The sequence below is a fragment of the Nocardia brasiliensis IFM 10847 genome (genome assembly GCF_000710915.1).
Lineage (GTDB): Bacteria > Actinomycetota > Actinomycetes > Mycobacteriales > Mycobacteriaceae > Nocardia > Nocardia brasiliensis_A.
The window spans coordinates 1-57671 of the sequence record NZ_BAUA01000063.1; the positions used below are offsets into that span (position 1 = coordinate 1).

Annotated in this window: 50 protein-coding genes and 1 pseudogene (1 of these 51 running past the window's edge); 26 read left to right on the forward strand and 25 right to left on the reverse strand. The window is 69.3% G+C overall.

Annotation, left to right across the window (positions count from 1 at the left end):
* The 12 genes and pseudogenes from NBRGI_RS13355 to NBRGI_RS13410 all read left to right on the forward strand — a co-directional run.
* Positions 1-376, forward strand: a 376-nt coding sequence (locus NBRGI_RS13355; RefSeq protein ID WP_029896044.1) for a thiamine pyrophosphate-dependent enzyme, incomplete at its 5' end; no start/stop codon positions are given.
* Positions 377-413: 37 nt separating this feature from the next.
* Positions 414-1676 carry a 5-aminolevulinate synthase gene (gene hemA / locus NBRGI_RS13360; protein WP_029896045.1) on the forward strand — a complete coding sequence of 421 codons (1263 nt, stop codon included), beginning with the start codon at positions 414-416 and terminating at the stop codon, positions 1674-1676.
* Positions 1673-2908 (forward strand): MFS transporter, encoded by a 1236-nt coding sequence (locus NBRGI_RS13365; protein ID WP_029896048.1) that lies wholly within the window; start codon positions 1673-1675, stop codon positions 2906-2908. Before hemA ends, NBRGI_RS13365 begins: the two co-directional genes overlap by 4 nt.
* Positions 2905-4194: an aminotransferase family protein gene (locus NBRGI_RS13370; protein WP_051727717.1), complete on the forward strand. Its 1290-nt coding sequence runs from the start codon at positions 2905-2907 to the stop codon at positions 4192-4194. The genes NBRGI_RS13365 and NBRGI_RS13370 overlap by 4 nt, the downstream gene beginning before the upstream one ends.
* A 569-nt stretch (positions 4195-4763) precedes the next feature.
* On the forward strand, positions 4764-6170 hold the full coding sequence (locus NBRGI_RS13375) for a family 2B encapsulin nanocompartment shell protein (protein WP_029896052.1): 1407 nt from the start codon (positions 4764-4766) through the stop codon (positions 6168-6170).
* Positions 6171-6250: 80 nt separating this feature from the next.
* Positions 6251-7276 carry a polyprenyl synthetase family protein gene (locus NBRGI_RS13380; RefSeq protein ID WP_051727728.1) on the forward strand — a complete coding sequence of 342 codons (1026 nt, stop codon included), beginning with the start codon at positions 6251-6253 and terminating at the stop codon, positions 7274-7276.
* Between the two features lie 11 nt (positions 7277-7287).
* Entirely contained in the window at positions 7288-9627 is a 2340-nt protein-coding gene (locus NBRGI_RS13385; RefSeq protein ID WP_200882163.1) for a terpene synthase family protein, read from the forward strand.
* An 11-nt stretch (positions 9628-9638) separates the two neighbouring features.
* A pseudogene (locus tag NBRGI_RS13390) lies at positions 9639-10064 on the forward strand (flavodoxin-dependent (E)-4-hydroxy-3-methylbut-2-enyl-diphosphate synthase); the annotation flags it as partial.
* Entirely contained in the window at positions 10061-11131 is a 1071-nt protein-coding gene (locus NBRGI_RS13395) for a polyprenyl synthetase family protein (RefSeq protein WP_029896060.1), read from the forward strand. The pseudogene NBRGI_RS13390 and the gene NBRGI_RS13395, both read left to right, overlap by 4 nt.
* 62 nt (positions 11132-11193) lie before the next feature.
* Positions 11194-11955 carry a bestrophin-like domain gene (locus NBRGI_RS13400; RefSeq protein WP_029896062.1) on the forward strand — a complete coding sequence of 254 codons (762 nt, stop codon included), beginning with the start codon at positions 11194-11196 and terminating at the stop codon, positions 11953-11955.
* A 120-nt stretch (positions 11956-12075) separates the two neighbouring features.
* Positions 12076-12876, forward strand: a complete 801-nt coding sequence (locus tag NBRGI_RS13405; protein WP_029896064.1) for a hypothetical protein — start codon at positions 12076-12078, stop codon at positions 12874-12876.
* A gap of 148 nt (positions 12877-13024) precedes the next feature.
* Positions 13025-13672 (forward strand): hypothetical protein, encoded by a 648-nt coding sequence (locus NBRGI_RS13410; protein WP_148310801.1) that lies wholly within the window; start codon positions 13025-13027, stop codon positions 13670-13672.
* A 210-nt stretch (positions 13673-13882) separates the two neighbouring features.
* Here NBRGI_RS13410 and NBRGI_RS13415 read toward each other — a convergent pair whose 3' ends face one another.
* Together NBRGI_RS13415 and NBRGI_RS45140 are read right to left on the reverse strand one after the other, a co-directional pair.
* The gene (locus NBRGI_RS13415) at positions 13883-15256 is read right to left on the reverse strand and encodes a serine hydrolase domain-containing protein (RefSeq protein ID WP_029896067.1); all 1374 of its coding nucleotides are present in this window, start codon (positions 15254-15256) and stop codon (positions 13883-13885) included.
* Positions 15257-15453: 197 nt separating this feature from the next.
* Positions 15454-16800: a glycosyltransferase 87 family protein gene (locus NBRGI_RS45140; RefSeq protein ID WP_051727718.1), complete on the reverse strand. Its 1347-nt coding sequence runs from the start codon at positions 16798-16800 to the stop codon at positions 15454-15456.
* A 228-nt stretch (positions 16801-17028) separates the two neighbouring features.
* Here NBRGI_RS45140 and NBRGI_RS13425 point away from each other — a divergent pair, with 228 nt between their 5' ends.
* Genes NBRGI_RS13425 through NBRGI_RS47425 form a run of 3 tightly spaced genes read left to right on the forward strand, consistent with a single transcriptional unit; the run spans position 17029 to position 20736 of the window.
* Positions 17029-18429, forward strand: coding sequence for a cytochrome P450 (locus tag NBRGI_RS13425; protein ID WP_148310802.1), 1401 nt, complete (start codon positions 17029-17031; stop codon positions 18427-18429).
* Complete coding sequence (locus NBRGI_RS43710) at positions 18426-19673, forward strand: ATP-binding protein (protein WP_036558881.1); 1248 nt, start codon at positions 18426-18428, stop codon at positions 19671-19673. Before NBRGI_RS13425 ends, NBRGI_RS43710 begins: the two co-directional genes overlap by 4 nt.
* Entirely contained in the window at positions 19663-20736 is a 1074-nt protein-coding gene (locus NBRGI_RS47425; protein WP_051727719.1) for a hypothetical protein, read from the forward strand. Before NBRGI_RS43710 ends, NBRGI_RS47425 begins: the two co-directional genes overlap by 11 nt.
* A gap of 3 nt (positions 20737-20739) precedes the next feature.
* Here NBRGI_RS47425 and NBRGI_RS13440 read toward each other — a convergent pair whose 3' ends face one another.
* The 7 genes from NBRGI_RS13440 to NBRGI_RS13470 all read right to left on the reverse strand — a co-directional run bounded on the left by NBRGI_RS13440 (position 20740) and on the right by NBRGI_RS13470 (position 28186).
* A complete protein-coding gene (locus tag NBRGI_RS13440; RefSeq protein WP_051727720.1) occupies positions 20740-21282 on the reverse strand; it encodes a hypothetical protein in 543 nt (180 codons plus the stop codon).
* Positions 21279-22448: a hypothetical protein gene (locus tag NBRGI_RS13445; protein WP_081878035.1), complete on the reverse strand. Its 1170-nt coding sequence runs from the start codon at positions 22446-22448 to the stop codon at positions 21279-21281. Before NBRGI_RS13445 ends, NBRGI_RS13440 begins: the two co-directional genes overlap by 4 nt.
* A 50-nt stretch (positions 22449-22498) precedes the next feature.
* Positions 22499-22933 (reverse strand): FixH family protein, encoded by a 435-nt coding sequence (locus NBRGI_RS13450; protein ID WP_029896079.1) that lies wholly within the window; start codon positions 22931-22933, stop codon positions 22499-22501.
* Entirely contained in the window at positions 22930-24591 is a 1662-nt protein-coding gene (locus tag NBRGI_RS13455; protein WP_235210942.1) for a hypothetical protein, read from the reverse strand. Before NBRGI_RS13455 ends, NBRGI_RS13450 begins: the two co-directional genes overlap by 4 nt.
* 161 nt (positions 24592-24752) lie before the next feature.
* Positions 24753-25280 (reverse strand): DUF779 domain-containing protein, encoded by a 528-nt coding sequence (locus NBRGI_RS13460; protein ID WP_029896083.1) that lies wholly within the window; start codon positions 25278-25280, stop codon positions 24753-24755.
* Positions 25280-26857 carry an aldehyde dehydrogenase gene (gene adh / locus NBRGI_RS13465; RefSeq protein ID WP_081878036.1) on the reverse strand — a complete coding sequence of 526 codons (1578 nt, stop codon included), beginning with the start codon at positions 26855-26857 and terminating at the stop codon, positions 25280-25282. Before adh ends, NBRGI_RS13460 begins: the two co-directional genes overlap by 1 nt.
* Positions 26858-26932: 75 nt before the next feature.
* Positions 26933-28186 carry a helix-turn-helix domain-containing protein gene (locus NBRGI_RS13470; protein WP_235210943.1) on the reverse strand — a complete coding sequence of 418 codons (1254 nt, stop codon included), beginning with the start codon at positions 28184-28186 and terminating at the stop codon, positions 26933-26935.
* Positions 28187-28299: 113 nt separating this feature from the next.
* Here NBRGI_RS13470 and NBRGI_RS13475 point away from each other — a divergent pair, with 113 nt between their 5' ends.
* Positions 28300-29052 carry an SDR family NAD(P)-dependent oxidoreductase gene (locus NBRGI_RS13475; RefSeq protein WP_029896089.1) on the forward strand — a complete coding sequence of 251 codons (753 nt, stop codon included), beginning with the start codon at positions 28300-28302 and terminating at the stop codon, positions 29050-29052.
* Between the two features lie 11 nt (positions 29053-29063).
* On the opposite strand, the gene NBRGI_RS47430 is transcribed toward NBRGI_RS13475, so the two are convergent.
* The 7 genes from NBRGI_RS47430 to NBRGI_RS43715 form a co-directional block, all read right to left on the reverse strand.
* Positions 29064-30008: a hypothetical protein gene (locus tag NBRGI_RS47430; protein WP_029896091.1), complete on the reverse strand. Its 945-nt coding sequence runs from the start codon at positions 30006-30008 to the stop codon at positions 29064-29066.
* Positions 30008-31228 carry a hypothetical protein gene (locus tag NBRGI_RS13485; protein WP_029896093.1) on the reverse strand — a complete coding sequence of 407 codons (1221 nt, stop codon included), beginning with the start codon at positions 31226-31228 and terminating at the stop codon, positions 30008-30010. The genes NBRGI_RS47430 and NBRGI_RS13485 overlap by 1 nt, the downstream gene beginning before the upstream one ends.
* Positions 31228-31914, reverse strand: coding sequence for a hypothetical protein (locus NBRGI_RS13490; RefSeq protein ID WP_051727722.1), 687 nt, complete (start codon positions 31912-31914; stop codon positions 31228-31230). The genes NBRGI_RS13485 and NBRGI_RS13490 overlap by 1 nt, the downstream gene beginning before the upstream one ends.
* Complete coding sequence (locus tag NBRGI_RS13495) at positions 31911-33116, reverse strand: ATP-grasp domain-containing protein (RefSeq protein WP_029896097.1); 1206 nt, start codon at positions 33114-33116, stop codon at positions 31911-31913. The genes NBRGI_RS13490 and NBRGI_RS13495 overlap by 4 nt, the downstream gene beginning before the upstream one ends.
* A complete protein-coding gene (locus NBRGI_RS13500; protein WP_029896099.1) occupies positions 33113-34075 on the reverse strand; it encodes a glycosyltransferase in 963 nt (320 codons plus the stop codon). The genes NBRGI_RS13495 and NBRGI_RS13500 overlap by 4 nt, the downstream gene beginning before the upstream one ends.
* Complete coding sequence (locus NBRGI_RS13505) at positions 34075-35028, reverse strand: NAD-dependent epimerase/dehydratase family protein (protein ID WP_029896101.1); 954 nt, start codon at positions 35026-35028, stop codon at positions 34075-34077. The genes NBRGI_RS13500 and NBRGI_RS13505 overlap by 1 nt, the downstream gene beginning before the upstream one ends.
* 205 nt (positions 35029-35233) lie before the next feature.
* Complete coding sequence (locus NBRGI_RS43715) at positions 35234-36313, reverse strand: alpha/beta hydrolase family protein (protein WP_029896103.1); 1080 nt, start codon at positions 36311-36313, stop codon at positions 35234-35236.
* Positions 36314-36404: 91 nt separating this feature from the next.
* Between NBRGI_RS43715 and NBRGI_RS13515 the strand changes: the two genes are divergently transcribed.
* Genes NBRGI_RS13515 through NBRGI_RS13525 form a run of 3 tightly spaced genes read left to right on the forward strand, consistent with a single transcriptional unit; the run spans position 36405 to position 39330 of the window.
* Positions 36405-37259: a tryptophan 2,3-dioxygenase gene (locus NBRGI_RS13515; RefSeq protein WP_029896105.1), complete on the forward strand. Its 855-nt coding sequence runs from the start codon at positions 36405-36407 to the stop codon at positions 37257-37259.
* 3 nt (positions 37260-37262) lie between these two features.
* On the forward strand, positions 37263-38492 hold the full coding sequence (locus tag NBRGI_RS13520) for a kynureninase (RefSeq protein ID WP_029896106.1): 1230 nt from the start codon (positions 37263-37265) through the stop codon (positions 38490-38492).
* The gene (locus NBRGI_RS13525; RefSeq protein WP_029896109.1) at positions 38473-39330 is read left to right on the forward strand and encodes a PaaX family transcriptional regulator; all 858 of its coding nucleotides are present in this window, start codon (positions 38473-38475) and stop codon (positions 39328-39330) included. Before NBRGI_RS13520 ends, NBRGI_RS13525 begins: the two co-directional genes overlap by 20 nt.
* Before the next feature lie 78 nt (positions 39331-39408).
* On the opposite strand, the gene NBRGI_RS13530 is transcribed toward NBRGI_RS13525, so the two are convergent.
* Positions 39409-40785, reverse strand: a complete 1377-nt coding sequence (locus NBRGI_RS13530; protein ID WP_029896110.1) for an FAD-binding oxidoreductase — start codon at positions 40783-40785, stop codon at positions 39409-39411.
* A gap of 88 nt (positions 40786-40873) precedes the next feature.
* On the opposite strand from NBRGI_RS13530, the gene NBRGI_RS13535 reads away from it, so the two are divergent.
* A complete protein-coding gene (locus NBRGI_RS13535; protein ID WP_029896113.1) occupies positions 40874-41971 on the forward strand; it encodes a helix-turn-helix domain-containing protein in 1098 nt (365 codons plus the stop codon).
* Positions 41972-41975: 4 nt separating this feature from the next.
* Here NBRGI_RS13535 and NBRGI_RS13540 read toward each other — a convergent pair whose 3' ends face one another.
* Positions 41976-42683 (reverse strand): GntR family transcriptional regulator, encoded by a 708-nt coding sequence (locus NBRGI_RS13540; RefSeq protein ID WP_029896114.1) that lies wholly within the window; start codon positions 42681-42683, stop codon positions 41976-41978.
* A 153-nt stretch (positions 42684-42836) separates the two neighbouring features.
* Between NBRGI_RS13540 and NBRGI_RS13545 the strand changes: the two genes are divergently transcribed.
* From NBRGI_RS13545 to NBRGI_RS13565, 5 genes are all read left to right on the forward strand, one after another.
* Entirely contained in the window at positions 42837-44114 is a 1278-nt protein-coding gene (locus tag NBRGI_RS13545; protein ID WP_014983630.1) for an MFS transporter, read from the forward strand.
* A 10-nt stretch (positions 44115-44124) separates the two neighbouring features.
* Entirely contained in the window at positions 44125-44781 is a 657-nt protein-coding gene (locus NBRGI_RS13550; protein ID WP_029896117.1) for a 5-oxoprolinase subunit B family protein, read from the forward strand.
* Complete coding sequence (locus tag NBRGI_RS13555; RefSeq protein WP_051727723.1) at positions 44778-45662, forward strand: biotin-dependent carboxyltransferase family protein; 885 nt, start codon at positions 44778-44780, stop codon at positions 45660-45662. Before NBRGI_RS13550 ends, NBRGI_RS13555 begins: the two co-directional genes overlap by 4 nt.
* A 234-nt stretch (positions 45663-45896) precedes the next feature.
* Complete coding sequence (locus NBRGI_RS13560; RefSeq protein WP_029896121.1) at positions 45897-47213, forward strand: lipase family protein; 1317 nt, start codon at positions 45897-45899, stop codon at positions 47211-47213.
* Between the two features lie 173 nt (positions 47214-47386).
* Entirely contained in the window at positions 47387-48280 is an 894-nt protein-coding gene (locus tag NBRGI_RS13565) for an SAM-dependent methyltransferase (protein WP_029896123.1), read from the forward strand.
* 31 nt (positions 48281-48311) lie between these two features.
* Here the strand turns inward: NBRGI_RS13565 and NBRGI_RS13570 are convergent, their stop codons facing one another.
* Entirely contained in the window at positions 48312-48959 is a 648-nt protein-coding gene (locus NBRGI_RS13570; protein ID WP_029896125.1) for a maleylpyruvate isomerase family mycothiol-dependent enzyme, read from the reverse strand.
* Positions 48960-49027: 68 nt separating this feature from the next.
* Here NBRGI_RS13570 and NBRGI_RS13575 point away from each other — a divergent pair, with 68 nt between their 5' ends.
* Positions 49028-49948 (forward strand): MerR family transcriptional regulator, encoded by a 921-nt coding sequence (locus NBRGI_RS13575; RefSeq protein WP_029896127.1) that lies wholly within the window; start codon positions 49028-49030, stop codon positions 49946-49948.
* Between the two features lie 38 nt (positions 49949-49986).
* Here the strand turns inward: NBRGI_RS13575 and NBRGI_RS13580 are convergent, their stop codons facing one another.
* The 6 genes from NBRGI_RS13580 to NBRGI_RS13605 form a co-directional block, all read right to left on the reverse strand.
* Positions 49987-51588: a hypothetical protein gene (locus NBRGI_RS13580; RefSeq protein ID WP_029896129.1), complete on the reverse strand. Its 1602-nt coding sequence runs from the start codon at positions 51586-51588 to the stop codon at positions 49987-49989.
* 256 nt (positions 51589-51844) lie between these two features.
* Positions 51845-53086, reverse strand: coding sequence for an acetyl-CoA acetyltransferase (locus tag NBRGI_RS13585; RefSeq protein ID WP_029896131.1), 1242 nt, complete (start codon positions 53084-53086; stop codon positions 51845-51847).
* Between the two features lie 45 nt (positions 53087-53131).
* Complete coding sequence (locus NBRGI_RS13590) at positions 53132-54871, reverse strand: class I adenylate-forming enzyme family protein (protein WP_051727724.1); 1740 nt, start codon at positions 54869-54871, stop codon at positions 53132-53134.
* 10 nt (positions 54872-54881) lie between these two features.
* Positions 54882-56078, reverse strand: a complete 1197-nt coding sequence (locus NBRGI_RS13595; protein ID WP_029896134.1) for a thiolase family protein — start codon at positions 56076-56078, stop codon at positions 54882-54884.
* Complete coding sequence (locus tag NBRGI_RS13600) at positions 56071-57063, reverse strand: LLM class F420-dependent oxidoreductase (RefSeq protein WP_029896136.1); 993 nt, start codon at positions 57061-57063, stop codon at positions 56071-56073. Before NBRGI_RS13600 ends, NBRGI_RS13595 begins: the two co-directional genes overlap by 8 nt.
* 28 nt (positions 57064-57091) lie before the next feature.
* Positions 57092-57671, reverse strand: partial view of a carotenoid oxygenase family protein gene (locus tag NBRGI_RS13605; protein WP_029896139.1) — the 3' end only. It continues 881 nt past the right edge of the window; 580 of the gene's 1461 nt are visible here — the last part of the coding sequence; the start codon falls outside the window, past its right edge — the gene reads right to left on this strand; it ends in the stop codon at positions 57092-57094.

The following is a 57671-nucleotide window of genomic DNA, read 5'->3' on the forward strand; positions in this document are numbered from 1 at the left end:
CGGCGACGGTGGGTTCGCGCACTGCTGGTCCGAGCTGGAGACCGCGGTGCGAGAGAACCTCGATGTCGTGGTCGTGGTGCTGAACAACGCCATCCTCGGCTTCCAGAAGCACGCCGAGATCGTCCAGTTCGGCAGGCCGACCTCGGCCGTCGAGCTGGGTCATGTCGATCACGCCCAAATCGCGACCGCGTGCGGCGCACGCGGTCAAACCATCCACAACGACGTGGAACTGCGCGAGGCCCTGTCCAAGGCGATCGTCGACCCGACGACCACCGTTCTGGACGTCTGCACCGACCCCGACGCCTACCCACCCATCACGGGCTGGGATACCGCCCAGGCGTTGACGACTCACCTCGCGCATCAACAGTCCCACTGAAGAAAACCGCAACACCTTCGAGACAACGGAGATTCCCATGGCTTTCGACTACACAGCCCATTTCGAGAGAAAGATCGACGACATCCGGTCCTCGGGCCAGTACCGGACCTTTGTGGAGATCGAACGCCTGGCCGGGCGGTTTCCCCAAGCGGTGCACCATCATCGGGACGGCCTGCGCGAGATCACGGTGTGGTGCAGCAACGATCACCTCGGCATGGGTCAGTTCCCGAAGGTCGTCGAGGCCATGCACCGCTCGATCAATCGCTCCGGTGTCGCGGCGGGCGGGTCGCGCAACATCTCCGGCAACAACCACACCCACATCCTGCTGGAACGCGAAGTGGCACAACTACATCGGAAAGAAGCCGGCCTGACGTTCATCACCGGGTACGCGGTCAACGACGCCGTGCTCGGTGTGCTCGGCAAGCACCTGCCCGGCGTGATCTTCTTCTCCGACGAGCAGAACCACGCGTCGATGATTCTCGGCATGCGGGCCTCGCGGGCCGAGCGGCAGATCTTCCGGCACAACGATCCCGCCCATCTCGACGAGCTGCTCGCCGCCGCCGATCCGGACCGGCCCAAGGTGGTCGCGTTCGAATCGATCTACTCGATGGACGGCGACATCGCCCCGATGCCCGAATTATGTGCCGTGGCAAAGAAACACGGCGCGCTGGTGTACGTCGACGAGGCGCATTCGGTCGGCATGTACGGTCCCGAGGGCTCGGGCATGGCGGCGCAGATGGGCTGTGCGGACCAGGTCGATCTGCTGATGGGCACCTTCGCCAAGGGCTACGGCACGCTCGGCGGCTACCTGACCGGTCCGGCGGCGATCCTCGACGCGGTGCGTAGTTTCGCGCCCGCGTTCATCTTCACCCTCGCCATGCCGCCCGCCCTCGCGGCCGCCGCGCTGGCCAGCGTGCGGCACCTGCGCGAGTCCGACAACGAGCGCATCCTGCTGTACCACCGCGCCCAGCTGCTGCAGGGCCTGCTGATGGACGCCCAGATTCCGTTGGTGTCCACCGAAAGTCACATCGTTCCCGTACTCGTAGGCGATCCGCACAAATGCAAACAACTGGCCGACATCTTGCTCGAAGAACACCACCAATACGCGCAACCGATCAACTTTCCTTCGGTCGCGCGCGGCACCGAACGCCTGCGGATCAACCCCTCACCGGTGCACAGCCCCGCCGCGGTACACAAGTTCGCCGAGATCATCGATTCCGTTTGGTCACAGCTGAACCTGCCCCGCCGCCCGGCCCGACCGGTCGCCGCTCTCGACACGCTGGAGAAGGTCTCGGTATGACCGTCGAGGCGCGGCCCACCCGACTCCGGAACCTGCATCCGGTGGCGGACGCTGAGCCCACAACGCCGTGGGCTCAGCACGTCCTGCTCTATGCGGCGTTCTTCCTGATGGGCGCGGAGATGTATCTGGTCGCACCGATGCTGCCGGATATCGCCGAGTCGCTGCACGCCTCGGTGGCCGCCGCGGCCACCATCGTCACCGCCTACGTGCTCGTCTACGCCGTCGCCGGGCCGCCGTTCGGGATCCTCGCCGACCGCTATCCGCGGCGCTGGTCGATCCTGCTCGGCTCGCTGGTGTTCATGCTCGGCAATCTGGCCTGCGCCGTGGCGGGTTCGCTGACCATGCTGGTCGCGGGCCGCGGCATCACCGGCCTCGGCGCCGCGATCGCGGCGCCCGCGATCTGGGCCTACCTCGCCGAGCGCACGCCGCAGCATCAGCGCGGACGAGTGATTTCCCTTGGCGCGAGCGTCTATTCGCTCGGGCAGGTCCTGGGCGTCCCGCTCGGCGCGGCGCTCGCCGCGCTCACCAGCTGGCGGTGGCCGTTCCTGGCCGTCGGCGTGCTGATGATCGTGACGTCCGCGGTGTTGTACGTCCGGCTCGAGCACGTGCCGGTCACCGGGCAGTCGCGCGGCTTGCGCGCCCTGCTCGAGCCCTGGCGGCAGCCCCGAATCAGCTTGGGGCTCATCGCCACTCTGTTCCTGCAAGCCGCGCGGCTCGGCGCCTACACCTTCGTGGGGGTGATCTACGCGCAGCGCTTCGGCTTCGGCCTCAGCGCGCTCGGCCTGGTCGGTCTGCTCGTCGGCGCCGGATCGCTGGTCGGATCGCTCAGTGCCGGAACGATTCTCGATCGGCTGCACCGGCGCGGGGTCAGCGGTGTATGGGTCTCCGTACTCGCCGCGGTGGCGTTCGTCCCCTGTGCCGTGGTCGCGTTGACCAACAACCAGGTGATCGTCGCGCTGGTCGCCTTGACCCTCTGGTGCGTTTTCGGCGGCGCCTTCTACTCCAGTCAGCAGGCCTACCTGTCCTCCGCCGACCCGACGCAGCGCGCCTCGGTCGTCGCCTGGAACAACTCGATGATGAACGCGGGCATCGCCATCGGCACCACCCTGCTGGGCGCCCTCACGGTCGGCGGCGCGGTCTTCGCCGGTTGTACCGCGGTGCTCGGCCTCGTCGCGGCCGTCGTGTCGGCCGCCCTGCTCGCACTCCTTCGAAAGGAACGTCAGCCAGCATGATTCCCGCCTCCGCCGCGGTGGCCCCGAACCGGGCCGCCCTCCCCGTTGCCGCGTGGGCCCTGGGCCCCTACATCTACGACGCCGACGGAAAGGACTACCTCGACGGCTCCTCCGGGGTGCTCAACGTCAATGTCGGGCATGCCCATCCCACCGTGCTGCGCGCCGTCGAAAACCAGCTCCAGCAACTGACTTTCGTGCATCGCACGCAGTTCCGCAACGAACCCGCCCGCCAGCTCACCGAGCGGCTGCTCGCCATCGCGCCCGCGGGCACCGCCGCCATCGAGTACAGCAATTCCGGCTCCGAGGCCAACGAGTGCGCACTGCGGCTGGCCTTCGCCTGCCAGCATCGGCGCGGTGATACCCAGCGCACCGTGATCCTGTCCGAAGAGCCGAGCTATCACGGGATGACGGCGGCCGCGCTGTCCATCACCGGCAGCCCGAACAAGCGCGACGCCTCGGTCGAGGCCCTGCTCGGCACCTCCGGCACGAACCGAGTACTGGTGCGTCCCAAAGCGGGACGACGCCGGGCGACCCACGAGGAGTGGGCGCAGGCCATTCTCAATGTCGGACCGTCGAAGGTCGCGGCGATCGTCATCGAACCGCTCGGCGGCGCCTCCTCCGGCGCGGCCCCGATCGACGTGGAGACGATGCACTGGCTGCGCCGGGAGACGCAGAACAACGGCATCGTGCTCATCGCGGACGAGGTGATGTCCGGCTTCGGGCGCACCGGAAAGTGGTGGGCCTGCGACCACGCCAATATCGCCCCCGACATCCTCACCTCGGGCAAGGGTGTCACCGGTGGCTACACCAGCCTTGCGGTGACCATGGTCTCCAGCACGGTGACCACCGCGATCGCCGAACCGCTCGGCCCGATCGCACTGGGCCACACCATGTCCGCGAATCCGCTCGCCTGCGCGGCGGCCAACGCGGTGCTCAGCGTGCTCGAAGACGAGTCGCTGCTGGACAATGCCGCCGAGGCCGGTGCGCTGCTCGGCGCCGAGCTGACCAAGCTGTGCGGGCACTACCCGGAGTTGCTCTCCGACCAATCAGGCATCGGCCTGATGCGCGCGCTGCATGTCCGGCCCGGGCAGTCGGTGGACACCAACAAGCGAATCGTGGCCGCCGCCAAGGAGAACGGGCTCGTGCTGTGCTCGGCGGGCATCGGTGAGACGACCGACTCGGTGCTCGTCGCACCGCCGTTGAACAGTTCTCCGGGGATCATCGAGGAACTGGTGGAGCGCCTGGACAAGACGCTGGCGGCGGTGGCGGACGAACGCCGCCCCTGATATCCGGCACCCGAAACCGGTTGTTGATCAACTGGTTTCGGGTACTGCAACACCACACCGGCCACCGGCACGACCCTGCTCGCAGATCTGAGGTCGCCGACGAGGCTCGCGCACTCGACGCGGCCGCCGCGACCTGAGCCGAGTGGGCACGAACACCGCCGGGCGGGCGGGCCGAGCTCCCACCCCCGGCCCGCACCCTGCGCGAGGGGGACCCGGAAACCAACTACCTCGCGCTGCCGTAACCGCGGGGAATATAACCTACACACGGACTGCCCGTCGGAACTTTCACCGACCGGGCAGCAGACCGTTATTCCTTGTTGCCCAATCGGATTCGTGTCGTTACCATCCGAATTAAAAGGTAAATATTGATAATTCTGCTGCGCGCGGGGAGTTAGCGGGCATACGATCTGAGCTGTTCGAAACACGCTGTCGGGTAACCAGATTCACCTGTGTTCCAACCCAGTTCGTGACCTGCTCGTACGCCGGTCGCCGGTCCGTTGTGAGTAATCCGAGGACTCGAACTCTCCACTGTCGAACGTCCCGGGACGATTTCTAGGTGAGGATCAGCCATGACAATGGAAATGTCCGCACATACCGAGACGACGGTGCGCAGGAGTCTCAGTACCACTGCCGCACACCAGTTGTCGACCACCACCAAGTCCGAACCCCAGATGCAGGGTATCACCTCGCGCTGGCTCACCCGCATGCTGCCATGGACGCAGGTCAACGGCGGTGTGTACCGAGTCAACCGGCGCCTCACACACACCGTCGGCAACGGCGAGGTCGAGTTCGCGGTGGACGGTTCCACCGCCAAGGTGATCCCGCTGGAACTGTGCGAACTGCCCGCACTGCACGATTTCACCGATGAGGATGTGCTGCGCGCACTGGCCCGCCGGTTCGAGCAGCGCGAATTCGAACCCGGCAGCGTGGTAGCCGAATTCGGTAATCCGATGAATCAGGTCATGTTGATCGTGCACGGAAAATTGAGCAAGCTCGGCTCCGGCGAATACGGTGAAAACACACTCCTCGGTATGCTGGCCGGTGGCAATTTCTTCGGCGATCAGAGTCTCACCGACTCTTCCGCCATTTGGCCGGTCACCGTCAAAACGCAAACCAAAACCACGATGCTCGTACTGAGCCGGCCGGCGCTGGAGGAAATACTCGACAACGCGCCCGCGCTGCGCGAGCACCTGGCCCGGGTCGCCGACGCCTCGGCACGCCCGCAGAACAAACAGGGCGAGGCCGCGATCGAGATCTCGTCCGGGCACAGCGGTGAGCCCGAATTGGTCGGCACCTTCGTCGATTACGACGCCAGCCCGCGCGAATACGAGCTGAGCCTGGCGCAGAGCGTGCTGCGCGTGCACACCAGGGTCGCCGACCTGTTCAACGACCCGATGAACCAGACCCAGCAGCAGTTGCGGCTCACCATCGAGGCGCTCTACGAACGCCGCGAATACGATCTGCTCAACAACGCAGACTTCGGCCTGCTGCACAACTGCGATCTCAAACAGCGCATCTACACCGAGTCCGGCCCGCCCACCCCGGACGACATGGACGAACTGCTCAGCATGCGGCGCAGCACCAAACTCTTTCTCGCACACCCGAAAGCCATCGCCGCCTTCGGCCGCGAATGCAGCAAACGCGGACTGTACCCCGACCCCGTCGACGTGGACGGCCACCGCGTACCCGCCTGGCGCGGCGTCCCGATCTTCCCGTGCAGCAAGATCCCGGTCAGCGACACCGCGACCACCTCCATCCTGGCCATGCGCACCGGCGAAAAAGACCAGGGCGTGATCGGCCTGCACCAGACCGGCATACCGGACGAATACGAGCCCAGCCTCAACGTGCGGTTCAAAGGCATCGATGACCAGTCGATCATCTCTTACCTGGTCAGCTGCTATTACTCGGCCGCCGTCCTGGTGCCCGACGCGCTCGGCGCGCTGGACAACGTCCTGGTCGCCCGGCCCACCGACTGACCGTCGCGCAGCACCGTTCCCGGCGGGTGGACCAGCCGTCCGCCCGCGTCACGACCCGACAGGGGGAGGTGGGTGGACCGATGGTCGAGAGCACGTCGGCGGCGGATCGCACGGCCACGGAGATTCTGACGAATGTCCGCGAGCTGTGTGAGCCACTGCTGCGCGAAGCGGTGGGCACCCTGCCCGAACCGCTGGATCACCTGGGCGGCTATCACTTCGGCTGGTGGGACGCCGACGGCAACCCGACGCCGCAGCCCGTCGGAAAGGCGCTGCGGCCCGCGCTCACCGTCTGTACGGCGGTCGCGTGCGGCAGCACCGCGCACGCCGCGCTGGCCGCGGCCGCCGCAGTGGAACTCGTGCACAACTTCACGCTCCTGCACGACGACGTCATGGATGGCGACGAAGTCAGGCGCGGGCGCCCCGCCGTCTGGAAGGTGTGGGGCAGCGCCGATGCGATCCTGCTCGGCGACGCGCTACACGCCCTCGCGGCACGGGTCCTGGTGGCCGGACTACCCGGGGCCACGGCAACGGCGGCGCTCGCCGCACTCGAAATGGCGATTATCGAGATGTGCCGTGGCCAGCACGAAGACTGTCGTTTGGGCGCGGGTGGCCGCACGGGATTGGACGAGTACACCCGGATGGTCATGGGCAAGACCGGCGCCCTCATGGGATGCGCCTGCGCGCTCGGCGCACTGTGCGCGCAGGCCGATCGGACGACGGTGGCGGCAATGGAGACATTCGGCCGCGAACTGGGGATGGCCTTCCAGTTCGTCGACGATCTGATCGGCATCTGGGGTGATCCGGCGGTCACCGGGAAACCGGCGAGCGACCTTGCCCGCCACAGCATGTCGCTGCCGGTGGTCTCGGCGCTGGGTTCGGGCACCGCGGCGGCCGCCGAGCTGGCGCGCATGTACCGCCCCTCCGCTGTCACCGCAGCGATGGACACCGCCAGGACCGCGGCGCTGGTCGAATCGGCCGGCGGCAGGCGCTGGACCCAGCGACTGGCCGAGCGCCGGATGCAGGCCGCCATCGCGGCCCTGGCCGACCCGGCGGCCGCCGCGGACCTGATGGCGTTGGCGCACCTGGTTTCCCATCGAGACCGCTGAAAGGAAGCGACGTGCAGCCCTTCGAACTCCCCGACTTCTATATGCCGTATCCGGCCCGGCTCAATCCGCACGTCGACGGCGCCCGCGCGCACACCCGGGGGTGGGCCGAGTCGATGGGCTTCTTCGAAGACGCAGCGGGCCATCACATCTGGAGCGAGTCCGATCTCGACAGACACGACTACGGTCTGCTGTGCGCGTACACCCACCCCGACTGCGACAGCCGGGAACTGGATCTCATCACCGACTGGTACGTGTGGGTGTTCTACTTCGACGACCACTTCCTCGAATTGTTCAAGCGCACCCGAGACACCAAGGGCGCCAAAGAGTACCTGGATCGGCTGCGAGACTTCATGCCGCTGGCCGGCGGGCCGCTGCCGGCGCCGGCCAACCCGGTCGAGCGCGGTCTGGCCGACCTGTGGGTGCGCACGGTGCCCGCGATGTCGATGAATTGGCGGACCCGGTTCGCCGCGACCACGACGGCGCTGCTGGAGGAATCGCGGTGGGAGTTGGCCAATATCGCCGAAGGCCGGATCGCGAACCCGATCGAATACATCGAGATGCGGCGCAAAGTCGGCGGCGCGCCCTGGTCGGCCAATCTGGTCGAGCACGCCGTCGGCGCGCAGATCCCGGCCGAGCTGGCCACCACCCGGCCGCTGGAGGTCTTGCGCGACACCTTCGCCGACGCCGTGCACCTGCGCAACGACATCTTCTCCTATGAGCGGGAGGTGCGGCAGGAAGGCGAGAACGCCAACGGAATCCTGGTGGTAGAGCAGTTCTTCGGCTACGAGACCCAGCAGAGCGCCGAGGTCGTGAACAACCTGCTGACCTCCCGCCTGCAACAGTTCGAGCACACCACGGTCACCGAGCTGCCCGTGCTGTTCGCCGAGCAGGCCGTGGGCGCGGACGAGCAGGCTGCCGTACTGGCGTACGCGAAAGGCTTGCAGGACTGGCAATCCGGCGGCCACGAATGGCATATGCGGTCGAGCCGGTACATGAACAAGGGTCCGGCGGCGGACGGCGATCCGGTGCGCAGGCTGTTCAAACCCGCCGGTCTCGGGAGTGCCGCGGTATATCTGTTCTCCCCCACCGTGGTGCTGGAGCCGGGCCGGCTGCGCAGCTTCCTGCACCCGCGGCAGGAATTGACCGGACCGATCGAGTTTCCCGAGATCCCGATGCCGTATCAGCTCCAGCTGAGTCCGCATCTGGCGGCCGCACGCGCGAATCTGCTCGCCTGGGGCGCGCGGATCGGCTTCCACGACCCGCTACCCGAACTCGGCGGACGTCCGCTCTGGCGCCCGAAAGACCTGGCGGGGTTCGACTTCGCGCTGTGCGCGGCGGGCATCGACCCCGATGCGACTCCGGTGGAGCTGGATATGTCGTCCTCGTGGCTGGCCTGGGGCACCTTTGTGGACGACTACTACCCGCAGGTTTTCGCCCAGCGCAAAGACCTGGCCGCAGCCAAGGCCCAAAGCGCCCGGCTGCGCGCGTGCATGCCCGCCCACGACGCCGCGCCGACACCCGCGTCCAACGCGATGGAACGCGGACTCGCGGCGTTGTGGGCCCGCACCACGGCGAAGTTGCCCGAGGACCAGAAGGCCGAATTCCGCCGTGCCGTCGAGGTTTTCCTGGATGCGTCGGAATGGGAGGTGGCCAACGACATCACCAACCGGATACCCGATCCGGTCGATTACGTGGAGATGCGCAGGCGCACCTTCGGCGCGGATCTCACGATCGCGCTCGCCCGGATCTCGCGCGCGGAACTGATCGCGCCCGAGGTCTATCGGACGCAGACCATGATGGATCTGGAACACACCGCGACCGACGTCTGCACGCTGCTGAACGATCTGTACTCGTACCACAAGGAAACCCGGTACGAGGGCGACTTCCACAACGCGGTGCGAGTGCTGCGGAACTTCCTCGACTGCGACCCCGGGACCGCCGTCACGGCGGTGCACGATCTCTTGACCGCGCGACTGCACCAGTTCGAGCGGATCGTCGGCAGCGAATTGCCCGCCCTGTACGAGGAGTACGACCTCGCGCCCGAGGTCCGTGCCACCATCGACCGGCGCGCGGTGGAACTACAGGACTGGATGGCCGCAATCCTGAACTGGCACTGCGCATCTTCCCGTTATCGGGAGCCGCAACTCGAAGAGCGTTACGGGGCAACGGCTCTGGCCGAGACAGCGGACGAGACCCGGCCCGACCCCGGCTGTCTACGGCCGACCGGCCTCGGCACCAGTGCCGCCCGGCTCGACCGAGCGGTGCAGGAAAACGTCACGGCGACCGAGGATCTCGCGTTCGCCGTGCCCGCCACCGTCCGCCGTCTCGCCGTGCCGGAGCGACGACCATGACCCCCGAGGAACTCGGCGAAGGGATCGGCGGCACCATCCGCGTCTCGATCTCCGCGCCGCCGGTCGAGCAGGTGAGGGCGGGCTGCCACATCCTGCAATCGCTCGCGCTGCGGCCGCGCAAGCTCGAGATCGTCTCCTGCCCGGGCTGCGGCCGATTGCAGGTCGACATCCATCGGCTGGCCGCAGAGGTGGAGGCGGCGTTCGACGGCTTCCGGCACCCGTTGCGCGTCGCGGTGATGGGCTGCGTCGTGAACGGGCCGGGCGAGGCGCGCGAGGCAGATCTCGGCGTCTCCTCCGGCAACGGGAAAGGACAGATCTTCGTGCGGGGCAGGGTTATTCGCACGGTTCCGGAGAGTCAGATCGTCGAAACGCTGGTGGCCGAGGCGGTCGCGCTCACCCAGCACCTGGAACACGCACCGGCGGAAGGGATCTCATGACGACCACCCAAGTCGAGCAGGCACCCGTCGATCTGGCCGCGACCCGGATCAGAGTCGACGGGGTGCTGGACCGCTTCCTGCGCGGCAAGGCGAGCGCCGATCCGACGCTACCGGGGGAGATCACCGACACGCTGCACGCGTTCCTGTTCGCGGGCGGCAAGCGGATTCGCCCGTTGCTCTGTGTGCTCGGCTGGCATGCCGCGCACGGCGCGGCACCGGTGCCGCAGCCGGTGATCCAGGTCGCGGCCGCGCTCGAACTGTTTCACGCGGCGGTGCTGATCCACGACGACATCATCGACAACAGCGACACCCGTCGTGACCACCCCACGGTGCATCGCGCGCTCACCGCGCTGCATCCCGAGCGCCGCGACCCGGAACGGTTCGGCAGGCATGCCGCGATCGTCCTCGGCGATCTGGCCATGGTCTGGTCCGCGGAGCTGTTGCACACCGCGCGGCTGACCGCGCGGCAACTGCGCACCGCGCTCGAAGTACTCGACGGAATGCGCGCCGACGTGATGTACGGCCAGTATCTCGACCTGCTCACCACCGCGTGCCCGTCCGGCGACCTGGACCGTGCGCTCGACATCGTCCGGTACAAGACGGCGTCCTACACCTGCGAACGCCCGCTGGTCCTGGGCGCGCTGCTCGCCGATCCCGCACCCGGCATTCCCGCCGCGCTCGCCGCGTACGCGCGGCCGCTCGGGGAGGCCTTCCAGCTCCGGGACGATCTGCTCGGCGTCTACGGCGATCCGGCGCGAACCGGCAAATCCAATATCGAGGATCTGCGCGAGGGCAAACACACCGCGCTGGTCGCGCTGGCGTTCACGCACGCGGACGCCGAGCAGTCCGCACGGTTGTCCGCGATGCTCGGCGATCCGGCGCTAGACGAGCAGCAGGCGGCAGAATGTCGCGAGATCCTCGGCGCGACAGCGCTGGCGCGCGTCGAAGGGATGATCCGCACCAGGTCCGAACAGGCGCATCAGGCGCTCGAGCAGGCACCGATCCCGCTCGCGGTGATCCGGACATTGCAGCACCTCGCGGACGACGCGATCGCCCGCACCGGGTAGGGGCGTGTCATGCCCAGCGGACGCCGTGCACCGATGGTGCACAGGACAATCGGAGCCGAACCATGATCGAAGAGATTGGCGTGCCGCTCGCCGTCGGGGTGATCGCGGTCCTCGTATTCGTCGTCGGCGCGCGATTGCGCGCGCTGGTGTGGCGTAAACCGGAGAACGGGGACTCCGGGTCGGTGACGCTCGAGCTGATCAGCACGCTGTTCATGGCGGTCGCCGCGTTCGTAGTGGTGATCTGCTGGCAGCAGTACGACAACGCGCACAATCACACCGTCGCCGAATCGAAGTCGCTGGTCGACGTGTACTCGGCGGCGCACGCGATGCCCGAGCCCGCGCACAGCGAAATCCAAGGGCTGGTGCGCGAATACACCGAACAGGTGGTCACCACCGAATGGGCGGTGATGGACCGGGACCGTCGCCTCGATCAGAACACGCAAGACATCCTCGACACCCTGCGCGATACCGTGCTCGCCGTCCAGTCCGAGGATTCCGCGGTCACCGATCAGCGCGAGATCGCTTTGGCGTCGCTCGATGCGGCAGGCCAGGCACGGCACGACCGCGCCCTGGACGCGCAGCAGGGCATGCCCGGATTCCTCTACGGCGCTTTGTGGTTCGGCACGATCCTGCTGCTGCTCAGTTCGGTGCTGGCGGGCGTCGAGGTGAGTGCGCGCAGCGTGGCGATGACGGCGCTGCTGGGCGTGGTGATCGGCGCCGCGATCCTGGCGATCTACCGGCTCGACCGGCCGTTCGCGGGCGGCAACGTCGTCCCCAAGGACGCTTTCGAATTGGCGCTGGCCCGTTTCCAGCACATCACCTAGCGGCCCCGGCTCTGGATCGCCACGAAAGATGGATGCCTGCACATGTCGCTGGATCGCGAAGGAACCCGACCTCGCAGGGCTGCAAGGGGACTCGCTGTTGTTCCGGTGGCCTTGGCCCTGATGACCGGACTCCCGGTAGTGTCCGCCGACCCCCGCACCGACACCTGGCCGCCGCTCGGCGAAATCGTCACGGGCAGTGCGGCGTCCGGGATGGGCTCGGGCAGCGCGGGCCCCGGCGACACCGCGACTGGAAGTTCCTCCGTCGGTGGCGAATTGAGTCTCGGGCCGGCACCGGCCGCTGGTTCGCTGCATACCGGCAGCACCGGAGCGGGCAGTGCCGGAGCGGAAAGTGCGGGTAGCGGGGTCGAACCCGCAGCCGTCATGGAACTTACGCTTCCGGAGCCAGTTTCGACGCCCCCGGTCGCCGAGAATCCGCTCGTTCCACCGGATCTGGATTCCGACACCGTGCGAACCGCGTGCGCGGGCAGCGCCGTGGCGGGCCTGTCGTTGATCGTGGCCGGCATCCTCACCGCCAGCGGCTCCAGCCTCGGCTCCAGCTTGTCCGGGCTCGGCAGTGCGGCGGTGGGCAGCGCCATGACCGGCAGCGGGCTGGCCTGCCTGCTCTGGCCACAGGAGTTGCCGCCGTTCCCCGGCCTCCCCCTGGACCTCACCCCGCCTGCGGTCGCGGCCCCGATCCTGCCGACCCAGTTCCCCGACGTCCTCGAAGCCCCACCCATAGTCCCGCCCCTCCCCCGGCAGCAGCCGGTCATACTCCCGCCCGCATCCCAGCGCGAAGCCGTCCTCCCCACCCGCGACCCGGTCGCCTGGAACATGCTGCAATTCACCACCGTCATGCTGGTCGTCGTCGTCGGCACCGTCCGCACCGGCGCCACCTACATCCGCAGACACAAGCACGAGTAGACGCCGCGGTTCGTTGGGTGGTGGCGGCTTGGGCCTGTGGCCGGGCCGAACGGCGGTCGAGCAGCTTCGCGGAGGCGCGGTGTCGACTACACTGGCGCTCTGTTCGAACCGACCGAGTCGGACGGTAGTCGCGTAAATGGGGAAACGGTTGACCGACACGGCGAATCGCGAGATGTCCGGACCAGATGCAGTACGCAGCGGCATCCACTGGGGATCTCGCAGCTGGCGGATCGTGTGGATGTGCTCCGTTGCAGCGCTTTTCGTGACCGGCGTGGCAGCGGTGCCCGCGTGGCTGTACTCCTCCCGTTTCTATCGCTTCGATTGGATCCCGGTGTGGGGCCTGGCGGCGTGCTGGACGATCGCCGTGCTGCTCCTCGCCGCGCCGGGCCTGGTCGGACGGCGCGAGCCCGGGCAGATCAAACCGCCATCTTTGGTTTTCGCCATCGTGTTGGGAGTCGCGATGGTTCCGGTGTGGTCCGTTTCAATGTTCGTGACCTCTTTCGTCGCCGAGGACAGCAAGGTTGTGGCGGTCGCGATCAGTGCGGACGGGCACCACGAAGTCGTCACCGAGTCGTACAAGATCTACAACAACCCGCCCGGTTGCCGCGTCCTGCTCCGTGAACGCAGTTGGCTGTTCAGCAGGCAGGACGCAGTGTGGAACGAAGATGTCTGCCCGCAGCACGTCTCGTTCACCGGCGACAGAATGATCGAGGTCGTGACGGAGTCCGAGGAGACCGAGCAGTGGAAGTTCGATGCGGACCAGATGCAGGTGGACAGGATCTACCGGCTCCGTTGAGCTCGGGAACGGGCGGGGGTCTGCACCGAGCGGCAGTCGGGTGGTTTGGGCTGGGTTTTGTTGGAGCTCCTTGCGTTTGGGCTTGTTGGCTGGCTACCGAAGTGTGACGAGCTCAGTGTGGTGTGCCCCGATCTCGAAAGGTTCGCCGGACCCGGCGTACGTCATCACCATCACTGCGGCCGAGGGCCGTAATGAGCTGGTCCCCGAGGCCTAGTCGCGAGTTTGCCAGCCTGCTGGGTCGACGCCGCCGGGGATGGGGTCGGCGGGTTCGTAGGGGGCGCGGGTGAGGATGTAGCTGACGAGTTCCAGGCGTTGGGGGGTGCCGTCGGGGTCGCGGATGATGTCGAGGCGTTCGCCGGCGTAGTAGCCGTCCAGTCCGGTCCAGGAGCCGTCGGGTTCGGGGCGGAAGCGGGATTCGCGGCCGCCGTGGGCGAGAGCGGTGAGTTCGAGGTGGCCGTCGGCGCGCAGGCGCAGGGCGAGGGAGGCGGTGCCCCAGTACCAGGTTCCGGTGAGCGCCAACAGGTTCGGGTCCACTTCGGTGGCGGGGAGCCATTCTTCGGGCAGCGTGGGCTCGTGCTCGGCCAGGATGTCGAGCAGGCCGGTGGCCAGTTTGCCGCGGATGCCGCCGTAGGTGGTGTTACACAGGAACAGCACGCCGGTGCGGTCTTTGGGGTCGGCCCAGACGGTGGAGATGAAGCCGGGCATGGCTCCGGTGTGCCCGGCGAGCCTGCGGCCGTGGTGGCGCTGCAACTGGAAGCCGAGTCCGTAGCCGGAATTCCACTCGTCGCCGTCCTCGACCGTGGCGGGGGCGCGCATCTCCTCGAGTGTGTCGGCGGCGAGCACGTCGCCGGTGTCGCCGCCGACGAACGCGGCCCAGCGCGCCAGATCGCTGACTGTGGACCACAGTTGGCCCGCCGCGCCCATCGCCCCGTTGTCGTGGGACGGCTCGGTCAGCACCACATCGGCCCACGGGTGCACGGCCGCGCCGGTGGCGTGCGGGGCCACGGGCGCGGCGGTGGTGCGGTCCATGCCCAGCGGGGCCAGCACTTCGGCACGCAACGCCTCGAACCAGCTCTGCCCGCGCAACCGGGCGACCAGTTCACCGAGCGCGGCGAAGCCGACGTTCGAGTAGTGGAACCGCCGACCGGCGCGATGCAGCAGCGCCTTGCTGCCCGCGTCGACGTCCAAGCTGTCCGCGAGTTCGGCCCATTGCGGCCCCGCGGTGCGCTCCCACCAGTCGCCCGGCGATTCGGCGCGTAACCCCGCGGTGTGCGAAAGCAGTTGGGCCACAGTCCGATCCCCCACCGGTGCGCCGGGCACATGCTTGGCCACCGGGTCGGCCAAGTCGAGCTTGCCCTCGTCGCGCAACCGCAGCACCATCGTCGCCACCATCGACTTGGTGATCGAGCCGATCCGATACTGGGTGTCGGTGGTCGGCGCGCTCGCACCGACCCGTCCCCTGGCCCCCGACCACACCAGTTGCCCGTCTCGCACCACGGCGGCGATCAACGAGGGCACCCGGTACTCGGCCTGCTCGACGGCAACCCGATGCAGCAACGCCCGCTCGGTCGATGGCAACAGCATCTGCGACTTCCCTCCACACACTCGGTAATCGGACCGACCGACCCTGGCACGGCGACGCCACGTAATCCGCCCCGCAATAGGCCGACCTCAGGGTAGCGCCGGGGTGCCGCCGCAGTCTGCTCACGCAGTGGGCTGGTGCGACGCTGTCCAGCACCGCGCCAACGGTCCGCACGCCACGGCGCGAACCCTGCGCAGTACTACGCGCCGTCTTCGTCCGCCACCCGCGATCGGGCGGCGCGCGGCCGGTACAGCCAGACGATCGCGGCGAGCAGCGCGGCGACGGCGAGCAGGGTGTACGAGTCGCCGAGCAGGAATTGCGTTATCGTCCAATGGAATTCACGCCCATTGGTCTGCGGGACATACCAGACCAGACCTTGCGGGAGCAGCGGCAGATCCGGATCCCACCAGCCGACCCGGTCGACGCGCATCGGCCAGGCGAAGACGAACAGATAGATCAGCGCGGGCACGGCGATCCGCACGGCAGGGCGACGATGCCGCAGCGCGTGCACGATCCACAGCAGCGCGGGCACGATCCAGACCCAGTAGTGCGTCCACGAGATCGGCGAGGCCAGCAGCATCACGGCGGCCGCGAGCAGTGCGCCGAGCAGTTCGTCACCGCGCAGGTACGCTGTGCGGGCGGCGGCGATGCCCGCCAACCCCAGCAGTCCCGCGCAGACCAGCGAGCCGGTGCTGTCGTCCCAGGTGGACCATTGCAACCGGCCGAACAGTCCGTTGATCGATTGATTCTGCACGTAGGCGAACCCGATGCGGTTCTGCGAGGTCATCGTCGTCGTCCAGAACTCCCATGCCTGGGCGGGCCGATACCAGAACCCGAAGGCGACCGTCGCGGCGAAAGCAGCGCACGCGGTGGCCGCCGCCCGGAACTGCCGGGTGATGAGCAGGTAGACGACGAAGACGGCGGGGGTCAGCTTCAACCCCGCCGCCAGTCCGATGAGAATGCCGCGGTACCAGCGGTTCTTGGGCACCGCCAGGTCGGCGAGCACGAATGCCATGAGTAGCACGCTGAGCTGCCCGAACTGCAGAGTCTGCTGGACCGGTTCCAACCAGAGCGCCGCGGCGGCGGCCGCGGTCGTCAGCGCGACCAAGCGGATCCCGGGTCGCCGGCGCTGGAGCAAACCGGCGCTCCACACGCTGACCCAGAGCGCACCCAGCGTGAGGAGCGAAATCCCGGTCCCGACATAGTTGATCGGAAAACGCGCGAGCTCCGCGCAGATCCACGCGGCGAAGACGGGATAGAGGAAGGGCAGGCCGAGCGGACCACGCCCGTCGTACAGCAGTTCGGGATGCAGCGCGGCCATCGAGCCGCCCCACATGTAGACCTGGAGATCGACCTGGTGCCAGTACATTTCCCAATTCGGCCGCACGAAGGCCAACCAGGCACCGACGGAGCAGCAGGCGAAGACGAGCGCAGCGGCGAGCACCGTGAACGTGTGCGGGGCACGAGGTTTCACCACCTCGGCCACACCGGTACCGCGCTGTTCTTCCGTGTGCAGGACGACAGCCATGGAGTTGTTTTCCTTCATCAGATGAGGCAACACACGCAGACCAGCAAATGCTTAGCTAAACTAAGTGAAGTCATCCTAGCACCGGCGCCGACGAGGACAGACCCCAATTCTGCGGGCGCGACGGCGTGCCGTGATGCCGATAACATGCGGCAAAGAAGACTGCGCAGAAGCAGCCACAACTGAACAACGAACGATCGACTGACCATCGAGTCAGACTTCGGTGACGAGCCAGGGAGGAATCGTCAGTTGAATGACGATCGGGCGGGGGAAACAGGGGAAACTGCAAGACTGCACCACGGACGTGGCGGGGTACTCGGGCTGGGCACCACGATCCGGTGGTTCCGCGATCCGCTGAGCGTGATGCGGCGGCTCGCGGACGAGCAAGGCCCGGTCGCGGGCTTTCGGATCGGCATGTGGCCCGCGGTGCTGGTGACCGGGCCGGCCGAGATCCACGAGGTACTCGTCTCGCGCGCCGCGGATTACCGCCGGGCGCGGGCGGTGACCGGCACGCTGTGGCCCGCACTGCGCGAAGGTTTGATCATCTCCGAGGGCGACGTGCATCGCAGCCAGCGCGCGCTGGTCGGGCCGCTGTTCACCGCGCGGCGCGTGCCGAAATACGTCGACGTGATCGCCGCGCGCATGCGGCCGCACCTGCGCCGCTGGCAAGTCGCGGGCGAGGTGGATCTGCTCGCCGCCGTGCAGGAGATGATGCACGACGTCATCGCAGGTCTGCTGGTGGACGAGCCGATCGAGGCCTACCGGGAGGTGCTCGACGCGGCCAACCGCATCTTCGACTGGGAGATGCGCGCGATGTCGCGCCCGATCGTCACCCCGCTCAACATTCCGACGAAACGCAACCGCGAGTTCATCCGCGACCTCGGCGTGGTCCGCGACTGGGCCACCGCCATGGTCGACGCGCGCCGCCGCGAGCCCGGCGACGACATCGTGTCCGCGCTGCTCGCCCAGCGAGACCGCGACGGCGCGCCGATGCCCACGGAGCGCTTGATCGACGAGGTGATCAACCTCTGGGCCGCGGCCCACGAGACCAGCGCCGACGCCATGTTCTGGACCGCGTACGCGCTGGCGCGCCATCCGGTCGCCGCCGACCGCGCCCGCGGCGAGGTGGACCGGGTCCTCGGCGGCGCGTTGCCGACGGCGGAAGACCTTGCGCTGCTGCCGTATTGTCTGCAGGTGTTCAAGGAGTCGATGCGGCTGTATCCGCCCTCCCCCGCGTTCCTGCGCGAAGCCGCGTGCGACACGCGCCTCGGCAAGCACGAGATCGCCTCGGGCACCATCGTTTTCGTCGCGCCGTACGTCATGCACCGCTGCGCCGAACGCTATCCCGCTCCCGAAGCGTTCCGCCCGGACCGCTTCGCCGCAGACGCCGACCGCAGCTGGGAACGCCTGTCCTACTTGCCATTCGGCGCGGGTGAGCACGTCTGCGTCGGTTCCGCGCTCGCGCTGCTGGAGGGACAGATCTTCACCGCGCTGCTGCTCGCCGGCGGCACCGTGCGAGTGGCGGGCGACCCCGGCATGAAACTGACCATCAACCTGCGTCCCAAGCGGCGGGTCCGCACTACGTACCTGCGTCGCGCCACGGCGCCCGACCGGGAACTCTCCGGGGCCGAAGCCAGAGACGCCGGATGACTTCGCTGCGGCAGGCCCTGCGGTACCGCGCGACCGCCATGTTGCCGAATCTCCGGCGGCAACGCACCGTGCCCGCACGGGCCGCGGGCGAACGGGTGGATCGCATCATCGCCTTCGCCCTGGGCGCGGGCACTTGGATTTTCGGCATCGGGGACGCCGCGGAGATCGCCGAGCAGTCGCGTCATTACGCGCCGTGGTGGACCGTGGTGGCCATGTGCGGGGTGTTCGGCACCGCGCTGGTGCTGGCGGCCACCACGCTGTTCGTGCCGTTCCCCGCGGTTCGGGTGCTCGCGGCAACGCACGCAACGGTTTTCGCCGTGGTGATCGGGCTGTCCGGTTTCGCGGTGACCTCCGGGCAGATCACCAACGACGTGGAATGGATCTATCGGCTGGTGCCGCTCGGCGGGGTCGCGGCCACGGTCGTGTGGCGCACCCCGGTGACGGCGCTCTATCTGCTCGTGGTGGCGGTGCTGGCCGCGTGGTCCAACGGCCAGGTGAAGAACGATCTCAGCTCGATCGAGTTCTTCCTCACCTGGCTGCGCATCTTCGGCATATCGGTGGGCTTCGTCTACATCACCAGGATGACGCGGCGTGCGGCGTATCTGCTGGACATGGAGCGGACGCGGGCCCAGCAGCAGGCCACGCTGGCGGCGGCCGCGGAGGCACGGGCCGGCGAGCGCGCACTGTTCGCGGGCGTGATCCATGACAAGGTGCTCGCCACGCTGCTCGACACCTCGCGCGGCGGCTGCCCGACGATGCTGGCCAGGCAGGCCGAACAGGCGCTCGGCCAGTTCGCCGCGATCGGGCGGATCAACGAATTGTGCACCGGCGCCGAGGCGATCGAGACGATCACCACCGAGGTCACGACGGCCACCGAAACCCCACTGCGCGTGCAGGTTCGCCACGATCGGCGCGCGAGCGAACTGCGGATCGACTCGGCCGCGGTGAGCGCACTCGCGCAGGCCGCCGCGGAAGCCGTGCGCAACAGCGTGCGGCACGCGGACGTGCCGGAGCGCTCGGTCACCCGCGACGTCACGATCGCCGCAAGGGAATTCGGCCTCACCGTGGTCGTCGCCGACGACGGCGCCGGATTCGATCCGGTCGCGGTCGCGCCCAACCGCCTCGGCCTCACGGTCAGCATCGTGCAGCGGATGCGCGAGGTCGGCGGTCGAGCCGTCATCGACGCCGCGCCCGGCGCCGGAACCCGGATCATATTGGAATGGGACGCACCCGATGACGCCTGACCACGGCGACCTGAGCCGACTACTCAGCGGGCAGCGCTCCACCATGGTGACGATCATCGTGGTGGCGCTGGCCACCGACGCCGCGGTGATGATCCGTTCGGTGCGGCTGGCCGGAATACCGGTGTCCCCCACGCTTTTCCTGGCCGCGGCACTGCTCGCCGCCAGCACCGTCCTCGTCGTGCTCGACCCCGGAGTGCCGATCCGCAGATCCTCGGCCCTGCTGGTCGCCGCCGCCGGGCCGGTGGCCACCCTGATCGTCCGCGATCAGGTCACCGCGCAGTTGGACGCGCGCACCAGCATGTGGACCGCGTATACCGCGGGCATCACGCTCGCCCTGCTGGTGCTGCGTGGCCGGAACCTGTTGGCCTGGGCGGGAACCGTGGCCACCTGGCTCGCCGTCGTCGCTGCCGCGGGTGGCGCGTCGACCGCGTTCGTGCAGGGGGTGGTGCCGCTGGTCAACGTCGTCATCGCCGCCGCCTTCGCCGCGATCATGCGCCCCACCCTGCGCTCGCTGCACGAACTCGAGGCCGAATCGACCACGCGCGCCGCGAATCGGGCCCGGCTCGACGCACAGAAGGCCGAGCGCAAACGCCAGCTCGACCGGCTCGATCTGCGCGCGCGTCCGATGCTGGAACGCATCGCCACCGCGGTCCCGTTCCAGCCCGAAGAACGCGAGGAATGCCGGCTGCTCGAAGCCGAACTCCGGGACGAGTTGCGCGCACCGCAGTTGTCGACGAGCGAGGTACTCGCCGCGGCCCGCGCCGCGCGCCGCCGTGGCGTCGAGGTGATGCTGCTCGACGACGGCGGTCTGGAAACCGCGTCCCTCGCACTGCGTGATCTGGTGCGCGACATCGCCGTTCAGGAACTGGACAACACCGACCGCGGCCATGTCACGGTCCGAGTGCTGCCCCCGGGCCGCCGCAATCTGGCCACCGTGCTGGTGGACGCCGAAGACCGCAACCGCAGGACCGAAATCGACTGCGCGGGTACGGTTACCGCCACTTTGGACCGCTCGGCGGGTGCGCAGGCGGCAGAGGTGCCGCTGCCCAGCCACATCTACTGAGACTCACACCGGCAGCGGCTTGCTGCCCGGCCGGGTGCGCCGCCAGGCGACCGTGAGGAAGCCGAGCAGCCCGAGCAGCGGCAGCGCGGCGATCGACCAGCTCAGCGGCAGCGGCGGTCCGGGTTGGTCCAGCACCTGCAGCCGATCCAGTGTGCCTTCGCCGTGGCCGAGCGGGCCGTCGATGGTGAAGGCGAAGCGGTAGCTGCCGGGATCGTCGACCGCGAAGATGTCCAGGCCCCACGAGTCGCGCTTGCGCGGGTGGCGGACGAACTTCGCCGGCCGCCGCCAATTCAGCCCGGGCCCGGTGAGTTTCAGCGTCCCGGATTTGTCGGCGATGCCGCCGTCGGGCATGAAGGTGAAGTCCAGCGACTGCATCGCTCGGATCGGCCAGGTGGAGAAGCCGACGGTCAAGCCGTACGGTCCGGCCTGCACGCGCTCGGTGTGCACGATGTCGACCGGGGCGTACGCGGACGCGGGGCTGATCGCGACCAGCGAGAGCGTGACCGCCGCCAGCACGGTGAGCGCGAATCTGCGCAGAGTGGTCATCGGAGATCTCCCGGTGTGGGCAGCATGCGGACGAATCGACCGGCGAGGAAACCGGCCAGCAGACCCAGTGGCAGACCCAGCGCGGTCGAGATCAGGACGTCACCGGCCCCGATACCCGAGAAGAAGTGGGTGAGCTGTAGTTGCAGCGGGAACGTCACACCGACCACGACGCCGGCGAAGCCACCGGCCAGCACGACGATTTTTCGCGCGTCGAAGCCGCGGGTGCGCACCGACCAGAACAGGGCCTCGATCCCGGCCGCCGCGAGGAGCAGGAACATCGGCATGATCGCGGGCAGCGAGGGCGGGCGTGAGCCGAGCCCGTCGCGCAGCGGCAGGCCGATGGAATCGGCATACGCTGCGGCGGCCCAGGGCGAGAACCACCACAGGATCCCTTGCAGCACACCGAGGGCCACCGCGATGGCGAGCGCGGCGCCGGGCCGCGCCAGCACGGCCGCGCCGAGGACGAGCAGCAGCGGGCCGAAGAACAGCACGCCGAGGATGGTCGAGTCCACCGGCAGGTCCAGATTGTCCAGGGCCTGCGCAAGGATCGGCGCGAAGGTGATCAGGATCGGGACCGCCGCGACGATGCCGAGCCGGCCCCACCGGTGGTCGCGATGTGCCGAGAACACGATGATGCTGCCGATCATGGTCAACGTGATCGACAGGAACAGCGCCACATGCGACGGCGTGTTCAGCACCGCGTCGAAGCCGTAGATCGAATGCCATTCCAGATCGAGCAGACCGTAGAGCAGGAACAGGGCCGCGCCCGCGCCGGCGATCATGTAGCCGAGCGGCGCGGTGAGGGTGCTGCCGAAGACGCGAACGGGTGTGCCGCCCAGCCGTGGCACGGGCCGCCCGGCCCGCTGCGCGGCGGTGGCCAGGAACACCATGGCCAGGCTGACGAACCCGGAGATGGCACTGCCGGAATACAACAACAGGTGCGGCAGCGTGAAGAAGGTGTCCGGCCCGACATCGTTGTGCCACTGGATGTCCCAGCTCAACCCCACCAGTGTGACGGCGGTGCCCGCAAGTACGCCCCACGCGCCCGCCCGCGCGGCGGCGCTGTCGTCCGATGCCGTGTGGTCCGGTGCGGACCGGGCCGCGACGGCGTCCACCGCCGGTCCGGCCCGCCCTTCGCTCGCGTCGAACGCTGCCGAGCTGTCCATCCGCTGCCCTCCTCGGTGCCTCGTCGAATCTTGTTTGTCACGTGTCTGTTTCAGTTGCCCACCCACAGCGGCACCGTGAGCTGGTCGACGCCGCCGTGCGCGTCGATCGACAGACGCAGTTCCCACGGACCGGTCATCATCAGCGATACCGAGTCGGCGTGGAAGCGACCGTCGCCCGCCGCGGTGAGCGCGACAGGTGGACCGGCGTGGCCCATGAGCAGCTGGGTCGCCTGCACCGTGACGGTGGCATGCGGCGGCGGCGCTCCGGCCCGATCGGTGACCGCGACGTCGACGGCGGTGTCGCCCAGTCGAACTCGTTCGACGGTGACGGTCACCAGGTGGTGTTCGGTGCCCGAGCGCAAGACGACCGCTCCCGCCGAACTCGGCCACAGCAGCCGGCCGAGCACCGCGAGCACGACCACCAGTGCGGCGGCGATGATCAGCGGCCGGCGCGAACGAGTTGTGCGCGTGATCGTTTCGCTCATCGCCGCGCCTGCGCGACCTCGAGCACCACCGGAACGGTCAGCACGGTGAAGCGTCGCAGGACCTGAATCCAGAGCCGGTATCGGCCCGCGACCGGAAAGGTGTAGGTGAAGGGCACGTCCGGCCCGTAGGCCGCCACGGTTTCGTCGGGCGGGCTCTGTCCGTTGGCGGGTGGCATGAGCATCACACCCCGGCTTCCGGCGGCCTCGGTGGCCGCACCCGCTCCCGGCATGCCGTGCGTCCCTGCGTGATCCATGCCCGGCGTATGGTGCGCTCCCGACGCGTGGTCCATCCCGGGCATTTTCGCCATGCCCTGCATCGACGTCGGCCCCATCGAGTGGCCGTGGCCCCAGATGGCCGACTCGTGCACGGCCGCCGCGATATCGGTACTGCCGTCCGGTATCGGCCCCGCCACGATCAGATGACCCACCATGCCGAGCCACGGTTGCAGGTCGGCGACGTCGCCGACCTCGGCGGTGATCGTGGTCGGCTGCCCGGCCACGGCGGCTGTCGTCTCGACCTCGATCGGCGTGCCATCGAGCACCAGCGACCCGGACGTCACCGGCCCACCGAGCGACACCGGAGCGGGAGATGGCGGCGCGGCGGTGCCGGCTGTGCCCGGCGCGACGGTGACACCGGTTGCGGCGCGGGCCATTTGCACCCCACCGCCGCGGCGCGCGAGCTCCACGGACAGCGCGTAGCGCCCGGGTTCGGTTGCCGTCGAATGCACCTGGTAGCGCCCGGGGCCGGTACGGATCGGATGCAGATGGGACAGGCCGCCCGACGGCCCGACCATGAGCAGATGCACCAGCGCGCTGTCGTGCACCACGAGGTCGTCGACGGGTGCACCGGTAGCCGCGTCGAGCAGGACGAGGTCGATATCGCCGGGCTGCCCCGCGAGCAACGGTCCGCCCGCCACGGTCAGCAGCACCGGCGGGCGCGAGAAGTCCGCGATCGCGGGCTGATTCACCGCGTAAGGGTCGGTGACGTTGTCCAGGGTGGGATCGAGCTGGCCACCCGGTTGCGGTGGCAGCGGGAGCGAGGCCGAGAGCAGCGCCGCGGTCACCGATACCGTGATACCCGCGATCATCCCGCCCGCGGGGAGCAGAGCCCACACGGGACGCTTGGCGCGCACGGCGATCAGCACGGCGACGGGTAGCAGCGCGCCGGCCAGCAGAAAGCCGCGATAGACCAGCCGTTCCGGCGGTGAGGTGACCTGCGCGGGCACGACGAACGGAATCCGGGCGACCCGGGTGCCGTCACCGATGGCAAGTTCCCACGGGCCGGGGCGGTCCATGTCGAGGGTCGCCGAGTACATCCCCGGCGTCGCGCCGAGTTCGATGCTGTTCTCCGCCACGGGAACACCGGGCGCGGGCAGCGTGGAATCGGCGCCGACCGCACCGGTGGGGACGGCGGCGAGTGCGAGTTTCCCTGCGGCGGTGCCGGCGTGGGTCACCACGTCGACCCGCAGCGGCCCCGGCACGCTGGTCACCCGGCGCAGGATCACGGTCAGTTCCCGGTCGCCGAGGGACTGAGCGACCGAGAGATCCGCGCCCGCGGCGGGCGAGTCGGCGAACGCGGGCGCCGCCCCGGCGCCCAGCAGCAGGAGCCATCCCGCGAACAACAGGACGCGATATCGAGCAGCACGGGCGACGGGCACTTCCGCAACCCTAGGGACACCCCGCCGCGAGATCATCACCTGCTGAGGGGATCCGGTCTACCCCGCTGGGTTGATGCCTGTATAGGGGAAGTTCCGGAGAATGCCCGCCGCGTATCCGCCGGGTCGGCTCGCTCGCAACGCCTACGGCGTGCTCGGCCGAGTCAGCGCGGCACCGGGCACGCGTCCACCGCCGCCGCGACCACCTGGGGCGTGTCGGGAACCGGTGGGCGGGCACCGGATTCGTACTCGGCGCCGACCACCGGCGCGACGGCCGCCAGCGCCTCGTTCTCCGCTGCCGTGAACGCCCTTGCCCGGCTGAGGAAGCGCCAGCCCTCCGGCGCTTCCAAGCTGAAGCCGGACCCGCGGCCGGGCACCACGTCGATGACGAGTTGCGTGTGTTTCCACGCCTGGAACTGGGAGCCGGAGATCCATACCGGCACCGCGTCCAGTTCGTCGCCGGGCAGCGTCGTCGGCACCTCGCCCACCGCGAGGCGCAGATCGATGATGCCGACCAACACGTCGCGGTCCCCGATGATGAACTCCCCCAGCGGATAACACATCGGCGAGGAGCCGTCGCAGCAGCCGCCGGACTGATGCATCATCAGCGCGCCGTGCGTGGTACGGAGGCGGCGCAGCAGCTGCGCCGCCGCCGTGGTCGCCACCAACCGGGGCGGGGCGGACTGTGCCATCAGAAGAATCCCATGGCCTTCGGCGCGTAACTGACCAGCAGGTTCTTGGTCTGCTGGTAGTGGTCGAGCATCATCTTGTGATTCTCGCGGCCGACCCCGGACTGCTTGTAGCCGCCGAACGCCGCGTGCGCCGGATACTGGTGATAGGTGTTGGTCCACACCCGGCCCGCCTGGATATCACGGCCCGCCCGGTACGCGGTGCCGCCGTCGCGGGACCACACCCCCGCGCCGAGACCGTAGAGGGTGTCGTTGGCGATCGAGATGGCGTCGTCGTAGTCGGTGAACGAGGTCACCGACACCACCGGTCCGAAGATCTCCTCCTGGAAGATCCGCATCGCGTTGCGGCCGGTGAAGATCGTCGGCTGCACGTAGTAGCCGCCGTTCAGATCACCACCGAGCAGCGCGCGTTCGCCACCGGTGACCAGCTGCGCGCCCTCGCCCTTGCCGATCTCGATGTAGGACAACACCTTTTCCAGCTGGTCGTTGGACGCCTGCGCGCCGATCATCGTCTCGGTGTCGAGCGGATCGCCTTGGCGCACCGCCTTGGTCCGCAGCGCGGCCAGCTCGAGGAAGCGGTCGAAGATATCGGCCTGGATCAGCGAGCGCGACGGACAGGTGCACACCTCGCCCTGGTTCAGCGCGAACATGGTGAAGCCTTCCAGAGCCTTGTCCAGGAAGTCGTCGTCGGCGCTCATCACATCGGAGAAGAAGATGTTCGGGCTCTTGCCGCCGAGCTCGAGCGTCACGGGGATCAGGTTCTGCGACGCGTACTGCATGATGAGCCGGCCGGTGGTGGTCTCACCGGTGAACGCGATCTTCGCGATCCGGTTGCTGGAGGCCAGCGGCTTGCCCGCCTCGACACCGAAGCCGTTGACGATATTGACCACACCGGGCGGCAGCAGATCGCCGATGATGCTCCACAGGAACATGATCGAGGCCGGGGTCTGCTCCGCGGGCTTGAGCACCACCGCATTGCCCGCGGCCAGCGCGGGCGCCAGCTTCCAGGTCGCCATCAGGATCGGGAAGTTCCACGGGATGATCTGGCCGACCACGCCGAGCGGCTCGTGGAAGTGGTAGGCGACGGTCTCGGCATCGATCTCCGACAGCGAACCCTCTTGCGCGCGAATCGCTCCCGCGAAATAGCGGAAGTGGTCGACGGCCAGCGGGATGTCGGCGGCCAGCGTCTCGCGGATCGGCTTGCCGTTGTCCCAGGCCTCGGCCAGGGCGATCGCGTCCAGGTTCGCCTCGATCCGGTCGGCGATCTTGTTCAGGATCGCCGCGCGCTCGGCTGCCGAGGTCTTGCCCCACGCCGGGGCGGCGGCATGGGCCGCGTCGAGCGCGAGTTCGATGTCCTCCGCAGTGGAACGCGCTACCTCGCAGAAATTCTCGCCTGTGACCGGCGTCGGATTCTCGAAGTACTGCCCCTTGACCGGTGCCACCCATTGGCCGCCGATCCAATTGTCGTAGCGGGATTGGTAACTCATCAGGGCATCCGGTGCACCGGGCCGGGCATAAACAGGCCCACCCGTCGCCCGGCCACCACCCCTTGTGGAATCGCTATCGCGATGCTGTGTCATCGAAGCTCCTCACATGGACACGACATGTGATCCACGACACTAGAGCGCCAACGTTGCATCACCGTTGGGAACCGTTCAGCAGCCGCCCAACTCGCGATCGAGCATCCGCAACTGCGCCGCCACCTGCGCGTACAACGACGAATCCCGGTCCAGCGAGGCCAGATAGGCGGCCCACGCGCCCCGGTCCTCCCGTCCGTCCACGGAGCCGATCCACCAGCCGAGGATGGCCGGATCGCGAGACTTGAGCACCGCGGCACGCATTCGGGCCCGCAGCGCCTCCCGTACCCGGCCGACGCCCGGCGCGCGCGAGGCGGGCAGCAGTTGCCCGCGGTACCCCGCGACGGCGGCGGCGATATCGCCGCGGCGCAGCGCGCGACGCAACTCGCCGATATCCGAATCGAGTTCCGTCAGCAACCGATACGGTCGCGATCCCAGCGTGGCGCCGCCGAGAATGCGGCGCAGGCGCGAGATTTCGGCGCGCACGGTCACCGCGTCGAGATCGCGCTCGTCCAGCAGCACCGCGATGTGCTCGGTCGACAGACCCTCGGGATGTTCCAGCAGCAGGAGCAGGATCTCCGAATGCCTGCGCGACAGCGCGATTCGTTCATGGCCGAACCGCAGCGCGGGACCGGCGCCGAGCAGTTCGACCCGCGGTGTGGCCGATGCCGGGGCCGGGTGGGCGCGCAGCTCGGATTCGGCGACGGCGACGGTCGCCCTGATCAGCGAGAGCACCTCGGGGGCGGCGACCCGCGGCCCGCCGGTGATGTCGATCGTGCCCAGCACCCGTCCCGTCGCGGGATCGTGCACCGGACCGGCCGCGCAGCTCCACGGGTGCACCACCCGGCTGTAGTGCTCGGCGCCGAAGATCTGCACGCAATGATCAAGTGCCAGCGCGGTTCCCGGGGCGTTGGTGCCGACCGCGGCCTCGCTCCAGTCCGCGCCGTCGGCGAAGTTCATCTGCGCGGCGCGGTCCTTGGCCGCCGCATCGCCCTCCACCCACAGCAGACGGCCCCGCGCATCGCTCAGCGCGACCAGCAGTCCGGTGTCCTGTGCGTCCTCGACCAACAGCTTCTGCACCACCGGGCGCACGGCCGCCATCGGATGTGTGCGCCGATAGCGCTCCAATTCGACGCCGGTGAGCGAGGTCCGCCCGATCTGGCGGTCCGGGTCGATGCCGTTGCCGCGACTGCGCAACCAGGACGCTTCGATCACCCGGCGCACGCTGCGGGGCGCCTCGCCGCGCGCGACGAACGATTCGTGGGCGGCCGAAACGTGGTGGCCCACCCGCTCCGCGTCGTCCTCCGGGCCGAGCGCAACCCAGGGATTCACCCGAGCACTGGATCCGACGGCCACCTTTCCATCCTCCCTTGCGAGCCGGACCCGGGCAATGCGCCCGCCGGGGCGGGTGATGAATTCCGGAGACTCGGACCGTCTGTAGAGATATGCGACTGAACAACAAGAACGCGGTGGTCTACGGGGCGGCGGGGAGTATGGGCGGGGCCGTGGCCAGAGCCTTCGCCGCGGCGGGGGCACACGTGCATCTGGTGGGCCGGACCGAGCAGACCTTGGCCGCGGTGGCCGCGCAGATCATCGGGCACGGCGGCCGGGCCACCGTCGCGCCGGTCGATGTCTTCGATCAGGCGGCCGTCGAGGCGCATGCCGACCGCGTGGTCGCGCAGGACGGTACGCTCGACATCTCGTTCAACGCGGTGGGCATGAACGCGGTTCAGGACGTAGCGCTCATCGATATGACCTTGGACGACTTCATGACTCCGATCGTCGAGGCCGCCCGCTCGCACTTCGTCACCACGACCGCCGCCGCCCGGCGGATGACCGCACAGGGCAGCGGCGTCATCCTGCTGCTGTCCGCCACAGCCGCCGCCGAATCCCGGCATCGCATGGGCGGATTCAACCTCGCCTGCGCCGGAATCGAAGCGCTCAACCGCAGTTTGGCCGGTGAGGTCGGCAGGCACGGCGTCCGGGTGCTCTGCCTGCGCGCCAATTTCACCCCCGACACGGTGCCCGGCCTCGCCCCCGACGACGAGTCCCTCGCCGCCCTGCGCGACGACACCAAACTCGCCCGCCTCCCCCGTCTGGCGGAGGTCGCCGAAACGGCCGTCTACGCCGTCTCCGACGCGGCCGGCGCGATGACCGGCGCGATTCTCAACCTCTCCTGCGGGGCGCTCGTGGATTGATCGACCGAGCACTATCTACCGGCCAGGGCTACGGCGTAGCGCGGGATCAGTTGGCAGCCGAGGCGGGCTTTGACGTCGGGGAGGCCTTTGCCCCAGACGAGGCCTTGTTTTTCGACGGCCGCCGCCCAGGCGACCGTGCGGCGGAAGGCATCGAAGTAGAGGTGTTTGCGACCGCCTTCGTCGACCGGGAGCGCGCCCCAGCGGTGCACCAGGGGCCAGCTGGGATGGTCCAGAATGGTGAACGCGGCCAACAGGTTTCGGTCGGTGTCGTGGTAGTGCACCGCGTGGACATCAGGGTGCACCAGCACGCGGTAGAGCCATTCGTCGGGCATGCGCGGTGCGCGGCCGAGTCCGTCGTACTTCTCCTCGGTCCGCCGCAACAGTCCGACCAGCTGATCGAGGTCCAGCTCGCTCGCGGGCCCGAAACCGGCGATCAGATCGTGATCGCGGGCCAGCCACCGGGCTTCGGCGCGCAGGCTGCGCCGGCGATTCGAGGACAGCGTGCCCAGCCAGCCGTCTTCGTCCGGCCACGCCACGGGCAGGATCGCGGTCGGATTGACCTCCCTGGTGATGCGCACGCCCCCGAAGGTCGCCACCTGCTCGCGCGACAGCTCCCGCCACAGCGTGCCGAGCACCGCGTACCGGAAGCGCGCCCGCAGGCCCGCGGCGAGCACGCCGAACAGCTCATGCGCCCGCGCCGCGTCGGCCACCCACCATCCCGGCTGACCGGTGCTGCCCGGCGCGGCGACGTTCAGCACGCCCGCGGTCCACCGCGCGGCGGCCAGCGCGACGACGTCCACGCCGTCGAACACCACCGCGAGACCGAGCCGCGGCCCGGCCGCGGCGAGCACCTCCCAGGACCAGGTCGCGCGCAGGCCCGCGGTGCGCCGCACCGTGTCCCACCACGGCGGCTCGGCGTCGCGGAAGGGATCGAAGACATCGACGCGCACACCCATCACCGCTTTCCGGGACCACGGCGTCGCGCTACCGCACGGGACGCTCGGCTGAGCCGTGGCAAGGTCGATGCCGCGAGCACAGCATAGGAAGCGACCAGTGCGGCGAGTGCGCCGGGCGGGCCGTGCGCGGGCACCAGCACCGCCGCACCCAGCGTGACCGCGGCGAACTGCGTTGCGGCACCGACGGCGGCGACCGTCAGCTCGCGACGGCCCGTGTTCTCCAGCAGGAACAGCGCCAGACTCGTCAGCGCGTGCACCGGGATCTCGAAGCCCAGCAGCACCGCGACAAGCACCGCGGCCGTGACCTTCCCGGCCAGCGCGACCGCGAGCACGCCGGCGAGCAGGCCGGCGCCGAGGGCGATGACGAGCAGTCGACGGGCCAGACCGATCCCGGCGCGCGCACCTGAACCGCGTAGCCGCAGCGACGACACAGGCTGATAGATCCGCAGCAGGTACAGCGTGCCCGAGCCGACCACGCTCGATATCAGCAGCGCCACATAGAGTGTCGTGCTGCTGTCGCGCTGACCACTCAGCGCCAAGGCCGCGTACAGCACGCCGACGGCCGCGCTGCCCAGCGGCTCGTACAGGCCGAGCAGCAGTTCCGCCCGCACGATCGCCGTGACGGTCCCCCGGCGCGGCCGCACCGTCAGCGACGGGAGGCCGCGGGCCGACCAGCCGACCACGGCCAGCGTCACCGCCAACAGCACGGTGAGCTGACCGGCGGGCGAAAGCCCCGCTGCCGCACCGACTCCCACCGCCGCGATCATTGCCACGGCCAGCAGCAGGAAACCCCGGCTGTCGCGTTCCGGGCGCCCGGCCCCGCGATGCACCGCCACCACGACCGTCAGCAGCCCGAGACCGGCACTCCAGGCGGCGGCCAGCGGGTAGACCACGAATGCCGAGCCCGCGGTCACCGCGCTCGCGAGCAGGGCGAGCACCAGCGGCACGGCCGAGGTCAGCACCCCGGTCCGCACCACGGCCGCGCCCGTATACCGTAGTCGCGGCACCAGTTTGAGCACGGACTTCTCCGGACCGGAGCTGAGCAGCGCGATCCAAGCCGTGGCGCCGACCGCGCTCGCGTACACCGCGAACTGGTCCGTGCCCCAGATCGCCAGCAGCACAAGCGCTATGCCGTGATAGGCGAGCCGGAACCCGCCGCGGCCGGCCAGCAGCGACAGCACGATGGCCGGTGCGGGCAGCGTGGCAGGCGGGGACACCATCAGCGGTGACGCGCGCCCGCTCGCTGCCGGACCGCGACGGCGCGCCGCCGCACGCCCCCGCAGCGCCGCCGCAGACCGTCGCCGATCCGTTGCCTGTACCGGTCCGGCAGCAACAGCACCACCGCGGCCAGGACCAGATGCACCACGATGAAGGCCAGCGCCTCGTTCCGGCTCGCCACATGGCCTAGCCGCACCGTCATGTGATCGGCCCAATCCCACTGCGCGGCAAGTGGTTTACCGCGCAGCAGCTGGAACGCGAGGTCCTCGATGCCGGAGAGCATGACGAGGATGCCCACGTAGCCGACCCTGCGGGCCACCGCCGGGCCCGTGCCGCCCAGCCGCAGCATGAGCGCCAGGCACAGGATCAGCAGCGGCACCAGAATCCGCATCCACGAATACAACCGGCTGAAATCGTCGTCGAGCGCGGCGGCGAAGATCTTCGGGACCAGAAAGCAGAACACGACGAGAAACGCCGCGAGCGCGCAGATCTCGACCAGCCGTCCGCGCCGGAACCACTCGGGCCGCAGGCTCGCGATCGTCTCGGTCGCCAAGACGAACGGGAGCAGCGAGGCCAGCAGCGCCCACACACTCGGCACGCCGTGCTCCCGGCCGGTCGTCCCCCAGACCAGTCCGGCCGCGACCACGGCCGCGCCGCCGAGCAGTGTGCTGCGCACCGCGGGACTCATGCCGCCCCGCTCAGGTCGAACCGCAACCTGGCCCGCACCGCGTCCGCGGCCTCGGCCGCCCGGTCCGGCAGATCGGCGACGACGATGAAGTGGCCCAGCTTGTTCGCCGCGTTGTGATACGGCCGCACCTCCTGACCCGGCCGGACGAACAGCACCAGCTCCGCCAGCTCGGGGATCGCCGCGGCCGCGTCGTCGGCGCCGCGCACCTGCGCGATCACCCCGGCGTGGTCGGTGTAGAGGACGCCGGACACGGTGGCGCGGGACCGGGTCGGCAGCACATCGACCGCGCCGCCCGTCGCGGCTTCGATCGAGGCCCCGACGGTATCCACGCCGTAAGCGTGCCGGAACAGTTCGCCCAGCCCGTTGCCGCCGACCCGGGCGCCCATCTCGATCAGATGCAGGGTGCCGAAACTGTCCACGATCACATCGACGGTCAACGGGCCGCGCCGATAGCCGAGTTCGGTGATCAGCTCGTTCAGCATGTCGGTCAGCTCCCAGCGCTGCTCGACGGCGAGGTCGGCGGGCACCCGGTGTTCGACGGTCACGAAATGCGGTGCGGGCGTGAGCGTGCGGGCGCTGACTCCGATGAACACGATCCGGCCATGATCGACGAATACCTCTGCGCTGTAATGTTTTCCGGCGATCTGCTCCTCCACGATGACGCCGCCGTCGCTGGCGAACCGGGCCGCCTCCCGCGCCGCCGCCGCGAGCTCGGACGCCTCCGCACACACCTGGATCCCGCGACTGCTCTGCGCGTCCAGCGGTTTCACCAGCACCGGGAACCGCAGTGTCGCCGCGCGCATGGCGAGCTCCGCGTCGGCCCGGCCCGCGACGTACCCGTAGCTGTCGAAGCCGAGCCGGTGGCACACCGCCCGGAAGTAGGACTTGTCCTGCGAGGCGTGCACGACCTGCGCGGCAAGCGGATCCGGCAGCTCCCAGTGCCGCGCCAGCCAGCGCTGCGCGGACAGCCCGGTATCACTGGCCGGCGACAGCACGCCGACGATATCGGCGCGCCCGTCCAGCGCGGCGGCGATCGCGGTGGGGTCCCGAATGCTGACGTGCACGAATTCGTCGGCCAGCGACCGCGCCACGGCGTCGGCGCGCCGGTCGACGCAGACGGTGCGATAGCCGAGTTCGCGGGCCCGGCGATAGGTGGACGTCGAACCGTCCGCACCGCCGAGGATGACCACCGTGCCCGTCACAACGCACCTCCACCCACCACGGACCGCCCCAGCTGCAGCCGGTCGGCCGCGTCGATGGGCAGGTCGGATTCTCGTATGTAATACAGCGCGCGCACGCCACGACCGGCCGTGAGCACCGAATAGCGCAGCAGCAGAGCCAATGTCGGCATAGTCGCGAGCACGGCGCACAGCAGCGCGGCGAGTACCGCACCGCCACCCACCACGCCGGCGCCGAACAGGATGAGCACCGCGCACGCGGCGAACGCGACGGCCACCAGCAGCAGTGCCGCGCCGGCTGCCGGTGCGCCGGAGTGCCCGATGTAGAGGTCCAGTGCGTGCCGGGCCAGCCCCGCGACGGTGAACTTGGACGCTCCGGCAGCCCGGGCCTGGTGGGCCGTTCGCACGGTGGTGTAGCGATTCGTGACGGCGGGCAGCGACGCCATGAAGTACGGTGCGGGACGGCGCAGTTCGACGATCCGACGGGCGACACCGGCCCGCACCAGACGGAATGTCGTAGCGCCTCGGGGCATTTCGATCCCGAGCAGGCGACGCGCGATCAGCTCCGACAGCGCGGAGCCCCACCTTCGCAGCGGCGGATCGGCGCGCTCGTCGCGCACCCCGAACACGGCGTCCACCCCGTCGGCCGCGGCCGCGATCAGCTTGTGCGCCTGGCTCGGATGACTCTGCAGATCGGCGTCCAGGTGCAGGATCCATGGTTTGCTCGCGTACTTGTAGCCCGCGGCGAAGGCCGCCTCGAACCCGAAGTTGCGCGCGAACGAGATGTAGTGCACCCGTTCGTTTTCCGCGGCCAGCCCGGTCACCAGCGCCAGCGTGGCATCGGTGCTGCCGTCGTCGACGAACAGCAGCTCGACATCGTGGTGGCCGAGCTCGGCGACGACGGCCGCGTGCGCCGCTACGACATTGACCTCTTCGTCGCGGCACGGCACCACGACGGTGAGGCCGAACCCGGCGGGGGCCATCACGCCGTGGCCGTCTCGCAGGGCTCCGGCACGCCCCAATGTGTGCCGCGGGTCTCGATGAACCATTCGATGGTGCGCCGCATGCCGTCATCGAGCGGCAGCAGCGATTCGGGGTCGACGCCGATGCTGGACAGCGTCGCCGGATCGGCCCGCACGACCGCGCCGGGCTCCTCGCCCGGCCGCATGGGCAGGCCGACGATCGGCACCCGCGGGTACCCGAATTCGACGCACTGGTCGATGATCAGTTCGGCGACGGACCGGATCGACTGGGAGCGGGCCGGGCCGACCTCCAGCACGACGTCCGGCACCAGGCCCTGCTCGGCCGACTCCAGCGCCGAAACCAGCACGCGCGCAACATCGCCCACCCAGACCATGTCGGACAGCTGCACCCCGCCGCCGTAGAGCTCGACGGGTTGGCCGGCCAGCGCCCGGCAGATCACCGCCGGCGTGAACTTGCGCACCTTGCCCGCCCCGAACGGCGCGGCCGCCAACTGGCGCGGGCCGTAGGCGTTGACCACCCGCACGTTCGTCACCCGGGTACCGCGATACGCGTTGAACATGTGCACGAACCGCTCGACCGCGGTCTTGGAGATCGAATAGCTGTTGTTCATCCAGTGGTTGCCGACGCAGATGTACACGCCGGGCAAATCGTACTGCGCCACCGACTCCAGGAAGTTCAGTCCGCCAACCAGATTCGTCTCCGCGGCGGGCCGGGGCCGGCTGATCGTCTCCTGCGTGCCGAGCACCGCGGCGAGATGGATCATGCCTTCGCAGTGCGCGGCGAGTTCGGCCATCGAGGTGGCGTCGCGGATATCGCCGAGCATCACCTCGTACGGTTGCGCGCCCGCCCGTCGTCGATGGTCGAAGATCACCGGCTCGTGGCCGCGCCGCACCAGTTCTTCGCAGACATAGGAGCCGATGAATCCCGACCCGCCCGTGACCCCGACCTTCATTCTGTTGTCCCACCTTGCGCTATCTATCCGGTGACCCGCCGGTGGTACCGGCAGGATAACCGTGGGTGTCCGCATCGTCCGGATTTTGTCCGGATCCACGCACCCGCGAAAGAGGACGCGTAGATGATGTGCGGCACAGCCTAGGCAGCTTCGGAAGGTCGCCGATAGCCATAGTTTTCGGGGCCGAGGATTTCACCCCGAGGATTCAGAGAGTGTGCATCAACCACTGCGCCGTGCGCCGCCAGATCGCGCTGCCCGGATCGATCACGGCGAAGTGATCGGCCGGCAGCTCGAGTAACTCCGCCGAATCCTGTTTCGTACGGGCCAGATCCGTATAGTTCCTGCTGAACTCCAGCAGATCGGGTTCGTCGTCGAGGCCGCAGACGATCAGCTGCGGTATACCGAGCGGCAATCGTTCGATCGGTGCGGCCGAGCGGTAAACGGCCGAGTCCGGCGTGTAGCGATGGCCGAGCGCGCGGGCCACCGCACCGTCGCCGAGCTCGCGGCGATCCGCCGTCCGCAGGTCGAGCACGCCCGCGAGACTCACCGCGGCGGCGGGGCGCAAGTCGGTGGCCTGTGCGTCGGCGGCCAGGCGCAATGCCAGCTGTGCGCCTGCCGAATGGCCCAGCACGGCAACCCGATCGAGGTCGAGCCGATTCGCCTCGGCCGCCGGCGCGAGCGCCGCGAAGGCATCGGCGACATCGGCAACGGTTGCGGCCCAGCCCGATTCGGCCGGACGGCGATATTCGACGTTCCACGTCGCGCAGCCGCGGGCGGTGAGATCGACCGCCACGGCGTGCATGAGGTCGCTGTCCCACCACGGTTTCCAGTACCCGCCGTGCAGCAGCACGGCCACCGGGAACGGGCCGGGGCCCGCCGGTGTCCGCAGGTACACCCGCTGATACGGATGCGTGCCGTAGGTCAGCATCGTCGCGGGATGGCACCGGTGGAAATACCAATCGGCTACGGCGTACCGCAGACCCGCCAGGCCGCGACCGCGGATATGCGTGCGCACACCGGCGGACCGGTCGGCGGCACAGCGCTCGAAGTCCACCCGGATCATCCGCCGTGGAACATCCCCCGGCAGCGCGGCCGCACCCGGTACCACCACGAATTCCTCGTCGGAGGCGGCGGCACGGCAGGCCGCGACGAACTCGGCCGGGTCGGCGGCGCGCACCGGCCCCGCCGTGACGTCGTAGGCGGCGCAGGCCGCGACCAGCAGTTCGGCGGCGGTCGCCCAGTGGGTGACCGCGTCGGGCCCGAAGACGATCCGCAGGTCGCTCATCGCGCGCCTCCCATGACATCGATCTAGCGAACGTCACGATAATGTCATACCCTGGCGGCACCAGGTAGTACCCGACCAGTGGGGATTTCGCATGACCGTCGAGCACAACACCCGGGCACTCGAACACGACATCGTCACCGACTTCAGCTCGCGCACGAGCTACGGCGGATACCTCGATCTGCCGACCCTGCTCAGCGCGCAGCATCCGGTGAGCAGGCCCGAACATCACGACGAGTTGCTGTTCATCATCCAGCACCAGACCACCGAGCTGTGGCTCAAACTGGTGCTGCACGAGACCAGGGCGGCCCGGGCCGCGTTCGACGCCGACGACACCGGCGTAGCGCTCAAATGCATTGCGCGGGTGAAACATATCCAGAAGACGCTGACCGAGCAGTGGTCCGTGCTGGCCACCCTGACGCCCACCGAGTACGCCCAGTTCCGCGGCGTGCTCGGCAATTCGTCGGGCTTCCAGTCCTATCAGTACCGGGCGATCGAGTTCATTCTCGGCAACAAGAACGCGTCCATGCTGCGCGTCTTCGAGGCAGATCCGGTGGCGCACAAAGAATTGGACAGGCTGCTGCACGAACCGAGCCTCTACGATTCGTTCTGGCGGCACGTCGCGCGCAGCGGGCTGGACGTGCCGCGCTCGACGCTGGACCGGGACGTGACGCTGGCCTACGTGCTCGACCCCGAACTCATTCCGCTGGTGAAATCCATTTACCAAGCCCCACAGCGGCACTGGTCGATCTATGAGACGTTCGAGGAACTGGTCGATCTCGAGGAGAACTTCCAGCTCTGGCGGTTCCGGCACATGCGCACCGTGCTGCGCACCATCGGCACCAAGCGCGGCACCGGCGGTTCCAGCGGCGTCGGCTTCCTGCAGCGCGCGCTCGACCTCACCTTCTTCCCGGAACTGTTCGCCGTTCGCACCGAGCTCGGAGGCTGAGCCATGACCACCGACGACTTCGCCACGCGCGCCGAAGCTCTCGACGAAGCCGACCCGCTACGCGACTACCCGGGCCGCTTCCTCGGCAGCGACGATCCCGAGATCGTCGCCTACCTCGATGGAAACTCGCTGGGCAGGCCGACCAGGGCGAGCGCCGACCGCCTCGCCGAGTTCGTCACCGAGGCGTGGGGCGGCAGGCTCATCCGGGGCTGGGACGAACAGTGGTACGAGCTGCCGTTGACGATCGGCGATCGGATCGGCGCGACGGTGCTGGGCGCGGCCGCCGGGCAGACCACCATCGGCGATTCCACCACCGTGCTGCTCTACAAGCTGGCCCGGGGCGCGCTCGCACTGCGGCCCGGCCGCACCGAGATCGTGCTGGACCGCGACAACTTCCCCACCGATCGGTACCTGCTCGAATCGATCGCGGCCGATCTCGGGCTGCGATTGCGCTGGATAGAACCGGAATTCACCGGTGGCGTCACCGCCGGCGAACTGGCACCGGTCGTTTCCGAACACACCGCGCTGGTCGTGCTCAGTCACGTCGCCTATCGGTCGGGCTATCTGCTGGACGCGCCCGCGATCGCGGCCGTCGCCCACGACGCGGGCGCCCTGCTGCTGCTCGACCTGTGCCACTCGGTGGGCGCGGTGCCGCTCGAACTCGACTCGTGGGGTATCGATTTCGCCGTCGGCTGCACCTACAAGTACCTCAACGGCGGCCCCGGAGCACCGGCGTTCGGCTATGTCCACAGCACGCATCTCGCCGATTTCGTCCAGCCCATCTGGGGTTGGATGGGCCGCGAGGATCCCTTCGCGATGGCCCAGGGCTACCGGCCCGCACCCGGTATCCGGCGGTTGATCAGCGGGACGCCCGCGATCGTCGGCATGCTGCCGATCCAGGACATGCTCGACCTGATCGAGGCGGCCGGCATGCCTGCGGTGCGCGCGAAATCGCTGGCACTCACCGATTTCGCGCTCGACCTTGCGCACGCGTGGCTGGTGCCGTTGGGTGTAACGGTGTCCTCGCCAGCAGATCCGGCCCGCCGCGGCAGCCACGTGACGATCGATCATCCCCGTTTCCAGCAGGTGACGGCACGACTCTGGGAGCGCGGCGTCCTTCCCGACTTCCGTCCGCCGCACGGTATCCGGATCGGCCTGAGCCCGCTCAGCACCACCTTCGCCGAGGTGCTCGCCGGAGTGTCGGCCATTCGCGATGAACTCACCACACGCTGATCCCGCGACCGCCGGTGCCGTCCTCGACGACATCGACTCGCGGCCGGGCAGCGCCACCTCGCTCGCCCGGACAGTGCTGGGCGCCTACGTCCGTGACCTCGGCGGCTGGATCGCGATCGCCGATTTCGGCGCACTGCTCACCCGGCTCGGCGTGCCGGAGCCGAGCACCAGGACGGCGGTCGCCCGCCTCAAGAGCAAGGGCGTGCTGGCGGCCGAATCCCGCGGCGGGCGTAGCGGTTACCGCGTCACCGCGGCCGCCGAAGCGATGTACCTGCGCGGCGATCCGCGTATCTTCGGCTTCCGGCAGATGGCCGATACCGATGCGTGGCACCTGATCTCGTTCGGTATTCCCGAAGCCGAGCGCGCCGCCCGGCACCAGTTGCGGCGGCGGCTGACCTCGATCGGTTGCGGCACCGTCTCGCCGGGGCTGTGGATCTGCCCGGAGTATCTGGCCGACGAGGTCACCGCCATCGTGCGCGCGCTCGGGCTCGACGAGTACGTGACCACCTTTCGCGCGGTGGACCTTTCGGTGCCCGGCCCACTGACAGCGGTGGCGGCGCAGTGGTGGGACCTGCCCGCACTCGCCGCGCGCTACCGTGCCTTCCTCGCCCGGCATCGCGGCCTGCTCGATCCGGCCGAGCTCAGCGACCGGGACGCTTTCGAACGGTTCGTGCCCGCACTCGACGAATGGCGCGTGATCCCCTATCTCGATCCCGGCCTGCCGCAGCGGATGCTGCCCGCGCAGTGGCCGGGTCCGGCGGCGGTCCGGCTCTTCGCCGACGCGCAGCGCCGGTGCCTGGCGCCGAGCCGGCGCTGGGTCAAGTCGATGGTGTCCTGAGCCTGCGCGCCGCGGCGGCCCACCCAGCTTGTCCGGACCACCCAGCGCTTTGGCACCCAACGCGGCGACCATTGCGCCTCAACGGTTCTCAGGCGGGATGTTCTGGTTGAGATGGAACACGTTGTCCGGATCGACGGCGCGCTTGAGCCGCACCAGCCGCTGCCACCCGGGTTCGCCGTAGGCCTCCCGGGTGCGGTGCTCGCCTTCGTTGCCCAGATGGTTGACGTAGCCGCCACCCGCCGACCACGGGCGCAGCGCCGCCCAGGTCGCCCGCGTCCAATTGCGATGGGCCGCACTGTCGTCGGTCGCCTCCGGCCAGACGGCGGCGACGGTGAGCAGCGCGGTGGCGGTGCGGAAGCCGAAGGCGGCGGACTCGGCGGGCGTGTCCGCGATCGCGCCGCCCGCTATCCGCACCAGCAACTGCGACATCGGCGAGGTGCTCTGCTCGGCGGCCGCGACCAGGCTGTTCACCGCCGTATCATCCAGCGGGCCCAGCCATTCCGAACGGCCGTAGGCACACAGTCCCGGTGCGGCGGCGTCGTCCACCATGGCTTGCAGCGCCGTGTAGGGCATCGGCCCGAACAGATCGGCGAGCGGGGTGCCCGCTGTGCGCAGCGGCCGGACCAGCGCCTGCGCGGCCGCGAAATCGCCGGTGTGACAGGCTGCCAGCGCCACTACCGGCTTTCCGTGGAACTGCGGCGGCACGAACGGCGCGGGCGGCGCGCAGATCAGCGCGGCGTTCAATCCGAGTTCGGGCGGGGCGGTCCGGGCCACCTCCAGGAACATCGAAAGCGGTTCCGCCGCCAACGGATACAGCACCGCCCCGGCGAACATCGGCACCGGGATCGGATGCAGCCGCATCGTGAACCGAGTGACGACCCCGAAGTTCCCGCCGCCACCGCGCAGCCCCCACAGCAGTTCCGGGTGAGTGTGCGCGGTCACCTCCACGGTCCCGCCGTCGGCCGTGACGAGCTGAGCGGCGATCAGATTGTCGCAGCTGAGACCGTAACGACGGGACAGCCAGCCGATTCCGCCGCCGAGGGTCAGCCCGGCGACGCCGGTGTGGGAGACCTCGCCGCCGGGCACCGCCAGCCCGACCGCCTCGGCCGCCGCGTCCAGCTGCCGCCAGAGCACCCCGGGCTCGACCCGGGCGACCCGGGCGCGCGGATCGATCTCGACCGCGCGCATCGCACTCAGGTCGATGACCAACCCGCCCTCGCACATGGACAGCCCGGAAAAGCTGTGCCCACCGCCGCGCACCGCTATGGCGAGTTCGTGCCTGCGCCCGAACTGCACCGCCAGCGCGACATCGGCCGCGCTCCGGCAGCGCGCGATGACGGCCGGGTAGCGATCGATGGCACCGTTCCAGAGTCGGCGCGCGGCGTGATAGTACGGATCGTCGGGCCGGATGAGAGCGCCGGTGAAGCCGGACAGCCCGGCGGCGTAACTGGTCATGCGAGAAAGCCTCGCCAGCCGGGCCGGGCGCGACCATCCCCGATTCCGGGGGTTCGGCACGGCCGCGCGGCGGACGATACTGAGACCCATGCCGGAGAAATCCCTGGACTGGGTGACCGCGGGCGTCGACCGCGTCTGCCGGACCGTGTCCGGTGCGGTCGAACTGGAGCGCGCCGTGACCGCGGTGCTGCGCGAGGCCGTGCCCTTCGACGCGTGGTGCGTGCTGACCGTCGATCCCGGTTCGGTGCTGCCGACCGGCGGCTGCCATCGCAACGGGCTGCCGCTCGAGTACATGGACGCGATGCTCCAGATCGAGGCGGGCGGTCGGGACGCACTGGCGTTGCCGACCCTGGCCAGGGGCCCGCACCGGGCGATGACCTTGAGCGCGGCCACCGACGGACACCCCGAGCGCAGCAGGCACTACCGGGAGATCCTGGTGCCGAGCGGGATGACCCGCGAGATGCGTATCCTCTTCGGCGACAAGGGAAACGTGTGGGGCGCGCTGGTGCTGTTTCGCGGCGCGGATGTTCCGGACTTCACCGCAGCCGACGCCGAACTCGCCGGCGCGGCCACCACCTCGGTGGCCGACGCGATCCGCCGGGAGATGGTGCTCACCGAGATCGCCGCCGAGGACGCGGTCACCGGGCCGGGGCTGTTGCTGCTGACGCCCGGCCTGCACCCGGTCTCCATGACCGCGGCGGCCGCGCACTGGCTGGCGCAGATCGACGACGGCGTCGACCCGGACCGCGACATCCCTTTCTGCGTCATGACATTGGCGCATCAAGCCTGGTCTCGCCCCGGCCCGGCGCGGGCCAGGACCCGGACCAGGAGCGGGCGCTGGATGACCTTGCACGCGGAGCGGCTACCGGGCGCCGCCGACCAGCTCTCGGTGCTCATCGAGGCCACCCGCCCGGTGGAGATCGCGGCACTGGTCGCCGACACCTATCGGCTCACTCCGCGCGAGCGGGACGTGGTCGGGCTGCTCGCCCGCGGCTATGCGCGGACCGAGATCGCCAAGCTGCTCGCATTGTCCGCGCACACCGTCGACGATCACGTCAAACGGATCTTCGGCAAGCTCGAGGTGCGCAGCCGGGCCGAGCTGACCGCGAAACTGTTCTTCGACCAGCATGTTCCGCGCATGCAGCAGGAGATCCCGATCGGCAGCTCCGGGTGGTATCTGCGCTGACCGCTCAGGCGCCGACGCGCGTGTAGGCGGACCGGATATGCGTTTCGGCGTCGGTGAGATAGTCGGCCAGCATCTGTTCGGCCACCGCACCGCGACCGTCGAGCAGCGCGCGGTGGATCTCGTGATTACGCGCCAGATAGGGCTCGTGAAAGGTGAGCGGATCGGCCATCACGTGGAAGACCAAGCGGAGTTCGTTCCACACGCTCGACATCATCTGGTCGAGGCGCTTGCTGCGATTGAGCGCGGCGATCGCCTTGTGGAAGTCGATGTCCGCGGTGCCGACCCCGGTCCAATCCTGTTCCGCGGCGCAGGCGTCGGCGCGCGCGAGCGCGGCCGCGAGCTCGTCGGATCCGGTTGCCGCGCGGTCGAATCCGCGGATCGCCGCGCACTCGACGATGCGCCGGCACTGGTAGAGCTCGGCGACATCGTCGGAGGTGGGCACCCGGACGAAGGCGCCGCGGTTGAGTTCGTGGGTCACCAGCCGCTCTTCGATCAGCGAGCGGAAGGCCTCGCGCAGGGTATTGCGCGAAACACCGAGCGCCGCACAGATATCGGGCTCGGAAAGACGGGACCCGGGACGCAGCGAGCCGTCCAGGATGCTCGCGCGGACGATATCGGCGGTCTGCGAGCTGCGGCTGGACCGAGTCAGCAGACCTTTGTGTTCGGAAAGGGCCGTGTAGACGGGATCGGGCCGATCTACCGGTGTCGTCATCCAAACCTCCGCTGACCTGTGGCTTGCCGTTCGAGCATAGCTCAGATCGCACTGCCAGCCGACGATCCAACTTTAGGATTGCAGAATCGTTCAACGATCCGTACTGTGCTGTGACGTAGGTCGCTCTCTCGAGCTAGAGATTTATGAGGCATCATGACCCTTTCCACGGACATCCCGGCGGACTCCGCCGGGACCTCGCAGCCGTTCGACTGGTTCCGCACCATGAGCGCCAAAGGCAAACGCGCCTTCCTCGGCGCGTTCGGCGGATACGGCTTGGACGCCTACGACTTCCAGGTGCTGCCGCTGGCACTCGGCGCGATCACGTCGTATTTCGCCATCAGCTCCGGCAAGGCCGGGCTGCTCACCACGGTGACGTTGCTGGTGTCCGCGCTCGGCGGCGCGCTGGCGGGCGTGCTCGCCGACAAGATCGGGCGGGTACGGACGCTGCAGCTGACCGTCGCGACCTACACCCTGTTCACCGTATTGTGCGGTTTCGCACCGAACTTCGAGACGTTGCTGGTGTTCCGGGCGTTCCAGGGTCTCGGCTTCGGCGGCGAATGGGCGGCGGGCGCGATCCTGGTCGCCGAGTACGCCCAGTCCAAATACCGGGGGCGGGCGGTGGCCTATGTGCAGAGCGCGTGGGCCGCGGGCTGGGGTCTGGCGGTGCTCGTCTACACCTTGGTCTTCCACTTCGTCGACGAGGACCTGGCCTGGCGGGTGCTGTTCTGGACCGGCGCACTGCCCGCGCTGCTGATCGTCTGGGTGCGGCGCAATCTGACCGATTCCGAAGCCGTGACCCAGCGCCGCGAATCGGCGGGCAAGCAGGCCGGATCGTTCTTCGCGATCTTCCGGCGCGACCTGCTGCGGACCACCCTGTTCGCCTCGCTGCTGGCCACCGGCGTGCAGGGCGGCTATTACACCCTCGCGACCTGGCTGCCGACCTACCTGAAGAAGAGCAGGCACCTGAATGTCGTCGGTACGGGCGGTTATCTGTTCCTGCTGATCGGCGGCGCGTTCCTCGGCTACGTCACCGGCGGCATCCTCGCCGACCGGCTCGGGCGCAAGCGCACGATCCAGTTGTTCGCCGTGCTGTCACTGGCCTTCATGATCGCCTACATCCAGGTCCCCGAGGGGGCGAACACCCTGGTGCTGATCCTCGGCTTCCCCCTCGGCTTCTGTACCGCGGCCATCTTCTCCAGCTTCGGGTCGTTCCTGTCCGAGCTGTATCCGACCGCCTCGCGCGGCACCGGACAGGGCTTCACCTACAACTTCGGGCGCGGCGTCGGCGCGATCTTCCCCACGGCCGTCGGGTTTCTGGCGTCCACCGCGTTCGGCCTGACCGGCGCGATGATGTTCGGCGCGCTCGGCTACCTGATCGCGGTGCTGGCGCTGTTCGGCCTGCCGGAGACCCGTGGCCGCGAACTGGCTTGAACGAGAAAGGATGTCGGTGAGCACCGTGCCGCTGCGGATACTGCCCGCAGGTGACCGTTCGCTGCTGGTCGCCCCCGAGGACCACGCCGACCTCGTCGCCTTCGTCGACCTGTTGCGGTGCGAATTGCCCGACGGGGTGCACGATGTGCTGCCCGCGGCGCAGACGGTACTGGTCACCATGACCGACAGCGCGGACGGCCGGGCCGTGGAAAACGTTCTGCGCCAACTGTTCCGGCGCGCCCAGTCACCCCAGCGAGCGACGTCCGAGGCGCCGGCGCCCGCCGCGATCATCATCCCGGTCCGCTACGACGGACCGGACCTGGCCGCGGTCGCGGCACTGCTCGGCACCGACGCCCGCGCGGTCGTCGAGGCCCACACGAAGGCGCAATGGCGTTGCGCCTTCGTGGGATTCGCGCCGGGCTTCGGCTATCTGGAGAGCACGGACACCGGGCTCGCGGTGCCGCGGCGGGCCGAGGCCCGCACCTCGGTGCCCGCGGGCTCGGTAGCATTGGCCGACGGGTACAGCGCCGTCTATCCGCGGCGCTCACCCGGCGGCTGGCAGATCATCGGCACCACCGACTTTCGCCTGTGGGACCTCACCCGGACCGAACCGTCCCTGTTACGTCCGGGCACCCGAGTCCGTTTCACCGAGGAGGCCGCCGCGTGAGTGCGGGACATGCCGCGTTGCGGGTCGACGCCGCCGGGGCATTGAGCACCATCCAGGATCTGGGCCGGCCCGGCTGGTTCGCCATCGGCGTCGGCGTATCCGGTGCGGCCGACCGCGGTGCGCTGAAGCTGGCCAATCGGCTGGTCGGTAACCCCGAGCAGGCGGCGGGCATCGAAACACTGCTCGGCGGACTGGAATTGACGGCACTCGCGCCGGTCCTGCTGGCGGTCACCGGCGCCGACGCACCGATCACCGTGGACGGCGTACCCCAGGCGCGCGCCGCCGTGCTCGCGCTGGCGACCGGTCAGCAGCTGAAGCTCGGCATGGCCACGGCGGGCCTGCGCGCCTACGTCGGAGTGCGCGGCGGCATCGCGGCCGAACCGGTGCTCGGCTCGTGCAGCACAGACACGCTGGCCGGGCTCGGGCCGGCGGCACTGGCGGGCGGGACCGAGCTCACGGTGGGCTCGGCGCGGACCTACCCGTGGCCGAATGTCGCTGTGGCACCGGTGCCTTCGCCCGATACCGGAACCGTCGAAGTCCGGGTGCTACTCGGTCCGCGCGACGACTGGTTCACCGATCCGCGCGCGCTGTGCACCGGCGCCTGGGCGATGACCGACCGCGCCGATCGCGTCGGTGTGCGCCTGACCCGGGTGGGCGAGCATCCCCCGCTGACCCGGATCAACGACAAGGAACTGCCCACCGAGGGCATGGCGCTCGGCGCCATCCAGGTACAGCCGAGCGGCGAACCCGTCGTCTTCCTCGCCGACCACCCGATCACCGGCGGCTATCCGGTCGTCGGCACAGTCGTCAGCGCCGATGTGGACCTGCTGGCCCAGTTGCGGCCGGGCCAGCAGGTGCGGTTCCGGCTCGTCGCGCCTTGAGACTCTCCGGCGTGCTGGGACCCTCGGGCAATATCTGTGCATTTACGGTTACATATATGCACAGTGCACAGAGCGAAGTGGGCAAATACTGAGCGAGTGCGTAGTGACACCCGGATCACAGGTCGGGTGGAATGAGTGCTCGTTCGGTCGGTCGGGCACTGCCTGGGTCCCGGTTGGCGGCCGCCGCGCGCGGCCCAGGCTCAGGTGCCCATCAATGCCCGTGAGGAAGACGCAATGCTGCCCTGCTCTCGTTCCGCGACCTTCGTAGTCGGTCTCACCCTCGCTGCCGCGCTCGCCGTGACCGGTACGGCGACCGCCGCACCGGATGCGCCCGGTAATCCGGCGCCCACCTGGCCGAACCGGCCGGACGAGAACCAATTCCCGCCGCTGCCCAGGGAAACCGATATCTATCGGCTCATCCCGGTGCCCATGCCAGGCGACGATCGGTGGTACGACGATCCCGCCGATCTCGGCGCCTACGCGAACGGCGATGTCATCCGCAAACGCGTGGTGACGAGCTATCTGCTCGGCGTGCCGTGGCCGCCGGTGCACACCGAACAGATCCTCTACCGCAGCACCGACAGCCACGATCGGCCGATCACCACGGCGACCACCGTGCTGATCCCCGGCATCCCCTGGCTCGGGCCCACGCCGCGACCGGTCATCTCCTATCAGGAGGCGATCGACGGCCTCGACCCGGCATGCAACCCCTCGCACACGCTGCGCGCGGGCACGATGAAGGAAACCCAGCTGCTGCTGCAGTTCCTCGCCGAAGGCATGGCGGTATCGGTGCCCGACTTCAACGGCAAGACCAGCACCACGCTCGCGCCGAGCGAAGGCCGGATGGTACTCGACGGCGCCCGTGCGGTCCGCCGAGCCGGGCTCGGGCTGGCCGACGCGCCGGTGGGGCTGTGGGGTTACTCCGGCGGCGGCAGCGCCACGGCCTGGGCGGCCGAGCTGCATCGCAGCTACGCCCCGGAACTGCCGGTCAAAGGCAGTGCCCAGGGTGGTGTGCCCGGAGACAAGCACGCGATGACGCAGTTCGCCATGGACGCGGGCCCCGGCATCGCGGGGCAGTCCGATTTCGTCGGCTGGATCTGGATCATCGGACTGTCCAGGGAGTTCCCGGACGAACTGCCACTGGAAAAGTTCCTCACCCCTGACGGCATGACCGTCGCCGACGACATCTCGCACCGTTGTCTCTACACCGCGGCGGCCACCGGAGCATGGCGGCCGCTGAAGAACTATCTGAAGGACCCGCAAGCCTTCCTCGACCCGGATGTGCAGTCGGTGCTGCATCGCGACAGCCTCGGCTACGGGGACACCCCGGATGTACCGATCGCCATGTGGCATTCCACCACCGATCCGATCATTCCGATCCCGTCGATCGAACCGGTCGTGCAGCGCTACTGCGCCGCGGGCGCCAACCTGCGCTTCTTCAGAGTCCCTGCCTCGGAACATATTTCGGCCGAACTCATCGGCTACGAACCCTCGCTGCTCTGGCTCACCGCGGTCGTCGCGGGCGCCGATCCCGGCCCGACCACGTGCTGACCCCGCGGTTTCCCGTACCACAGCTCTAGCACGACCGTCCCAGTCAGTCGTATGATCGAACTCGATTCCCGCACGGCCCCCTGGACAGCAATGTAATTGCCACGCCGACAAGCGAATTCGCCGGATGGATACGTCCGAAGCGCTTGTCGCACCGGTCATTCGAGGAGAGCAAGATGCGTACCGAAGGTGATACCTGGGACATCGTCAGCAGCGTGGGGATGACCGCGCTACAGGTCGCGGCCGCCCGCGCGATCGAGACCGGACGACCCGACGCCCTGATCCACGACGAATTCGCCGCGCGGTTCGTCGAGGCGGCCGGTGACCCGGCCACGATAGCGCTGGTCCGGGACCCGCAGCGGTGGCAGGACACGCCGCTGATGGACGGCTACCTCGGCTTACGCAGCAAGTTCTTCGACGATCTGTTCGTGTCCGCGGGACAGGCCGGGGTCCGGCAGGCGGTGATCCTGGCCGCGGGCCTGGACGCACGCGCCTACCGGCTGGACTGGTCGCAGGGTTCGACCGTCTTCGAGATCGACCAGCCGCAGGTGCTCGACTTCAAACGCCAGGTGCTCACCGCGACCGGCGCCGTCCCCCGCGCGCAGCGCCGGGAAGTCGCCGTCGATCTCCGCGACGATTGGCCCGCAGCGCTGCTGGCGGCAGGGTTCGATCCGGCCGTCCCCACCGTCTGGTCGGCCGAGGGGCTGCTCCCCTACCTGCCGGGCGCGGCGCAGGACGCCCTGTTCAGCCGCATCGATCAACTGTCCGCACCGGGCAGCAGTCTGGCGACCGACACCTTCGACAGTGCGGTCGATCTCCAGCAGTTCAGCGCATACCGCGCCGAGCACCTGCGCGACACCGTCTACGACAAGGTCGACTTCAGCGCCCTCTTCTACACCGACGACCGCGCCGACGCCGACAGCTGGCTCACCACACAGGGTTGGATCACCAGCGCACTCCGGCCCGAGCAGCTGGCCGAGTTCTACCATCGGGCCGCTCCGGTGCTCCCGGAACCGTTCAGTCAGATGATGGACGGCATCCGATATCTGAGTGCCCACAAACCCGCCTGAGCAGCCACCGGCCGCCTCCGGGGCGGCCCGTTCACCGCCGGTCGGCCAGCACCGCGGCCCCCGGCCCGGTGAGCAGCCCGTCCACGGGGCGGCCGGTCGCGAGCAGCAGCAGCGCCCCCGCGGTGCCGTGCACCTGCGCTCCTTCGCCCGCCGACCATTCGGCATCGGTGGCGACCAGCTGCACGCCCGCCAACCGCTCGGCGATCCCGAACCGGCCCGCCGTCGCCCAGACCCGTTGCAGCGCAACCTTCGCCGCCGCGGCGGGCATCGGGTGCTCGATGCCCAGCGGCACGGCGACGTCCTGAGCGTGCACCAGCACGTCCAGCAGCCGGTCGGCGGGCACGGTGCTGATCGGGACGAACCGCGCGGGCACGCTCGCGCGCAGTTGCGCGAGCAACTCGCGCGTGCCGACCCGGTCTGCGTGCCGAATCGCGACCTCGCACAGCGCCCGGTCGGCGTTGCCACGGGCGCGGGCCAGGTTCACCAGGATCCAGCCGAGGTGCGCGCGGGTGGTCTGCACGACGTGCGCGACCACGTCGCGGACCCGCCACTGCGCGCACAGGGACTGGTGATCCCATTGCTCCTCGGTGAGTCCCGCCAGCAGGTCCGCGAGCGCGGTCCGTTCGGCGGCGGTCGCCCGCCAAATCTCCTCGGTGGTCAAGGATCTGATGTGTGGCATCGGTAGGCCCCTCTCGCTCGTGGTTGCATTACCTTAGGAACTCCAGCCGAGTGGAGGTGCAAGCCGCTGTGACCGAGGACACATCCATCGGCGTGGCCGGTATCGGCGAATTGGCCGAGCGGACCGGCGTTTCCGTGCGCACCATCCGGTTCTATTGCGACAGCGGCGTTCTCGACTACCGCCGGACCGGGGCCGGCCACCGGATCTTCGACCTGCCCGCCGCGATCGATCAATTGCTGCTGGTGCGCAGGCTGCGGGCGCTCGACGTACCGCTGCCCACGATCGTGCGGGTGCTCGGCGGCGCCGAGTCCCTCGGCACTGCGGTCGCGGTAGAACGGGCGGCCGTCGAGGCCGAGCTCGACGCGTTGCGCTGGCGCCGGGCGGCATTGCTCGCCATCGAGCACGCATCCCCCGGTGAACGCGCCGAGCGCGTGGCTCTGCTTGCGGCAGTACATGATCGGGACACCGTGCGCGATACGCTGGTGGCGCTGTGGCGTCCGATCCTCGGTACCCTGCCCGGCGGCCTGTTCGATTCGTTCATCGAGATGCACGCGCCGCTACCGGGAGAACCGGAGCCGGGACACGTGATCGCGTACGCCGAGCTCAGCGCACTCGCGACCGACGCGCACGTCAAAACCGCGATGGCACACCAGATCTGGCGATCCAACCGAGCGGACGTCGGCGATCGGCGACAGCTGGTGACGGCGGTGGCGCAGGCGTGCGAAGCGGCGGCACCGCTCGTCGCCGCGGCGGAAAAGCCGCAGGCCGGAACCGTGCTCGACCAGTACGTGGCCGCGCACGCAGCGGCCCGCGGGCGCCGGGACACGCCGCGATTCCGCCGGGAGCTGCTCGTCGGCGCGACGGATCCGGATCCCCGGTTACAGCGCTACTGGCGGCTCACCGCGCAGGTCACGGGCGTCACCGCGACGATCGGCGCGATCCACCACTGGATGTTCGACGCGCTGCACTGCTCGGTGCGCACCGAGTAACGAAGCGGGCCGGACGATCCGGGTTCGGCGTGCCGCGCTCAGCGATCGCGCCCCGCGGCGGGCGAGGTCTTGCGGTTGGTGCGGGCCCGGCGACGTGCCGCCTGCAGTTCGGCGAGTTCCTGCTCGAGGATCTCGGCGATGCGGAACTGGCCGGTGTCGTGGATCTCCGGGGTCGGCAGCGCGTCCTTGGCATCGGCTGTCCCGCCGGACTTTTCGGTGTCCTGACGCTTGATCGCCGCCGTCGTCGCACCGGCCGACTGTGCCGCGGAGACGGGCTTGGTCACCGGGGTGGCCGGCTTGGCCGGGGGCACCTCCGGTGCGGCGGGCTTGACGGCGCCGTTCTTGGCGGCCGGGCTCGCCGCGACCGGCTTGGTCTCGGCCGCGCGCTTCTCGGTGCTCGCCGCGGCGGGCTTGCTCTTCGCGGCGGGCAGCTCGGCGGACTTACCGTTCCTGGCCGGGGCAGCCGCGGCGACCTCGGTGCCGTTCGGCACCGTGCGGAGCTCGGAATCGCCTGCGGTGCGACCGTTCTCGGCGGTGGCCGAGAACGCGGTGGCGCTGTCGGCCTCGACGAGCTTGTCCAGCGCGGCAAGCTTCTCGTAGGTCGAGGTCGCCTCGAACGCGGTCGCGCCACGGAACGCCGAGCCCGACACGGCCGGCTTCTTCTCCGTGACGGCGTCGTCGTCCTGCACCACGACATCGATCTCCGGATCGACGACGGCGGTACTCGGTCCGGCGCCCAACTCCGCCAGCGGATCCGGCTCCGGCTCCACGGTGAGTTCGGCGATCGCGCTCGCCGCCATCACGTCCGAGGTCCGCCGGTCCATCCGGTAGCTGGCGATCGGCGGCAGCGTGCGCCGGATCTGCTCGGCCGGATCCGGCAGGTCGCGGACCTGCTCGGTGGCCCGGTGGATCGCGAGACCGTAGCGGGCGCTGGCCGCGTCGTGAATCAGCAGGGCCACACCGATCATCACGGGCGCGACGGCGTGCACGGCGGCGTCGTACCACTGTTCCGCGCGCACGTACGGGTAGGTGTTCAAGGTGACGGTCAGCGACAGCAGCGCGACCTCGGCGGCGACGACCTGCTTGCGGTTGTCGACGATGCCCCATTCGGCCACCTTGTTGGTGCCGATCATGATGATGATCAAGCAGACGCTGATCATCGCCTCCAGCAGATAGCTGAACCAGAACAGCGGATCGTCGGCCCCGCCGGGCGCGATGTTCTGCTGCACGTTCACTGCCGACCACAGCATCCCCGCACCGACGACGCCCGCCAGGGCGCGCAGCGACCAGGACCGATGCCGATACAGCGAGGCCAGTTTGGCATGCGGGCTCGACTCACGGCGCTGTGACGCAATGGCCTTGCGGGCCATCAGGAGATCTCGCATGTCGGCCTTTTCGATGGCTTCGGTGGTCTGCCTGGCGCGGTCGGCCGCCGACGCGGCGGCCTGAGCCTCTTTCCAGCGCTGACCACGATCCTGGCCGCGAATCCGCTCGGCCAGCTCGCGTTCCGCCTGCAGCTCGTCCTCGGACAGCGCTTCGGTCAACGCGGGATCGAATTGGTATGCCAGCCGGCCACGAGCCTTTTCGACCCGCTTCGCCAGCTGCGTGACCTCGTCCTCGATGGGATGCTGGATGGTCATTTAGGCTCCAGGAGGAGATTCGATGGCAGACAAGTGATCACGCGGGAGAAGGCTACATCGCATTTCCGGACGACGCACCGTTGCCAGCGAAAAGTGTCGATTTGCCGGGTGAATGCGGCGTGCCGCGACACGGTTTTCGCCGGTGCGCGTACCAGACTGAACGGTTCACGATGACCGTGTCGCGGGCACGACGCGCCGAAACGCCCGATGTTCGCTACGGGGTTCCTGGGCCGCGCGGACGCGGCCGGGCAAAGCCTCACTCGTTCGGGCGCGTCGCGGCTTCGACCACGAAACTCGCTGCGGTCGTGGCGCTCCCGCCGATGTTGAGGGTGGCGAATCGACGCGCGTCCGGCACTTGATAGTCTCCTGCCTGCCCGGTCACCTGCTTGTACGCGTCGAGCACCATACGCACCCCGGTCGCCCCCACCGGATGGCCACCCCCGATCAATCCGCCACCCGGGTTGACAGCAATCCTGCCGTTTCGCCCGATTTCGCCCGTTTCCACCGCTTTCCAGCTCTCCCCGGGACCGGTGATACCGAGATGATCGATCGCCATGTACTCCGACATGGCGAAGCAGTCGTGCACCTCGACGCCGTCCACGGTGTCGATGGCAGGCAATCCGGCGCGCCCCAGCGCGTCCAGGACGGTCGCGCGCACATGCGGGAAGACATACGGGTCGTCCGCCGCGACCCGTAGTTTCCCCGCCAACGACAGGCCGGCCGTGCGGTGTCCCCAACCGCTGATCACGGCGCGGCGTCCGGGCCGTAAATCGGTGCGCCGCGCCAGGAATCGGTCCGACACCACGACGACGGCCGCCGCCCCGTCGGTCATCTGGCTGCAATCCTGGCGGCGCAACCGGCCCGCCACCCGCGGGTTCGCGGTGTCGTCGGCGGCGAAGCTGTCCCGGGAGTAGGTCCAGTTCCTGGTCTGGGCGGCCGGGTTGGCGCGGGCATTGGTGATGTTGAGTTCGCTGATCGCGCGCAGATGCGCGTCGTCGAGGCCGTAGCGGCGGTCGTATTCGTCGGCGAGGGCGGCAAACATGGTCGGCCACACGAACTTCGCGTCCTGCGCCTCGTGGCCCACCCAGGCGGCGGCCCCCAGGTAGCCCGCCGCCTGCTCCCCCGGCACGGTCTTCTCCAGTTCGGCGCCGAGCACCAGCGCACAGTCGTAGCGGCCCGCCGCCAGGTCTGCCATTGCGGCCAGCAGCGCCATACTGCCCGAGGCACACGCCGCTTCGTGCCTGCTCGCCGGTACACCCCACAGTTCGGGACAGACGGTGGCGGGCATCGCACCGAGCTGGCCCTGCCCGGTGAACAGCTGCCCGAAGGCATTGCCGAGATGGATCACTTCGATCTCGTCCGGCCCGACGCCGGTGGCCTCGAAGGTCGGGGCGAGCACCGCCGCGACGAGCGCGTCGAAGCCGAAGCCGGACCGATGCCAGTTGACCGCGAAATCGGTCTGGCTGCCGCCGAGTAGGTGAATGGTGCTGGTGGACATGCGTACTCCGGTCTCTGGTGCGGGGCGGGGCAGGACGGGGCCCGGTCAGGTCTCGACGCCGTTGCCCCGCAGCGTCTCCCGCAGCTCGCGCCGCAGCAGCTTGCCGACCGGGTTACGCGGCAGCGCCTCGATCAGCTCCAACCGCTCGGGCAGCTTGAACGAAGCCACCTCACGCTCACGCAGATGCTCGACCAGTGCGGCCAGTGTGACCGTGGCGCCGGGCGCCGGAACCACGAAGACGCAGCACTTCTCACCGAGCACCTCGTCGGGATAGCCGACGACCGCGACGTCGGCGACGGCCGGATGATCGGTCAGCAGGCCCTCGATCTCGGCGGGTGCGATGTTCATTCCGCCGCGGATGATGATCTCCTTGATCCGGTCCACGAACCGCAGATACCGGCCGTCGACGCCGCACAGCTCGAAGACGTCTCCGCTGCACAGGAATCCGTCCTCGTCGAACGGCTCGTTCGCCGCGGTGCCGGGCAGGTAGCCGCCGAACACCGCGGGCCCGGCCAGCCGCAATTCACCGGTGCCACCGATCGCGGTCACCGCGGCGCCCGTGCCGACATCGACGAGTTTCACCCTCGTGCTCCGCGCGAGCCGGGTGGCCCAGCGCACCCCGGGCGCGCCGTAGTGCGGCAGATGCTGTGCGCGAGTGAGCGGATCGGGGATGTCCACGGGCGCGCCCATCAGGCAGACGCCTTCGTTGGAGCCGAAGAAATTCAGCACCTCGATGCCGAGTTCGTCCTGCCAGCCGCGCACCACGCTCGGCGGCAACGGCGCGCCGCCGGAGCCGACCCGCTGCAACGAGCTGAGATCGGCGGACGCGCGCAAGGTCTCGTTGTGCAGCAGCATCGTCAGCAGCGCGGGCGGCATGCTGGTGTGGGTCACCCGGTACCGCGCGATCTGGCCGAGGAACACGGGCAGGTTCAGCGGCTGGTGCTGCACCAGGTGCCCGCCGACGAGCAGCCACGGCAGCAACGACGCCGCGAAACCCGCCATGTTGACCATCGGAAAGGGGTTGAGCACCACCGATTCCGGGGTGAGACACAGCCCGTCCTGCACGCCCCACGCCATGGCGAGCCAGTCGCCGTGACAGCGCGGGACCCCCTTCGGCGCGGCCTCGGTGCCACTGGTCCAGCAGACGGTGACCCGATCGTTGACCGAGACCGTCAGCCCGCGCACATAGAACCGCAGCCGTTCGCGGTCCGCCGCGGCCACCGGGGCGTCCAGCGGGATCGCCCCGTCCGGCACACCGGGGCCGAAGGCGAACACGGTGTCCGCCACTTCCAGTGCGTCCCCGGCAAGTTCGCGACCGGACAACGCCCCCGCCGTGATCACCGCGGTGGCGCCGGCGGCGGCGACGATGCCGGACAGCTCGTGGCGGCGGAACGAAGCGGGCATCGGCGTCGCGATCGCGCCGAGCCGCCACAGCGCGAAATAGGTGGCGGTCAACGCGATCGAATTCGGCAGCTGCACCGCCACCGTGTCGCCCTGCCGAATCCCGTTGCGATACAGCACCGCTGCCAGGTCGGCACTGTGCTCGTCCAAGGCGCGCCACGAGAGGGTGCGCGGCGACGCGCCGGTCAGCGCCGCGAGGTCGGCCGGATCGGAGATCGCCGGCGCCTCCGGTGCCGCCTCGACCCGTTGCCGGAGCAGGTCGGGCAGTGTTTCCGGCTGCCACCAGCCCCGGGCCAGATATTCGCGGACCTTGTCCGCGCGATGACAGGTGGGCACGTCGGTACGGGTGCCGGTATCGGTTGCGGTGGTGGACGACTCGGGCATGGGCGTTCCTTCAGCGGAGAAGCCGCAGCACCAGCGCGGAGCCGAGCCCCAGTGCCGCGGGAATGGCGACGAGTGCGTGTTCGCCACCCGTACGAGTGAGCGCGTCGAGCGCCTGGACGATCAGGTTGCCGCCCGTCGCGCCGAGCGGATGCCCGACCGCGAGGGCGCCACCGGCCGGATTGACCCGCGCCGCATCCACGTCCAGCTCCCGGGTGAGCAGAATCGGTGTGACGGCGAAGGATTCGTTGATCTCGAGCACGTCGAGATCGGCGACGGCGAGCCCGGCCCGGTCGAGCGCCAGCCGGGCGGCGGTGCTCGGCGCGGTGAGCAGCGGCGAACGCACGGCCGTCTGCGCGCTGCCGACGATCTGGGCCAGCGGCGCTCTGCCGAACCGTTGCTCGGCCCGCCTGCTGCCGATGACCAGCGCGGACGCACCGTCGGCCAACTGCGGTGCGGTCGCGATCGTGTGCAGGCCGTCGGCCGGATGTGGCGCGCCGGGCAAGCGGCACGCCACCCGCTGCCAGGCCGGATCGTCGCCGAACAGGGCAGGCAGCGCCGCGAAGGTCGCGGTGCTCGCATCGGCCCGTGCGCCCTCGTCGGCGGCGAGCAACACCGTCGCGCCTTTGCGTACCGGCACCACCGATCCGGAAGTCGGTGCGGCCGTGGCTCGCTGATGCGACGACACCGCGTACTCGTCGAGTTCGGCGCGGGTGATGCCCGCGGCGGCCGCGGTGAGATCGGCCGAGACGCCGATCGTCACGAAGCCCGTACGCTCCCCGAGGTCGGCATCGGTGGCGATCGCGGGCCGATCCGCGAGCATCGGCACCCGGGACATCGATTCGACACCACCCGCGACGATGAGGTCCGCGTACCCGGCGACCACGCGGGCGGCGGCGGTCTCGATCGCGTCCAGCCCGGAGCAGCACAGCCGCGACACCACCCCGCCGGGCACCCGGTCCGGCCAGCCCGCCCACAGCGCCGCCGCCCGCGCGAGGTCGCCGCCCTGCTCCCCCATCACCGTGCTGATTCCGACCACGATGTCGTCCACGGACTCCGGTGACAGCGAACGGCTTTCGAGTGCGCCCAACAGCTGACCGAACAGTTCGTAGGGCGGCACGTCTGCGAGCGTGCCCCCGTGTTTGCGCACCCGACCGCGCGGCAGCCGAACAGCGTCGTAAATGTAAGCGCCGGAACGCGTGTCAGGCATGGTCGATCCTTGCGAGGGTGGCCAGCGTGTGCTGAGCGGCGGGGTCTGTCGCCGACGTGGCGGGAACGATGACGATCTCGTCCGCGCCCGCGGCGCGGTAGGCGGCGACGCGGCGGTGCAGCGTGGTCTCGTCGCCGAAGATGCCCACGGCGGCCGGTAATTCGTCCGGGACGGCCGCGAGCACGTCGCGGGGGTGCGCGCCGGTGTGCGCGAGCCGGACCAGATCGCCGAAACCCGCTTCGGCGAACATCGCGTCGTAGCCGGGTGCGCGCAGGTAGCCCACTACACCGCGGCGGACGGTGGCGAGGATGTCCGCCGACGGGTCCGCGGCGGCGGTGACCCACACCGAGATCGCCGGATCGGGCAGGCCCGCCCGGCGCGCGGCGGCGCGCACGGATTCGGCGCAGCGCGAGACCTGTTCCGGTGTCACGAGATTCAGCACCACCCGGTCGGCAGTGCGGGCCGCGGCGGCCAGCGCGCGGGGTCCGAAGGCGGCGACGGTGATCGACGAGGACGGTGCGGCCAGGCGCAGCCGGTATCCCGACGTGCGCTCGACCGCGCCCGCGAAGTCGACCTTCTTCCCCGCGAGCAGACCGCGCAAGATCTGCGCCGAATCCGCCAGATGCGTTGCGGTGTCGCGCCTTTCCCGGCCGTGCCAGCCGTGCACGACGAGGGTGCTGGAACTGCCGATGGCGACGTCGACGGCGCGGCCGGTGAGCGCGGCCACGCTCGCGACGCCCATGGCGATCGTCACGGGGGTGCGTACGTCGACGGCGAGGGGCCCGATACACAGCGGCATCCGGCCCGGCGCGAGGCCGATCGCGGTGGCCAGCGCGAACGCGTCGAACGTCGCCATCTCGCCGACCCACAACCGGCCGAAACCGAGGTGTTCGGCGGCCGCGGCGACAGCGAGCGCGTCCAGCGGGTCCCGATCCTGCCAATACGGCAGGCTCACACTCAATGCCGGGCGATCGGGCGTGCTCATCGCCCCACCAGCCCTGTGGCGCACGCGCTCACTCGACCGGCTGCGCGGCCGCACGCATACGCTCGCCACTGACCCACGTGGCATGGAAACCCAACGGCACCCGCACCGGCAGACCGAGGCGGCACACCGGACCGGCCGCGAGATCGGCGGCGTGGTAGATCCACACCTCCGACAGCCGGGTATGGCTGTTGAACGCGAACATCGTCAGCCAGGCGTCGTCCTCGTCGCCGGCGTCCGCCCGCGGCACCACGGCGAGCTCGCTGCCGAAGATGCCGTCGCCGAACGGCTGGGTCTGCTTGGCGCCGGTGCGCACGTCGTACTTGATGACGGCGTCGAACAGCATGGTGCGGTCCACCGAGAGCCGCATCTGATACGACCAGCGGCCGCGCTGACCGGTACGGCCCTGATCAATGGCCGGAAACTCGGTGTTGACGTCGTCCATCGGCTCTTCGACGGTGGCGCCGGTGCGCAGATCGAACCGGTAGCGATGCAGTTTCGCCTCGGGGCGCAGGTACGCGAGCAACTGGGCCAGCGGGTTCGCCCGATCGGAGACGGGACTCGGCTTCGACACCCGGCAGACCACCAGGACGATTTGCTCGCCCTCCTCC

Bases quoted from the DNA above. Each gene is read 5' to 3' on its own strand.
- NBRGI_RS13595 (WP_029896134.1), bottom strand. From the start codon at position 56,078: ATGCCTGACACGCGTTCCGGCGCTTACATTTACGACGCTGTTCGGCTG.
- NBRGI_RS13515 (WP_029896105.1), top strand. From the start codon at position 36,405: ATGACCGTCGAGCACAACACCCGGGCACTCGAACACGACATCGTCACC.
- NBRGI_RS13560 (WP_029896121.1), top strand. From the start codon at position 45,897: ATGCTGCCCTGCTCTCGTTCCGCGACCTTCGTAGTCGGTCTCACCCTC.
- NBRGI_RS13380 (WP_051727728.1), top strand. From the start codon at position 6,251: ATGGTCGAGAGCACGTCGGCGGCGGATCGCACGGCCACGGAGATTCTG.
- NBRGI_RS43710 (WP_036558881.1), top strand. From the start codon at position 18,426: ATGACTTCGCTGCGGCAGGCCCTGCGGTACCGCGCGACCGCCATGTTG.
- NBRGI_RS13405 (WP_029896064.1), top strand. From the start codon at position 12,076: ATGACCGGACTCCCGGTAGTGTCCGCCGACCCCCGCACCGACACCTGG.
- NBRGI_RS47430 (WP_029896091.1), bottom strand. From the start codon at position 30,008: ATGGGTGTGCGCGTCGATGTCTTCGATCCCTTCCGCGACGCCGAGCCG.
- NBRGI_RS13550 (WP_029896117.1), top strand. From the start codon at position 44,125: ATGTCGGTGAGCACCGTGCCGCTGCGGATACTGCCCGCAGGTGACCGT.
- NBRGI_RS13490 (WP_051727722.1), bottom strand. From the start codon at position 31,914: ATGAGTCCCGCGGTGCGCAGCACACTGCTCGGCGGCGCGGCCGTGGTC.
- NBRGI_RS13370 (WP_051727717.1), top strand. From the start codon at position 2,905: ATGATTCCCGCCTCCGCCGCGGTGGCCCCGAACCGGGCCGCCCTCCCC.
- NBRGI_RS13485 (WP_029896093.1), bottom strand. From the start codon at position 31,228: ATGGTGTCCCCGCCTGCCACGCTGCCCGCACCGGCCATCGTGCTGTCG.
- NBRGI_RS13365 (WP_029896048.1), top strand. From the start codon at position 1,673: ATGACCGTCGAGGCGCGGCCCACCCGACTCCGGAACCTGCATCCGGTG.
- hemA (WP_029896045.1), top strand. From the start codon at position 414: ATGGCTTTCGACTACACAGCCCATTTCGAGAGAAAGATCGACGACATC.
- NBRGI_RS13535 (WP_029896113.1), top strand. From the start codon at position 40,874: ATGCCGGAGAAATCCCTGGACTGGGTGACCGCGGGCGTCGACCGCGTC.
- NBRGI_RS13525 (WP_029896109.1), top strand. From the start codon at position 38,473: ATGAACTCACCACACGCTGATCCCGCGACCGCCGGTGCCGTCCTCGAC.
- NBRGI_RS13590 (WP_051727724.1), bottom strand. From the start codon at position 54,871: ATGCCCGAGTCGTCCACCACCGCAACCGATACCGGCACCCGTACCGAC.
- NBRGI_RS13585 (WP_029896131.1), bottom strand. From the start codon at position 53,086: ATGTCCACCAGCACCATTCACCTACTCGGCGGCAGCCAGACCGATTTC.
- NBRGI_RS13545 (WP_014983630.1), top strand. From the start codon at position 42,837: ATGACCCTTTCCACGGACATCCCGGCGGACTCCGCCGGGACCTCGCAG.
- NBRGI_RS13570 (WP_029896125.1), bottom strand. From the start codon at position 48,959: ATGCCACACATCAGATCCTTGACCACCGAGGAGATTTGGCGGGCGACC.
- NBRGI_RS13440 (WP_051727720.1), bottom strand. From the start codon at position 21,282: ATGACCACTCTGCGCAGATTCGCGCTCACCGTGCTGGCGGCGGTCACG.
- NBRGI_RS47425 (WP_051727719.1), top strand. From the start codon at position 19,663: ATGACGCCTGACCACGGCGACCTGAGCCGACTACTCAGCGGGCAGCGC.
- NBRGI_RS13400 (WP_029896062.1), top strand. From the start codon at position 11,194: ATGATCGAAGAGATTGGCGTGCCGCTCGCCGTCGGGGTGATCGCGGTC.
- NBRGI_RS13530 (WP_029896110.1), bottom strand. From the start codon at position 40,785: ATGACCAGTTACGCCGCCGGGCTGTCCGGCTTCACCGGCGCTCTCATC.
- NBRGI_RS13580 (WP_029896129.1), bottom strand. From the start codon at position 51,588: ATGACCATCCAGCATCCCATCGAGGACGAGGTCACGCAGCTGGCGAAG.
- NBRGI_RS13415 (WP_029896067.1), bottom strand. From the start codon at position 15,256: ATGCTGTTGCCATCGACCGAGCGGGCGTTGCTGCATCGGGTTGCCGTC.
- NBRGI_RS45140 (WP_051727718.1), bottom strand. From the start codon at position 16,800: ATGAAGGAAAACAACTCCATGGCTGTCGTCCTGCACACGGAAGAACAG.
- NBRGI_RS13460 (WP_029896083.1), bottom strand. From the start codon at position 25,280: ATGGCACAGTCCGCCCCGCCCCGGTTGGTGGCGACCACGGCGGCGGCG.
- NBRGI_RS13395 (WP_029896060.1), top strand. From the start codon at position 10,061: ATGACGACCACCCAAGTCGAGCAGGCACCCGTCGATCTGGCCGCGACC.
- NBRGI_RS13500 (WP_029896099.1), bottom strand. From the start codon at position 34,075: ATGGCCCCCGCCGGGTTCGGCCTCACCGTCGTGGTGCCGTGCCGCGAC.
- NBRGI_RS13600 (WP_029896136.1), bottom strand. From the start codon at position 57,063: ATGAGCACGCCCGATCGCCCGGCATTGAGTGTGAGCCTGCCGTATTGG.
- adh (WP_081878036.1), bottom strand. From the start codon at position 26,857: ATGACACAGCATCGCGATAGCGATTCCACAAGGGGTGGTGGCCGGGCG.
- NBRGI_RS13445 (WP_081878035.1), bottom strand. From the start codon at position 22,448: ATGGACAGCTCGGCAGCGTTCGACGCGAGCGAAGGGCGGGCCGGACCG.
- NBRGI_RS13505 (WP_029896101.1), bottom strand. From the start codon at position 35,028: ATGAAGGTCGGGGTCACGGGCGGGTCGGGATTCATCGGCTCCTATGTC.
- NBRGI_RS43715 (WP_029896103.1), bottom strand. From the start codon at position 36,313: ATGAGCGACCTGCGGATCGTCTTCGGGCCCGACGCGGTCACCCACTGG.
- NBRGI_RS13540 (WP_029896114.1), bottom strand. From the start codon at position 42,683: ATGACGACACCGGTAGATCGGCCCGATCCCGTCTACACGGCCCTTTCC.
- NBRGI_RS13520 (WP_029896106.1), top strand. From the start codon at position 37,263: ATGACCACCGACGACTTCGCCACGCGCGCCGAAGCTCTCGACGAAGCC.
- NBRGI_RS13450 (WP_029896079.1), bottom strand. From the start codon at position 22,933: ATGAGCGAAACGATCACGCGCACAACTCGTTCGCGCCGGCCGCTGATC.
- NBRGI_RS13565 (WP_029896123.1), top strand. From the start codon at position 47,387: ATGCGTACCGAAGGTGATACCTGGGACATCGTCAGCAGCGTGGGGATG.
- NBRGI_RS13375 (WP_029896052.1), top strand. From the start codon at position 4,764: ATGACAATGGAAATGTCCGCACATACCGAGACGACGGTGCGCAGGAGT.
- NBRGI_RS13475 (WP_029896089.1), top strand. From the start codon at position 28,300: ATGCGACTGAACAACAAGAACGCGGTGGTCTACGGGGCGGCGGGGAGT.